This window comes from Actinomadura darangshiensis (assembly GCF_004349235.1).
Classification (GTDB): Bacteria; Actinomycetota; Actinomycetes; order Streptosporangiales; family Streptosporangiaceae; genus Spirillospora; species Spirillospora darangshiensis.
The window spans coordinates 1-55,597 of record NZ_SMKY01000003.1; the positions used below are offsets into that span (position 1 = coordinate 1).

54 protein-coding genes (1 of these 54 cut by a window edge) are annotated in these 55,597 nt (G+C 72.6%); 19 read left to right on the forward strand and 35 right to left on the reverse strand.

Annotation, left to right across the window (positions count from 1 at the left end):
• The 5 genes from E1293_RS01030 to E1293_RS01050 form a co-directional block, all read right to left on the reverse strand.
• A partial coding sequence (locus tag E1293_RS01030) for a branched-chain amino acid ABC transporter permease (RefSeq protein ID WP_132192780.1) occupies positions 1 to 1,058 on the reverse strand: 1,058 nt, incomplete at its 3' end.
• Complete coding sequence (locus E1293_RS01035) at positions 1,051 to 1,947, reverse strand: branched-chain amino acid ABC transporter permease (RefSeq protein WP_132192782.1); 897 nt, start codon at positions 1,945 to 1,947, stop codon at positions 1,051 to 1,053. The genes E1293_RS01030 and E1293_RS01035, both read right to left, overlap by 8 nt.
• Complete coding sequence (locus tag E1293_RS01040; protein ID WP_132192784.1) at positions 1,944 to 2,801, reverse strand: ABC transporter ATP-binding protein; 858 nt, start codon at positions 2,799 to 2,801, stop codon at positions 1,944 to 1,946. The genes E1293_RS01035 and E1293_RS01040 overlap by 4 nt, the downstream gene beginning before the upstream one ends.
• Complete coding sequence (locus E1293_RS01045) at positions 2,798 to 3,541, reverse strand: ABC transporter ATP-binding protein (RefSeq protein WP_132192786.1); 744 nt, start codon at positions 3,539 to 3,541, stop codon at positions 2,798 to 2,800. Before E1293_RS01045 ends, E1293_RS01040 begins: the two co-directional genes overlap by 4 nt.
• Positions 3,538 to 5,205 (reverse strand): class I adenylate-forming enzyme family protein, encoded by a 1,668-nt coding sequence (locus tag E1293_RS01050; RefSeq protein WP_341770165.1) that lies wholly within the window; start codon positions 5,203 to 5,205, stop codon positions 3,538 to 3,540. The genes E1293_RS01045 and E1293_RS01050 overlap by 4 nt, the downstream gene beginning before the upstream one ends.
• Here E1293_RS01050 and E1293_RS01055 point away from each other — a divergent pair.
• From E1293_RS01055 to E1293_RS01065, 3 genes are read left to right on the forward strand one after another with little or no spacing between them, the layout of a single operon-like run.
• Positions 5,204 to 5,605, forward strand: coding sequence for a Zn-ribbon domain-containing OB-fold protein (locus E1293_RS01055; RefSeq protein ID WP_132192790.1), 402 nt, complete (start codon positions 5,204 to 5,206; stop codon positions 5,603 to 5,605). The genes E1293_RS01050 and E1293_RS01055 overlap by 2 nt on opposite strands.
• Complete coding sequence (locus tag E1293_RS01060; protein ID WP_207938605.1) at positions 5,602 to 6,747, forward strand: thiolase family protein; 1,146 nt, start codon at positions 5,602 to 5,604, stop codon at positions 6,745 to 6,747. Before E1293_RS01055 ends, E1293_RS01060 begins: the two co-directional genes overlap by 4 nt.
• Positions 6,744 to 7,769 (forward strand): TIGR03617 family F420-dependent LLM class oxidoreductase, encoded by a 1,026-nt coding sequence (locus tag E1293_RS01065; RefSeq protein ID WP_132192792.1) that lies wholly within the window; start codon positions 6,744 to 6,746, stop codon positions 7,767 to 7,769. The genes E1293_RS01060 and E1293_RS01065 overlap by 4 nt, the downstream gene beginning before the upstream one ends.
• Here the strand turns inward: E1293_RS01065 and E1293_RS01070 are convergent.
• The 4 genes from E1293_RS01070 to E1293_RS01085 form a co-directional block, all read right to left on the reverse strand.
• Positions 7,766 to 8,383: a TetR/AcrR family transcriptional regulator gene (locus E1293_RS01070; protein ID WP_132192794.1), complete on the reverse strand. Its 618-nt coding sequence runs from the start codon at positions 8,381 to 8,383 to the stop codon at positions 7,766 to 7,768. The genes E1293_RS01065 and E1293_RS01070 overlap by 4 nt on opposite strands.
• A 56-nt stretch (positions 8,384 to 8,439) precedes the next feature.
• Positions 8,440 to 9,204: a crotonase/enoyl-CoA hydratase family protein gene (locus E1293_RS01075; protein WP_132192796.1), complete on the reverse strand. Its 765-nt coding sequence runs from the start codon at positions 9,202 to 9,204 to the stop codon at positions 8,440 to 8,442.
• Between the two features lie 10 nt (positions 9,205 to 9,214).
• Positions 9,215 to 10,003 (reverse strand): SDR family NAD(P)-dependent oxidoreductase, encoded by a 789-nt coding sequence (locus tag E1293_RS01080; RefSeq protein WP_132192798.1) that lies wholly within the window; start codon positions 10,001 to 10,003, stop codon positions 9,215 to 9,217.
• A 97-nt stretch (positions 10,004 to 10,100) separates the two neighbouring features.
• The gene (locus tag E1293_RS01085) at positions 10,101 to 10,721 is read right to left on the reverse strand and encodes a GntR family transcriptional regulator (RefSeq protein ID WP_243715945.1); all 621 of its coding nucleotides are present in this window, start codon (positions 10,719 to 10,721) and stop codon (positions 10,101 to 10,103) included.
• Positions 10,722 to 10,802: 81 nt separating this feature from the next.
• On the opposite strand from E1293_RS01085, the gene E1293_RS01090 reads away from it, so the two are divergent.
• Entirely contained in the window at positions 10,803 to 11,561 is a 759-nt protein-coding gene (locus E1293_RS01090; protein WP_132192800.1) for an NAD(P)-dependent oxidoreductase, read from the forward strand.
• An 18-nt stretch (positions 11,562 to 11,579) separates the two neighbouring features.
• Here E1293_RS01090 and E1293_RS01095 read toward each other — a convergent pair whose 3' ends face one another.
• The 6 genes from E1293_RS01095 to E1293_RS01120 all read right to left on the reverse strand — a co-directional run bounded on the left by E1293_RS01095 (position 11,580) and on the right by E1293_RS01120 (position 17,433).
• Positions 11,580 to 12,524, reverse strand: a complete 945-nt coding sequence (locus E1293_RS01095) for a catechol 2,3-dioxygenase (RefSeq protein WP_132192802.1) — start codon at positions 12,522 to 12,524, stop codon at positions 11,580 to 11,582.
• On the reverse strand, positions 12,521 to 13,564 hold the full coding sequence (locus tag E1293_RS01100; RefSeq protein WP_207938606.1) for a 4-oxalomesaconate tautomerase: 1,044 nt from the start codon (positions 13,562 to 13,564) through the stop codon (positions 12,521 to 12,523). Before E1293_RS01100 ends, E1293_RS01095 begins: the two co-directional genes overlap by 4 nt.
• Positions 13,561 to 14,250: a 4-carboxy-4-hydroxy-2-oxoadipate aldolase/oxaloacetate decarboxylase gene (locus E1293_RS01105; protein ID WP_132192806.1), complete on the reverse strand. Its 690-nt coding sequence runs from the start codon at positions 14,248 to 14,250 to the stop codon at positions 13,561 to 13,563. Before E1293_RS01105 ends, E1293_RS01100 begins: the two co-directional genes overlap by 4 nt.
• Entirely contained in the window at positions 14,247 to 14,987 is a 741-nt protein-coding gene (locus tag E1293_RS01110) for a PIG-L deacetylase family protein (RefSeq protein ID WP_132192808.1), read from the reverse strand. Before E1293_RS01110 ends, E1293_RS01105 begins: the two co-directional genes overlap by 4 nt.
• 50 nt (positions 14,988 to 15,037) lie before the next feature.
• A complete protein-coding gene (locus E1293_RS01115) occupies positions 15,038 to 16,114 on the reverse strand; it encodes an FUSC family protein (RefSeq protein WP_165978033.1) in 1,077 nt (358 codons plus the stop codon).
• Positions 16,115 to 16,224: 110 nt separating this feature from the next.
• On the reverse strand, positions 16,225 to 17,433 hold the full coding sequence (locus E1293_RS01120) for a YncE family protein (RefSeq protein ID WP_132192812.1): 1,209 nt from the start codon (positions 17,431 to 17,433) through the stop codon (positions 16,225 to 16,227).
• Positions 17,434 to 17,581: 148 nt separating this feature from the next.
• Between E1293_RS01120 and E1293_RS01125 the strand changes: the two genes are divergently transcribed.
• The gene (locus E1293_RS01125; protein WP_243715946.1) at positions 17,582 to 18,244 is read left to right on the forward strand and encodes a TetR/AcrR family transcriptional regulator; all 663 of its coding nucleotides are present in this window, start codon (positions 17,582 to 17,584) and stop codon (positions 18,242 to 18,244) included.
• Positions 18,245 to 18,256: 12 nt separating this feature from the next.
• On the opposite strand, the gene E1293_RS01130 is transcribed toward E1293_RS01125, so the two are convergent.
• From E1293_RS01130 to E1293_RS01150, 5 genes are all read right to left on the reverse strand, one after another.
• Positions 18,257 to 19,063 carry a VOC family protein gene (locus tag E1293_RS01130; protein ID WP_132192816.1) on the reverse strand — a complete coding sequence of 269 codons (807 nt, stop codon included), beginning with the start codon at positions 19,061 to 19,063 and terminating at the stop codon, positions 18,257 to 18,259.
• 94 nt (positions 19,064 to 19,157) lie between these two features.
• Positions 19,158 to 19,715 carry a hypothetical protein gene (locus tag E1293_RS01135; RefSeq protein ID WP_132192818.1) on the reverse strand — a complete coding sequence of 186 codons (558 nt, stop codon included), beginning with the start codon at positions 19,713 to 19,715 and terminating at the stop codon, positions 19,158 to 19,160.
• 25 nt (positions 19,716 to 19,740) lie between these two features.
• Complete coding sequence (locus E1293_RS01140) at positions 19,741 to 20,979, reverse strand: alpha/beta hydrolase (protein ID WP_165978034.1); 1,239 nt, start codon at positions 20,977 to 20,979, stop codon at positions 19,741 to 19,743.
• 143 nt (positions 20,980 to 21,122) lie between these two features.
• A complete protein-coding gene (locus tag E1293_RS01145) occupies positions 21,123 to 22,670 on the reverse strand; it encodes an FAD-binding oxidoreductase (RefSeq protein ID WP_243715947.1) in 1,548 nt (515 codons plus the stop codon).
• A 136-nt stretch (positions 22,671 to 22,806) separates the two neighbouring features.
• Positions 22,807 to 23,757 carry a helix-turn-helix transcriptional regulator gene (locus tag E1293_RS01150; protein ID WP_132192822.1) on the reverse strand — a complete coding sequence of 317 codons (951 nt, stop codon included), beginning with the start codon at positions 23,755 to 23,757 and terminating at the stop codon, positions 22,807 to 22,809.
• A 129-nt stretch (positions 23,758 to 23,886) separates the two neighbouring features.
• On the opposite strand from E1293_RS01150, the gene E1293_RS01155 reads away from it, so the two are divergent.
• On the forward strand, positions 23,887 to 26,178 hold the full coding sequence (locus E1293_RS01155) for a PA domain-containing protein (RefSeq protein WP_132192824.1): 2,292 nt from the start codon (positions 23,887 to 23,889) through the stop codon (positions 26,176 to 26,178).
• Positions 26,179 to 26,268: 90 nt separating this feature from the next.
• On the opposite strand, the gene E1293_RS01160 is transcribed toward E1293_RS01155, so the two are convergent.
• From E1293_RS01160 to E1293_RS01180, 4 genes are all read right to left on the reverse strand, one after another.
• Positions 26,269 to 26,751 carry a hypothetical protein gene (locus E1293_RS01160; protein ID WP_132192826.1) on the reverse strand — a complete coding sequence of 161 codons (483 nt, stop codon included), beginning with the start codon at positions 26,749 to 26,751 and terminating at the stop codon, positions 26,269 to 26,271.
• Positions 26,752 to 27,050: 299 nt separating this feature from the next.
• On the reverse strand, positions 27,051 to 28,700 hold the full coding sequence (locus E1293_RS48445; protein ID WP_207938607.1) for a serine/threonine-protein kinase: 1,650 nt from the start codon (positions 28,698 to 28,700) through the stop codon (positions 27,051 to 27,053).
• 97 nt (positions 28,701 to 28,797) lie between these two features.
• On the reverse strand, positions 28,798 to 29,766 hold the full coding sequence (locus E1293_RS01175; protein WP_132192828.1) for a TIGR03557 family F420-dependent LLM class oxidoreductase: 969 nt from the start codon (positions 29,764 to 29,766) through the stop codon (positions 28,798 to 28,800).
• Between the two features lies 1 nt (position 29,767).
• A complete protein-coding gene (locus E1293_RS01180; RefSeq protein WP_132192830.1) occupies positions 29,768 to 30,304 on the reverse strand; it encodes a ferritin-like domain-containing protein in 537 nt (178 codons plus the stop codon).
• A gap of 219 nt (positions 30,305 to 30,523) precedes the next feature.
• Between E1293_RS01180 and E1293_RS01185 the strand changes: the two genes are divergently transcribed.
• The 4 genes from E1293_RS01185 (at position 30,524) to E1293_RS01200 (ending at position 33,693) form a co-directional block, all read left to right on the forward strand.
• A complete protein-coding gene (locus E1293_RS01185; protein WP_132192832.1) occupies positions 30,524 to 30,814 on the forward strand; it encodes a hypothetical protein in 291 nt (96 codons plus the stop codon).
• A 99-nt stretch (positions 30,815 to 30,913) separates the two neighbouring features.
• Positions 30,914 to 31,153, forward strand: coding sequence for a hypothetical protein (locus tag E1293_RS01190; RefSeq protein WP_132192834.1), 240 nt, complete (start codon positions 30,914 to 30,916; stop codon positions 31,151 to 31,153).
• Positions 31,150 to 32,499, forward strand: a complete 1,350-nt coding sequence (locus E1293_RS01195; protein ID WP_243715948.1) for a zinc metalloprotease — start codon at positions 31,150 to 31,152, stop codon at positions 32,497 to 32,499. Before E1293_RS01190 ends, E1293_RS01195 begins: the two co-directional genes overlap by 4 nt.
• Positions 32,500 to 32,739: 240 nt before the next feature.
• Positions 32,740 to 33,693, forward strand: coding sequence for an alpha/beta hydrolase (locus E1293_RS01200; RefSeq protein WP_132192836.1), 954 nt, complete (start codon positions 32,740 to 32,742; stop codon positions 33,691 to 33,693).
• A 6-nt stretch (positions 33,694 to 33,699) separates the two neighbouring features.
• Here E1293_RS01200 and E1293_RS01205 read toward each other — a convergent pair whose 3' ends face one another.
• The 3 genes from E1293_RS01205 to E1293_RS01215 form a co-directional block, all read right to left on the reverse strand.
• Positions 33,700 to 34,878, reverse strand: a complete 1,179-nt coding sequence (locus tag E1293_RS01205) for a PP2C family protein-serine/threonine phosphatase (protein WP_243715949.1) — start codon at positions 34,876 to 34,878, stop codon at positions 33,700 to 33,702.
• A gap of 73 nt (positions 34,879 to 34,951) precedes the next feature.
• Positions 34,952 to 35,440 carry an MSMEG_6728 family protein gene (locus E1293_RS01210; RefSeq protein ID WP_132192840.1) on the reverse strand — a complete coding sequence of 163 codons (489 nt, stop codon included), beginning with the start codon at positions 35,438 to 35,440 and terminating at the stop codon, positions 34,952 to 34,954.
• 71 nt (positions 35,441 to 35,511) lie between these two features.
• Complete coding sequence (locus E1293_RS01215; RefSeq protein WP_165978035.1) at positions 35,512 to 37,335, reverse strand: protein kinase domain-containing protein; 1,824 nt, start codon at positions 37,333 to 37,335, stop codon at positions 35,512 to 35,514.
• Between the two features lie 295 nt (positions 37,336 to 37,630).
• On the opposite strand from E1293_RS01215, the gene E1293_RS01220 reads away from it, so the two are divergent.
• Genes E1293_RS01220 through E1293_RS01230 form a run of 3 tightly spaced genes read left to right on the forward strand, consistent with a single transcriptional unit; the run spans position 37,631 to position 41,141 of the window.
• Positions 37,631 to 38,494, forward strand: coding sequence for a HalD/BesD family halogenase (locus tag E1293_RS01220; RefSeq protein ID WP_132192844.1), 864 nt, complete (start codon positions 37,631 to 37,633; stop codon positions 38,492 to 38,494).
• Between the two features lie 8 nt (positions 38,495 to 38,502).
• A complete protein-coding gene (locus tag E1293_RS01225; RefSeq protein WP_132192846.1) occupies positions 38,503 to 39,312 on the forward strand; it encodes a class I SAM-dependent methyltransferase in 810 nt (269 codons plus the stop codon).
• A 35-nt stretch (positions 39,313 to 39,347) separates the two neighbouring features.
• Positions 39,348 to 41,141, forward strand: coding sequence for a choline/carnitine O-acyltransferase (locus E1293_RS01230; RefSeq protein ID WP_132192848.1), 1,794 nt, complete (start codon positions 39,348 to 39,350; stop codon positions 41,139 to 41,141).
• 16 nt (positions 41,142 to 41,157) lie between these two features.
• Here E1293_RS01230 and E1293_RS01235 read toward each other — a convergent pair whose 3' ends face one another.
• The 5 genes from E1293_RS01235 to E1293_RS01255 form a co-directional block, all read right to left on the reverse strand.
• Positions 41,158 to 41,733 (reverse strand): antibiotic biosynthesis monooxygenase, encoded by a 576-nt coding sequence (locus tag E1293_RS01235; protein ID WP_132192850.1) that lies wholly within the window; start codon positions 41,731 to 41,733, stop codon positions 41,158 to 41,160.
• Between the two features lie 47 nt (positions 41,734 to 41,780).
• The gene (locus tag E1293_RS01240; protein ID WP_132192852.1) at positions 41,781 to 42,956 is read right to left on the reverse strand and encodes an ABC transporter permease; all 1,176 of its coding nucleotides are present in this window, start codon (positions 42,954 to 42,956) and stop codon (positions 41,781 to 41,783) included.
• A 71-nt stretch (positions 42,957 to 43,027) separates the two neighbouring features.
• A complete protein-coding gene (locus E1293_RS01245; protein ID WP_132192854.1) occupies positions 43,028 to 43,753 on the reverse strand; it encodes an ABC transporter ATP-binding protein in 726 nt (241 codons plus the stop codon).
• Positions 43,750 to 44,874: a peptidoglycan-binding protein gene (locus E1293_RS01250; RefSeq protein WP_132192856.1), complete on the reverse strand. Its 1,125-nt coding sequence runs from the start codon at positions 44,872 to 44,874 to the stop codon at positions 43,750 to 43,752. Before E1293_RS01250 ends, E1293_RS01245 begins: the two co-directional genes overlap by 4 nt.
• Positions 44,874 to 45,386 (reverse strand): hypothetical protein, encoded by a 513-nt coding sequence (locus E1293_RS01255; protein ID WP_132192858.1) that lies wholly within the window; start codon positions 45,384 to 45,386, stop codon positions 44,874 to 44,876. The genes E1293_RS01250 and E1293_RS01255 overlap by 1 nt, the downstream gene beginning before the upstream one ends.
• Before the next feature lie 144 nt (positions 45,387 to 45,530).
• Between E1293_RS01255 and E1293_RS01260 the strand changes: the two genes are divergently transcribed.
• Together E1293_RS01260 and E1293_RS01265 are read left to right on the forward strand one after the other, a co-directional pair.
• On the forward strand, positions 45,531 to 46,187 hold the full coding sequence (locus E1293_RS01260) for a response regulator transcription factor (RefSeq protein WP_132192860.1): 657 nt from the start codon (positions 45,531 to 45,533) through the stop codon (positions 46,185 to 46,187).
• A complete protein-coding gene (locus E1293_RS01265) occupies positions 46,184 to 47,455 on the forward strand; it encodes a sensor histidine kinase (RefSeq protein ID WP_132192862.1) in 1,272 nt (423 codons plus the stop codon). The genes E1293_RS01260 and E1293_RS01265 overlap by 4 nt, the downstream gene beginning before the upstream one ends.
• Here E1293_RS01265 and E1293_RS01270 read toward each other — a convergent pair.
• Positions 47,356 to 48,609: an FAD-binding protein gene (locus E1293_RS01270; RefSeq protein WP_243715950.1), complete on the reverse strand. Its 1,254-nt coding sequence runs from the start codon at positions 48,607 to 48,609 to the stop codon at positions 47,356 to 47,358. The two genes, E1293_RS01265 and E1293_RS01270, sit on opposite strands and share 100 nt — an antisense overlap.
• Positions 48,610 to 48,724: 115 nt before the next feature.
• Between E1293_RS01270 and E1293_RS01275 the strand changes: the two genes are divergently transcribed.
• Together E1293_RS01275 and E1293_RS01280 are read left to right on the forward strand one after the other, a co-directional pair.
• Complete coding sequence (locus E1293_RS01275; RefSeq protein WP_132192866.1) at positions 48,725 to 51,499, forward strand: tetratricopeptide repeat protein; 2,775 nt, start codon at positions 48,725 to 48,727, stop codon at positions 51,497 to 51,499.
• A 335-nt stretch (positions 51,500 to 51,834) separates the two neighbouring features.
• Entirely contained in the window at positions 51,835 to 52,611 is a 777-nt protein-coding gene (locus E1293_RS01280) for a phosphotransferase (RefSeq protein WP_132192868.1), read from the forward strand.
• Here the strand turns inward: E1293_RS01280 and E1293_RS47230 are convergent.
• Positions 52,582 to 53,331, reverse strand: coding sequence for a hypothetical protein (locus E1293_RS47230; RefSeq protein WP_165978037.1), 750 nt, complete (start codon positions 53,329 to 53,331; stop codon positions 52,582 to 52,584). The genes E1293_RS01280 and E1293_RS47230 overlap by 30 nt on opposite strands.
• Before the next feature lie 229 nt (positions 53,332 to 53,560).
• On the opposite strand from E1293_RS47230, the gene E1293_RS01290 reads away from it, so the two are divergent.
• On the forward strand, positions 53,561 to 54,133 hold the full coding sequence (locus E1293_RS01290; protein WP_132192870.1) for a papain-like cysteine protease family protein: 573 nt from the start codon (positions 53,561 to 53,563) through the stop codon (positions 54,131 to 54,133).
• A 1-nt stretch (position 54,134) separates the two neighbouring features.
• Entirely contained in the window at positions 54,135 to 54,929 is a 795-nt protein-coding gene (locus E1293_RS01295; RefSeq protein ID WP_132192872.1) for a hypothetical protein, read from the forward strand.
• On the opposite strand, the gene E1293_RS01300 is transcribed toward E1293_RS01295, so the two are convergent.
• Positions 54,926 to 55,597, reverse strand: partial view of a LysR family transcriptional regulator gene (locus tag E1293_RS01300; protein WP_132192874.1) — the 3' portion only. 384 nt of this gene lie beyond the right edge of the window; the window shows 672 of its 1,056 coding nt (coding positions 385-1,056); the start codon falls outside the window, past its right edge; its stop codon occupies positions 54,926 to 54,928. The two genes, E1293_RS01295 and E1293_RS01300, sit on opposite strands and share 4 nt — an antisense overlap.

Genomic DNA, 55,597 nt, shown 5'->3' on the forward strand with positions numbered 1-55,597 from the left:
GTGGGTGGACCTGGCCGGACGGCGGGAGGCGTGGGGAGCCGGTTCAGCAGGCGCCGGGCGACGGCCGCGAGACCGTCCGGCTCGAAGATCATGAGGACGATGACGAGGGCGCCGTAGAGGTAGCGGGCGAACGAGGAGGGGTCCACGCCGCCGGAGCCGGGCTCGGCGAGCAGCGGCAGCGCGTCGACGTACCGGCCGAGCAGCAGCGGCAGCCCGGTGACGAGCGCGGCGCCGACGGCCGAGCCGCCGACCGCGCCCATCCCGCCGAGGACGGCCATGGCCAGGTAGTCGATCGACATCGTGAGGCCGAACGACTCGGGGACGACCCGCCCGATGATCAGCGCGTACAGGACGCCGGCGACGCCCGCGTACACCGACGACAGCACGAACACCGAGGTCTTGGCGCGCCGGACCGCCACGCCCATGACCGCGGCGGGCACCTCCCCGTCCCGGACGGCCTGGAGGCCGCGGCCGGGGCGCCCGGCCACCACGCCGCGCGCGAACCACCAGGCGAACACCGCGAGCGCGACGCCGAGGTACCAGAGCAGCTCGTACTGGCCCAGCGGGACGTTGAACAGCACGATCCCGGAGTCGTCGCCGAAGGTGAGGCCGAACACCGACAGCGGCGGCGCGGCGCGGCCGTCGTAGCCGCCGGTGAGGGGCGTCGCGCTGAACAGGACGTGCTGCCCGATGAAGACGAGGGCCAGCGTGGCGACGCCCAGGTACAGCCCCCGCAACCGGGCCGAGATGGGGCTGAACACGAGACCGGCGAGCCCGGCCAGGGCGGGCGCCAGGACCGCGGCCAGCCAGGTCGGCAGGCCGAGGCCGATCCGGTCGTCCGTCCCGGCCAGGGCGACGTACCCGTAGGCGCCGACCGCGAGGAAGAACGCGTGCCCGAGCGACAGCTGCCCGGCGACGCCGCTGAGCAGGTTGAGGCCGATGGCTCCGATCGTCGCCGCGCAGACGAACAGGCCGGTCTGCAGGAGCGAGGTGTCGGCGTAGAACGGGACGGCCGCGACGACGCAGGCGGCCACGAGGAGCGGTGCGCGCTTAGACACGGGCGGCCGCCTTCGTCCCGAACAGCCCGGACGGCTTCACCAGCAGGACGAGCAGCATCACCACCCACGGCATGACCGACCCGAAGCCCTGCCCGAGGAAGGAGATCTGCGCCTGGTAGCCCGACGCCAGGCTCTCCGACAGTCCGATGATCACGCCGCCGACGAGGGCGCCCGTCATCGAGTCGAGGCCGCCGACGACGGCGGCGGGGAACGCCTTGAGCGCGCTCTGCCCGGTCGCGGCGTCCATCCCCGGCGAGGGCGAGGCCGTCAGGAAGACCCCGGCGACGGCGGCGAGGCCGCCGGCGATCGCCCACGCGCCGAGCGCCACCCGGTTGTGCCGGACGCCCGACAGCATGGCCGCCTCGGTGTCCTCGGCCGTGGCGCGCATCGCCAGGCCCCAGCCGGTCCGCTGGAAGGCGAGGCCGAACAGGCCGATCAGCACGATCGCGGTCACCATCGCGGCGACGCGGGTCTGCGCGACGGTGACGGGCCCGGCGCCGACGACGGCGTTGCCCCACGGGTCGCCGAGGTGCATCAGGTCGGACCCGATCCGCCGGGTGAGGTCGGTGAGCAGCAGGACGTCCAGCCCGATGGTCACGATCGCCGCGACGTCGTGGCGCGCGCCGCGCCGCCGCAGCGGGCGGATCAGCAGCCGGTCCACCAGCATCGCGAACGCCGCGGCCGCGACGACGCCCGCGCCGGCCGCGAGCCAGAACCCGGTGTGCGGGGACAGCCGGGCGATGACGTAGCCGCCGCCGAGCAGCGTCGACCCCTGCGCGAAGTTGATCACGTCGGTGCTGCGGAACACCACGACGAACCCGACGGAGATCAGCGCGTAGAGCATGCCGAGCGACACGCCGTTCACCAGCAGCTCGATCAGCTTGGTCACTTGTCCTCCTCGTGGCGGCGGGCCGTCTCGCCCGTGTCCTCGCCGCCCGTGTCCTCGCCGGCTGTGTCCTCGCCATCGGTGTCCTCGCCGAGGGCGCCGCCGAGGTAGGCGCGCAGCACCTCGGGGTGGCGGCGCACCTCCCGCGGGGTGCCGTCGGCGACGAGGCGGCCGAAGTCGAGCACGGTCACCCGGTCGGAGACGTCCATGACGAGCGCCATGTCGTGCTCGATGATCAGGACGGCGACGCCGGCCCGGTCCCGGACGCCGCGGATCACCTCGGCGGTGCGGGCGGTCTCCTCGTCGTTCATGCCGGCGACGGGCTCGTCGAGCAGGAGCACCGACGGCTCCATCGCCAGCGCCCGCGCGAGTTCGAGGCGCTTCTTGTCGCCGTAGGACAGCAGCCCGGCGGGGCGGTCGAGGAGCCGCGACAGCCCGACGAGCCCGGCGATCTCGGCGGCCCGCTCCCGGCCCTCGCGCGCCTCGCGGCGGGCGCCCGGCAGCCGCAGCCCCGCGGCGAGCACACCGGAACGGGTCAGGACGTGCCGGCCGAGCAGGATGTTCTCCAGGACGCTCTGCCGCCCCGACAGCGCGATGTTCTGGAAGGCGCGCCCGACGCCGAGCCGCGCGATCCGGTGCGGCGGCAGGCCCGTGAGCCGGTTCCCGCCGAGCGTGACGGTGCCGCGCTCGGGCGTGTAGACGCCGCAGACGACGTTGAAGCAGCTGGTCTTGCCGGCGCCGTTCGGGCCGATGACCGCGTGGACGGTGCGGGGCTCGACGCGGAACGAGACCCCGTCCAGGGCCTTGACCCCGGCGAAGCTCAGCGCCACGTCCTCGACGACGAGGGGCCCGGTCACGGCTTCACCCCCATGTACAGCTCGCGGACGCGGGCGGCGTCGATGTCCTCGCCAACCCGCCCGGACAGCGAGACCCGGCCCACGTCCAGGACGTAGGCGGTGGTGGCGAGGCTCAGCGCCATCGCGGAGTTCTGCTCGACGAGCAGAACTCCGGTGCCCTGCCGGTGGATCTCGTCGACGGCCGCGGCGATGCCGGCGATGATCCGGGGCGCCAGCCCGAGGGACGGCTCGTCCAGCAGCAGCAGGCGGGGGCGTCCCATCAGCGCCCGGCCGATCGCGAGCATCTGCTGCTCGCCGCCGGACAGCATTCCGGCGCGGGTGCCGAGCTTCGCCGTCAGCGCGGGGAAGAGCGTGAGGACGCGTTCGCGTTCCCGGGCCCGCTCGGTGCGGTTCGCCAGGACGCCGCCGCCGACCCGCAGGTTCTCCTCCACCGTGAGGCGGCCGAACACGTGCCGCCCCTCGGGCACCTGGACGATCCCGCGCCGGACGATCTCGGCCGCGTCCGTCCCGGTCACGGGCGCGCCGTCCCAGGTGACCGTGCCCTGCCGGACGGCCCCGCGGTGCAGCCGCAGCGTGCCCGAGACGGCCCGCAGCACGGTGGTCTTCCCGGCTCCGTTGTTGCCCAGCAGCGCCACGACCGACCCGGCCGGTACCCGCAGCGACACGCCCTTCAGGACGCGGCCCGCCCCGCCGTACTCGACGTGCAGGTCGTCCACGGCGAGCGCCGCCCCGCCGCTCATGACGCCCGCTCCTCGCGCAGGCGCCGCTTGAGGACCTTGCCCATCGCGTTGCGCGGAAGGCCGTCGACCAGCTCGACGGTCCGGGGCCTCTTGTAGGCGGCGATCCGCCCCTCGGTGAAGGCGACCAGGTCGGCGCCGGTCGCGGTGGCGCCGGGGGCGCGCTCGACGACGGCGTGGACGCGTTCGCCGAGGTCGGCGTCCGGGACGCCGATCACCGCGACGTCGGCGACGGCCGGGTGGGCGCGCAGCGCGTCCTCGATCTCGGCCGGGTAGATGTTCACCCCGGCGGCGATGATCATGTCGGTGCTCCGGCCGGTGACGTAGAGGTAGCCGTCCTCGTCGAGGTGGCCGAGGTCGCCGGTGCGGAAGTGGCCGCCGGCGTCCAGGACGTCCGGGCCGAGCGGGCCCTTGCCGAGGTATCCGGGGATCATGCGCGGCGTCCGGACGTGGATCTCGCCCGTCTCGCCGGCCGGCAGCACGGCCCCGTCCGCGCCGACGATCCTGACCGCGACGTGCCGGAACGGGCGGCCCGCCGCGCCCGGTTTGCGGCGGTGCTCGTCCGGCCGCATCCCGGCGATCATGCTGGCCTCGGTGCAGCCGTAGCCCTCGTAGAGCAGGCCCTCGCCGAAGTAGTCGAACACCCGCTCCTTGAGCGCGTACGGGACGGGCGCGGCGCCGACGCTGAGGCTGCGGAGGGCGGACACGTCGTACCCGGCGCGCACCTCCGCCGGCAGCGCGAAGATCCGCTGCAGCATGGTCGGGACGGCGTGCCAGTGCGTGATGCCGTGCCGCTCGATCAGCCGCAGGGTGTCCTCGGCGTCGAACCGGCGCTGCAGGACGGCGATGCCGCCGTGGCTCAGGCAGGCGTTCGCGTGGTTCGGGCCGGCCGCGTGGTGCATCGGCATGTTGAGCAGGGCGCGGCGGTCGTCGCCGTGTGAGTGGTCGTCGAACCGGGTGGCGTCGAGGTAGCAGCTCAGGATGTCGGGGTCGGCGGTCGGGGTGCGCCGGAACGCCCCCTTGGGACGTCCCGTGGTGCCGGACGTGTAGACGATGAGCTGCGCCTGGCTCGCGGCGACCCGGCGTTCCGGGTCGGCGTGCTCGCCGATCAGCGCGTCGAGCGTGAGGGCGCCGCCGCCGGAATCGACGTGCGCGACGGTCCGGGCGCCGAGGGCGGTGAGCGCGTCCTGGACGGGGCCCGGCTCGCGGACGTCCAGGAATGCCGCCCGGATTCCGCTGTCCTCGGCGATGTAGGCCAGCTCGGCGGGCGTGAGCCGCAGGTTCATCGCGACCTGGATCGCGCCGAGCTTGGCGAGGGCGGCGTTGACGACGAACCACTCGATCCGCGGCCGGAGGGCCACGCCGATCCGGGAGTCCGCGCCGAATCCGCGGGCGGCGAGGGCCGCGGCGAGGCGGTCGGCCCGGTCGTTCCAGGCCGCCCACGTCAGGCTCCGCTCGCCCTCCACGAGGGCCACGGCGTCCGGCCGGACGCGGGCGAAATGTTCGGGTCCGGCTGTCGCTTGTGCGTTCAGCTCCGCCTCCCAGGCTGGTGCGAACCGCGCTGACCTGCGCGTTCGAGGTCGAAGGCTGTGCCCTCGGTCACATTGGCGTGGACCATAACAAACTTCTTGGACATTCAGCAAGGTTTCGTCCATGCTGGGACCCATGCCAGCGACCCACCCCACAGTGATCGCCGACGCGCGTCCCTCCGGCCCGCCCGACCTGCGCGGCACGTCCTGCACCGCCTGCGGGCACCGCGCGTTCCCCGCGCAGGACCTCGGCTGCGAACGCTGCGGCGCGCACGGCGGCGCGCTCCGCCCGGCCGCCCTGTCCGGCACCGGCACCGTCGGCGCCGCCGCCACCGTCCACCGCCACGACGGCCCCGGCATCGCCGCCGGCTTCACGGCCCTCGCGGTCGTCCTGGACGACGGCCCCCTCGTCCACGCGCTCCTCGCCGCGGACGCCGGACGGCCTCGGCCGGGGACGCGCGTCGCCGCCGTCGTCGCGGCCACCGACGGCGGCGGCGGAGTCGTCGAGGTCCGGTTCGTCCCCGGAGGCGCCCGGTGAAGCTGCGCGAGATGCGTCCCGTGTACGTGGCCGGGATCGGCCTGCACCCCTACCGGCCGCTCAGCGGCGTCCCGTACGTCCGGCTCGGGATCACGGCGGTACGGGCCGCGCTCGACGACGCCGGCCTCGCGTGGCCGGACGTCCAGGGCGCCTACACGGGCGCGACCCGGCTCGGCATGGCGGTGTCGCGGCCGATGCTGCGGCACCTCGGCGCGACCGGGATCCCGATGACACAGGTGGAGAACGCGTCGGCGTCCGGATCGTCGGCGTTCCGGCTGGCGTGCATGGAGGTGGCCGCCGGCGTGTCGGACGTCGTCCTCGCCATGGGGGTCGACAAGCCGGGCCCGGTGCGGCGGGCCGAGTCGCTGACCGGGCTGCCGAGCCTGGCGGGCGACCGCATCGTCCCGTTCACCAAGTACGCGCTGCTCGCCGACGAGTACATGGCCCGGTACGGCGCCTCCCCCGCCGACGTCGCGGCGGTCGCGGTGAAGAACCATCGCAACGGCGCGCGGAACCCGTTCGCGCACCGTCGCAAGGAGCGCACTCCCGCGGAGGTGCTCGGCGACCGCCCCATCGCGGGGCATCTCACCCGGCTGCAGTGCTGCCCGGTCGGTGAGGGCGCCGCCGCGGTGATCGTGGTCTCCGGCGCGGCGGTCGCGCGGCTCGGACTCGACCCGGCCCGGTGCGTGCGCGTCACCGCGTCCGCGCAGCGGAGCGAGGAGCTGTACGGGCCGAAGAGCTTCGACGCCGAACTGACCCGCGAGACGACCGCCGCCGCGCTCGCGGACGCCGGGGTCGCGCCCGCGGACGTGGACGTCGTCGAGCTGCACGACGCGTTCTCGATCGAGGAGCTCCAGTACGTCGAGGCGATGGGCCTGTGCGGCGAGGGCGAGGCCGCCGGGCGGCTCGGGGCCGGCGAGTTCGACATCGGCGGGCGCAACGCGGTCAGCCCATCCGGCGGGCTGCTCGCGATGGGGCACCCGGTCGGCCCGACCGGCGTCGGCCAGGTCGCCGAGGTGACCCGGCAGCTGCGCGGCGAGGCCGGCGATCGGCAGCAGCCGGGCGCCCGCACCGGCATCGCCCACATGGTCGGGGTCGGCGCGGTGTGCATCGTCCACGTCCTGGAAGGGCCCGCCCGGTGAAGGTCGACGCGCGCCTTCCGCAGGGCCTCCCCCCGGCCGCCGTCGCGCGGGCCGCGCGGGACTTCGAGGACGCCGGATACGACGGGCTGTGGACGCGCGAGTCGTCCCACGACCCGTTCGTCCCGCTCGGGATCGCGGCGGAGCACACGGCGTCGCTGCGGCTCGGCACGTCCATCGCGGTGGCGTTCGCGCGCAGCCCGATGAACCTCGCCTACCTGGGCAACGACCTGGCCTTCTACAGTGGGGGCCGGTTCGCGCTCGGCCTCGGCAGCCAGGTCCGCGCGCACGTCGAGCGGCGGTACTCGATGCCGTGGAGCGCGCCCGCCCGGCGGATGGCGGAGCTGGTCTCGGCGATCCGGGAGATCTGGCGGTGCTGGGAGACCGGTGCGCGGCTGTCGTTCGAGGGGGACTTCTACCGGCACACGCTGATGACCCCGGCCTTCACCCCCGAGCCGCATCCGCACGGCCCGCCGCCGATCCTGCTGGCCGCCGTCGGCGAGCGCATGACCGAGGTCGCCGGCGAGGTGGCCGACGGGCTGCTCGTCCACGGGTTCACCACGCCCCGCTACCTGCGGGAGGTCACGCTGCCGACGCTGGAGCGCGGGCTGGCCGCCTCCGGCCGCGCCCGGACGGCGGTCGAGGTGAGCGCGCCGGTCCTGCTCGCCACCGGCGCGACCGAGGAGGCCATGGCGGAGTCGGTGCACGCCGTCCGGAAGCAGATCGCGTTCTACGGCAGCACGCCGGCGTACCGTCCCGTCCTGGAGCGGCACGGCTGGGGCGAGCTCGCCGGCGAACTGCACCGGTTGTCGCGCGCGCGTCAGTGGGACGCCATGACGGCCCTCGTGGACGACGACGTCCTCCACGCCTTCGCCGTCGTGGCCGAGCCGGAGCGGACGGCCGCGGAGGTCATGCGGCGGATGGACGGCCTGGCCGACCGGATCAGCTTCTACACCGTCGCCGACACCGACCCGGCCGTGCCGGCCCTTGCCGCCCGCGCCCTGGCGGCCGGACCCGGTCTTTAGGGGCGCAGCCCGTTCGTGACCGACGAGATGGCCGCGCGCCGGGCGCCGTCGAGGTCGAACCCCTCGGGGTCCACGAGGAACTGCAGCGTGATGCCGCGCAGGATGCCGCCGAGGTAGACCGCCGTGCCCGCGGGATCGGCGTCCTTGCGGACCGTGCCGTCCGCGATGCCGCGGACGAGCCAGTCCTCGAACTCGCCGCGCGTCTCGGCGAGCCGGGTCGCGATGGCGGCGCGGATCTCGGCGAGGTCCCCGACCGACTCCAGCGCCAGGACGAGCACGACCTTCGCCGGGACGGGATCGTCGCCGAGCCGCGACAGGTACGAGTCGAGCATCAGCACGATCGCGTCCAGGCCGGGCAGGTCCCGCTCGTTGCGGTCCTCCAGCACCTGGCTGATGTAGGAGTCGCGGATGGCCACGAGGACCGCCTCCATCAGCCCCTTCTTGGAGCCGAAGTGGTAGCCGACGAGGCCGCGGCTGACGCCGGCCTCCTCCTGGATCCGCGCGACGGTGGTGCTGCGGTAGCCCTCGTCGGCGATGATCCGCATCGTGGCCTCGACGAGGGCGCGCTTGGACGCGTCGCTGCGTTCTCCCTGTGTGAGCTGCCGGCCCGCCAAGGGTCCCCCTGCCCGATATCCCGTTGGTACCCGGTCACATTACCGACGCGGTGCGGTCATTTCCGCCAGGACGGTGCGCGGCCCTCGCCGAACGCCCGCAGCCCCTCGTCGCGGTCGGGCGACTCCAGCGCGGGCCGGGCGGCGGCCATCTGCGCGTCGAACGCCTCGTCCTCCCCGCTCCACTCGAACGCGCGCCGGACGATCTCCTTCGTCGCCCGGACGGCCAGCGGCCCGCCGAGCCGGATGCGCGCGGCCAGTTCCAGGGCGGCGTCGAGGGCCTCCCCGGGTTCGGCGAGCCGACCGACGACGCCCCAGCGTTCGAGGTCCCCGGCGCCGTAGCGGTCGCCGGTCAGCGCCATCATCATCGCCGCGTGGTAGGGCATCCGCTGCGGCAGCCGGATCAGCCCTCCGCCGACCGCGACGAGGCTGTGGCGCACCTCGGGCAGCCCGAACGACGCGTCCCGCGCCGCGACGATCAGATCGCAGCTCAGCGCCAGCTCGAACCCTCCGGCCAGCGCGTACCCCTCCACCGCCGCGATGACGGGCTTGCGCACCGACCTGCGGGTGAACGCGTTGACCTGCGCGTCCCGGCTCCGGTAGCTCGGCTCCCCGCGGCGGGCGGCCTTGAGGTCGCGTCCGGAGCAGAAGTTCCCGCCCGCTCCCGTCAGGATCGCCACGGACGCCTCGTCGTCGGCGTCGAAGCGCTCGAAGGCGTCCTGCATCGCCTCCCGCAGCTCCAGGTCGATGGCGTTGTACACGCGGGGCCGGTTCAGGGTGATGATGTCGACGGCGCCGCGCCGCTCGGTCAGTACGACACTCATGTGGGCCTCCTCAGAGCGCGAACGAGTAGCCGCCGTTGACGGGGACGGTCTGCCCGGTGATCCACGACGCCGCGCCGGAGGCCAGGAACAGCACCAGGTTCGCGGCGTCCTCGGGCTCGCCCGCGCGCCGGATGACGTACCTGCTCATGAGCTTCTTGAACCGCTCCTCGTCAGCGAACCGGTCCTGCGTGCGCGGTGTCCGGGTGGCGGCGAGCGAGACGCAGTTCGCGGTGATCCCGAACCGCCCGGTGCTCGCCGCGACCGACCGCGTGAACCCGGCCGCGCCCCCCTTGGCGGCCGAGTACGCCTCCCGGCCGGGCTCGCCGACCCGCCCGGCGTCGGAGATGACGGTGACGATCCGCCCGTAGCCGCTCTCGATCATGCCGGGCAGGACGGAGTGGACGTTGTTGAGCACCCCGAACAGGTTCGTCCCGAGGTAGCCGTGCCACTCGGCGGGCGTCTGCTCCCAGAACGGCCGCGTCATCTCCTTCGTCGGCTGCGGGCCCGCGTTCCCGGCGTTGTTGACCAGGATCTCGACCGGCCCCAGCTCGCGGGCCGCCTTCGCGACCGCCGCCCGCACCGCGTCCAGGTCGCCGACGTCGCCGGCCGCGGGCATCGCCTTGACGCCGAGTCCGCGCACCTCCTCCGCCACCGCCTCGGCGCGCTCCGCCCGGAAGTCGTTGACGACGACCGCGCCGGCCCCGTGCTCGGCGAAGTGCAGCGCGACCCGGCGTCCGACGCCCTGCCCGGCCCCGGTGACCAGCGCCGTCCGTCCCTTGAGATCGAGGATGTCCGCCATCGCTACCGCCCTCCGCTCGCAACTAGTTTGCTGATCGTACAGCATATTAATTGGACGGCCGACGGCGCGGGCGGGACCGCCGCCTGGGCGGGACCGGCTACGGGACCGTGTCGCGGAGTGTGTCGATGACGCTGCGGAGGTGGGCGCGCGCGGCCTCCTCGGCGGCGGCCGGGTCGTGCGCGGCGATGGCCTCGATGATGTCCAGGTGCTGCGGGAGCGAGACCTGGGGGCGGCCCGGGTGCATGGCCAGCCGGAACTGGTGCCGGACGTTCTGGGCGCGCAGCCGTTCGAGGACGCCCGACGCCGTCGTCTGCCCGCTGATCTCGCGGACCCGGGCGTGCAGCCGCTCGTTCAGCCGCGAGTAGCCCATGACGTCGCCCGACGAGACGGCGGTGCGCATGGCATCGCCGATTGCCTGGAGGTCGGCGATGCCGGACGGCCCGGCGCACTCGGCCGCCTTCGCGGCGCACAGCCCCTCGATCACCATCCGGACCTCGGAGATCTCGACGGCCTCGGCCAGCGACACGGCGCGGACCCGGGCGCCGCGGTTCTGGACGCGCTCGATGAGGCCCTCGTTGGCGAGCTCGACGAGCGCCGCGCGGACGCCGGCGCGGCTCGCGGCGAACCGCTCGGACAGGTCGGCCTCGATGAGCCGCTGGTTCGGCACGAACTCGCCGGTCAGGATCGCCTCGCGGATCCCCGCCACCACGTCGCTCACGGGCTCCCCCAGATTGTCGCCAATTTTGTCGCTGATCTAGGGTAGCCGGTGGCGGGGGGCAGTGCTCGCGGAGGAGGACGCATGGCGGTGGTCGCGGTACTGGGGCTCGGCGAGGCGGGCGGCGCGATCGCCCGCGACCTCGTCGCGGCCGGGGCGCGGGTGCGCGGGTACGACCCGGCGGTCGAGGCGTCCGGCGGGATGGTCCGGACCGGGAGCGAGGCGGAGGCGGCGACCGGCGCCGACCTGGTCCTCAGCGTCAACAGCGCGCACGACGCGGTCGCGGCGTGCAGGGCCGGGCTCGGCGGCGTCGCGCACGGCGCCGTCTGGGCGGACCTCAACACCGGGTCGCCGGGCCTGAAGCGGGAGCTGGACGCCATCGCGCGTGCGGGCGGCGTCCCCTTCGCCGACGTGGCGATCATGGCGCCGGTGCCCGGCCGCGGCCTCCGCACGCCGATGCTGGCCGCCGGCGAGGGCGCCGCCCGCGTCGCCGCGCTCCTCACCCCGCTCGGCGCCCAGGTCGAGGTGATGGACGCCGGGGCGGGCGCGGCGGCGGGCCGCAAGCTGCTCCGCAGCGTGTTCTTCAAGGGCCTCGCCGGTTCGGTCGTCGAGGCCCTGGAGGCCGCCCGCGCCGCCGGCTGCGAGGACTGGCTGCGGGAGAACATCGTCGCGGAGCTGACGGCGGCCGGCGCCCACACCGTCGACCGCCTGGTCGACGGGACCCGCAAACACGCCGTCCGCCGCGCCGCCGAAATGGACGCCGCCGCGACGATGCTGGAAGAGCTGGACGTGCCGCCCACGATGGCCGCGGCCAGCCGGGACCTCCTCCGCCGCCTCCGTTGACGGGTCACCGTTGACGGGTCAGAGGGGCGGGGTGCCGTGGGTGTGGAAGGACTCGATCGTCTTCAGGCCCCACGCCTGGCCCTTCGCGCGCTCCGCCTCCGTCCAGGTGATGGTCTTCCAGTCGGGGGCCAGGATCAGGCGGGCGCCCGGGTTGCACAGCTCGACGCGGTTGCCGCCCGGCTCGTAGACGTACAGGAAGAACGTCTGCTGGATGGCGTGCTTGTGCGGCCCGGTCTCGATGAACACGTCGTTGTCGAGGAAGATGTCGGCGGCGCGGAGGATGTCCTCGCGGGTGTCGGTGGCGAACGCGATGTGGTGCAGGCGGCCGTTGCTGCGCGTCCAGTCCCGCGTGTAGACGAGGTCGTAGGACTTGTTGGTGAAGGTCATCCAGCGTCCGCCGATGGTGCCGTCGTCCAGCCGGATCTGCTCGGTGGGGTGCCCGCCGAGGACGTCCCGCAGGAAGTCGGTGCTCGGCTCGACCTCGGCGGCCAGGAAGTTGACGTGGTCGAGGCGGCGGACGCAGACGCCGAGCGCCGGGTACGCCTGCGCCTGGTTCTTCAAGGACGGCGCCAGCTCCGGCGGCGCCTCGAACCACTCCGACTCCCAGTAGATCTCCAGCTCGTGGCCGTCCGGGTCGCGGAACACGTAGGCCTGGCCGATGCCCGGGTCGCCGTCCCGCCAGCCGACGCCGAGCCCGGCCGCCTCGATCGCCGCGACGCGCCGGTCGAGCGCCTCCCGCGACGAGGCGCGCAGCCCGGTGCGGCGGATGCCGGACGTGCTGTGCGCGGTGAGCTTGAGCGTGTGGTGCTCGTAGTCGTCCCAGGTCCGCAGGTACACCGAGTCGCCCTCGGTGCCGACCTCGGTGAGGCCCATGACGCGGGTGAAGAACCACAGGCTCTTCTCCGGTTCGGGCGTCAGCAGTTCGACATGGCCCACGTGCGCGATCTCGTGCTTGATGGTCAAAGGGAACTCCGGGGGAAGACTGTGCCGTCGAAGAGCTTGCGCGCCGTCCGGACGATGCCCGCCCGGCGGACGGTGGTGCCGTCGAGTTCGACCGCGACGTCGAGGCGTCCGGTGGGGTGCTCGATGCTGAGCGGCGAGCCGGGCGGCGGGAGGTCGGCGAGGTCGTGGCCCACGGCGCCGTCGATGAGCACCGCGGTGGCGACGGTGACGGCGCCGAGCACGCCGATGGACGCGTGCATGCGCAGCGGGATGAAGGTGCGGGTGCAGACCAGCCCGCCGTCGCGGGGCGGCGCGACGAGCGTGGTCTTGGGGACCGAGGAGGCCGAGACGTCACCGAGGCCCATCAGCACGCCGGCCTGGAGGCGCAGCGACTGGATCCGGTCCCGCAACCGCGACAGGTCGGTCTCGTAGCCGGTGACGCCGAAGGACGCGGCGGCGGCGACCACGACCGGCATCCCGTTGTCGACGCAGGTGACGTCGATGCCGTCGATCACGTCGCGGGGACGGCCGGTGGGGAGCAGCGCCCCGCAGGACGATCCTTCCGTCCCCGCGAAGTCCAGGTCGATCCGCGCGGCGGTGCCGGGCACGCCCGAGATCGCGGTGCCGCCGTCGTAGTCGACGATGCCGCCGGGGGTCGGGAACACCGCGGTGGCGATGCTCCCGGAGTTGAGCATCCGGATGCGGACGGCCGTCTCGTCCGGCTCCGCCTCGACCAGGCCGCGCTCGACCGCGAACGGGCCGACACCGGCGAGCAGGTTGCCGCAGTTCTGCCGGTCGGAGACGGTCGCCTCCTCGACGCCGAGCTGCAGGAACAGGTAGTCGACGTCGGCGTCCGCCCCGGCGGCCGGGGACACGACCGCGACCTTGCTGGTCAGCGGGTTCGCGCCGCCGATCCCGTCGATCTGCCGGGCGTCCGGGGTGCCCATGACGCGCAGCAGCAGGCCGTCGCGCGCGGCCGGATCGGCGGGCAGGTCGCCGGCCAGGAAGTAGGCGCCCTTGGACGTGCCGCCCCGCATCAGCATGCAGCGCACACCGTTCACGAGGCGCCGTACTCGACGTACTCGATGCCCATCCCGGGCAGCCGGTCGCGCAGCCCGTACCGGTCGAGGCCCAGTTCGCCCTTCTGGAACGCCGCCCGCGTGGCGGCCTCCTTCTCCTCGCGCGCCCGCGCGGCGGTCACCGCGTCCGCGACCGACTCGCGCGGGATGCACATCACCCCGTCGTCGTCGGCGAGGACGGCGTCGCCCGGGCGGATCGGCTGCCCGCCGATCGTCACCGGGACGTTCACCGCGCCCGGTGTCGCCTTCACCGTGCCCTGCGCGCTGACGGCCGCCGACCACACCGGGAAGCCCATCGCGTGCAGGTCGGCGACGTCCCGCACCCCGGCGTCGATGACGAGCCCGCGCACGCCCCGGTACTGGAGCGCGGTCGCGAACAGCTCGCCGAACATCCCGTCGGTGGACGGCGACGTGGTCGCCACCACCAGCACGTCGCCGGGGCGGCACTGCTCGACCGCGACATGGATCATCAGGTTGTCGCCCGGCCACGACAGCACGGTCACCGCGGTGCCGGCGATCCGCGACCCGAGGTGCACGGGGCGGATGGACGGCCCGAGGTACCCGGTGCGCCCGGTCGCCTCGTGGACGGTCGCGACCCCGTGCTTCGCCAGCTCGTCCACCGCCGCGGCCTCGGCGCGGGGCGGGTTCGTGACGACGACCGTCCTCATGCCAGCTCCCCCGTCGTCTGCGGGTACAGCCGGACGTACGCCTCCGCCCGCGTGTCGTGCGGCAGCCCCAGGTTCGGGCCCGCGTTCCGTTTCAGCTGGACGCCCCGCCGCTTGGCGAGGTCGGTGTAGTAGTCCCACATGTGCGCCTGCGCGGGCAGGCATTCCATCGCCTTGCGCTTGCGGTCGAACACGGACGTGATGTCCAGCAGGACGTCCGGTTTGAACTCGCACTGCTCAGGCTGGTGCGGCTCGAAGAAGAACACCGGGGGCGCGCCGAGCGGCTCGCCGGGCGCCTCGTATCCGATCGCCTGCGCGAGCACCCGCGCCTGCAGCGCCATCCGCGCCGCCGCCGGATGGTCGCCGTTGTACGGGTCGGCGAGGGTGTGCGTCAGGACGACGGCCGGCTCGAACTCCCGGTACACCCGGACGAGCCGGTCCACCAGCTCGGGCGTCTCGCGCAGCGGGTAGTCCCCGGCGTCCATGAACTCGATCTCGGCGCCGAGCTCCGCCGCCGCGGCCTCCGCCTCGTCCCGCCGCAGCTCCTTGATCTCCTCCAGGCCCTTGCCGTCCCGCCAGGCGCGGGCGGACTCGCCGCGCTCGCCGTAGCTCAGGCACACGACCTTCGCGCGGTCGCCGCGCGAGGCCGCCAGGGCGATGGCCCCGGCGGCGCGCCACACGAAGTCGCCGGCGTGGGCGCTGACGACGAGGAGGGGGCTGGGCGAGGGAGATGTACTCATGGCCCATACCCTCAGGCTTGTAACCCAAATTGTCAACAATCCTGCGAACATTAAGGGCCGGGGGTGCGGATGCCGTCGAGCAGCAGCCGGCTGAGCCGCAGCATCTCCTTCTCCGGGTCCCACAGGCCGGGGGCGTCCGTGCGGGAGCCGAGGTGCGGCTCCTCCAGCTCGCGCTGGATCCGCTCGGCCTCCGCGAGCGCCTCGCCGTCCGGCGTCTCCGGGAGCCGCCGGACGAGGCCGGCGAGCGCGCGGAGCAGCGCCGCGTACGCGTGCCGGAACTCAAGGGCCGGGCTCAGCTCCTCCTCGGCGTCCGCCGTCTGCCGCAGCGTCGCGGCGATCGACCGGATGTAGGCCGTGGCGTGGTCGAGCGTGTTCATCTCCCGCCGCGCCGGCCACTGGCCCGGCCCGTCCCGTGCCAGCGGGCGGTAGCCCCACAGCTTCGCGCGCGGGTTGGCGCGCATGCTCGCCTCGCCCTGCTCCAGCGAGTACCGCGCCTGGTCCTGGACGACGGCCAGCCGCGACTCGTGCTCCTCCAAGCGCGCGTCCCACTCGCCGGGCTCGATGATGTGCTCGGCGAGCGTCCCGAGCGCGTCCTCGACGGCCCTCTGCATCTCCCGGACGGCGTACTCGCCGCGCCGCAGGTACAGCGGCGGGAACACCGCCGCGTTCACGGCGAGCCCGACGACCAGCCCGACGGTGACGTCCGCGAGGCGCGGCAGCGTGTAATCGACGACCTGGTGCCCGCCGACCAGCAGCGCGAACAGCGCCGTGAACGCGACCTGGGACGCCTGCTCGCCGAGCCGCCGCCATCCCGAGGCCAGCATCGCCAGGACGACGACTACGGCGATGCCCAGGGCGTTCGGGCCGATCAGCAGCCCGACCGGGATCGCGAGCCCGGCGCCGATGACGAACCCGGCCGCGTACGCCAGGCTCTCCCGCAGCGACCGGACGACCGTCGGATACACCCCGAGCAGCGCGGCCAGCGGCGCGAAGTACGGCTGCGCGTGGCCGACCCCGTACTTGGCGATCAGCCAGGCCACGACCGCCGCGAGGACGGCCTTCACCGTCAGCTTGGCCCGCTGCTCCCAGTACCGGCGCCCGGCAAAGGGCCTCAGATGGGTTCGCAATCCTCCGGTCCGCACCGGGTCACGGTTCCCTCTCCCCGCGCTCCGAATCGCGGGAGCCACCGCACGGCCCGACGGGGGATGAACGCGCCGCGCGGTGGCCGGTCCCGGGATCAGCCCCCGGCCGGGTCCAGAGCGGAGACGGCCGCGGGGGCGAGCTGGGCGGCGCGCTCCCGCTGTGGGAAGCGGCCGACGTCGATGCGGGCGACCTCCCTGGCCGTCCGGTAGTCGATGACGGAGACCTGGTCGTCCTCGGCGAGGGACACGAAGCAGTCGTGGCCGTTGGGGCTGGTCTGCGTCCAGTACGGCAGGGCGTCGGCGGCGTAGTGGACGGTCCCGTCCGTGGTCAGTCCGGGGCGGGACACGATGGAGACGTAGTCGTCGATCGTCCCCGCCATGCACAGCTTGGTCTCCCCCGCGTCCATGGCCATGCCGTGGTGCGCGGAGTTCTGCGGGTAGTCGTCGGGCTTCATCGCGGCGGCCTTGTCGCTGAACGGCATCTGCACCGTCCGGGTGATCCGGCCGGCCGCCAGGTCGTACTCGACGAACCCGTTGAGGTAGGACAGCTGCGCGTACATCGTCCGGTTGTCGCGGGTGAAGACCGCCGGGCGGATGCCGTAGTCGAAGGTGTAGGTGCGCAGCGGCTTGTACGTGGCCGCGTCCACCGCCGTGACGGCCTTCGACCCCTTGAGCCCGTTGAGGAGCTTCGGCAGCGAGGTGATGCCGATGCTGGAGTTGTAGAGGATCCGCCCGTCCGGCGAGTAGTCGTTCGCGTGCGGGTAGGTGCCGGTGGCGAAGCTCGTCTTCAGCGTGCCGGTGGCGGTGTCGATGACCTCGGCCTTGCTCGCCGTGGTGGCGGAGACGATGAAGCGCGTCCCGTCCGGGGACAGCGCGGCATGGTCGGCCTTGAAGCCCTCGGTCTTGTGCCGCCACAGCATCCGCTTCGTGGCGATGTCGAACGCGGCGGCGTCCGAGAGCACGCCCCGGGAGACGTAGACCGTGGTGCCGTCCGGGGAGACGGCCATGTCGTCGACGAGCTTGCGGTAGCCCTGCGCCGCGTTGACGGCCTCGTAGCCGATGCGCTCGACGGGCGTCATCGCGTCCAGGCGCTCCTGGAGGTCGGGGACGACGTCGATGGAGCCGAGGTTGGCGTAGGTGGCGGTGTCGATGAAGCTGACGGTGCCGCCCTGCCCGTTGCCGACGGCCATGACGTCCCTGAGCGGCGCGGCCGCCCGCGCCGGAAGGGCGCCGGTGACCGCGGTCGCCGCCAGGGCGGCGCAGCCGAGCAGTGCGGTGCGTCTGCGGAGACTTCGGGAAGGCATCTCGTCCTCCTGCGGGGGTGGTCTCCGGTTGGAAAACGGCCGTGTTCGAACCTTGGTTACTGGACAGTAAGGCAGGGTGATGTGCGACACAAGACCCATTTGCGGGAAAATGCGCTCCGGGTGTGCGGCGGCGACGGGAGGCAGCGACGTGGCGGGCAGGCGCGCGACACCGACCGGCAGGTACGGCGGCCGGTCGGCGGCCGAGCGGCGCGCCGAGCGCCGCCGCCGGTTCCTGGACGCCGGGCTGGAGATGTTCGGCCGCGGCCCCGGCTACCGCGGCACCACCGTCGCGGCGCTCAGCGAGGCGGCCGGGCTGTCCACCCGCCAGTTCTACGAGGAGTTCAGGACCCTGGAGGACCTCCTCGCCGAGCTGCACCTGGAGGTCAACGACGCCGCCGAGCGCGAGGTCGTCGCCGCGCTCGCGTCCGTCGAGGGCCTCGGCCTGGCCGAGCGCACGGCCCGCCTCTTCCGCGTCTACGCCGCCGGCATCACCGCCGACCGGGCCCGCATCCGGATCGCGTTCGTCGAGATCATCGGGGTCAGCCCGCGGATGGACCGGCAGCGCCTCACCCGCCGCGCCCGCTGGGTCGAGTTCATCTGCGCCGAGGCGGCGGCCGCCGCCGCCCGGGGCGAGATCGCCGACCGCGACTACCGGATCGCCGCCGCCGCGTTCATCGGCAGCATCAACGGCCTCCTGCACGACTGGAGCGCCGGCTGGGTCGACGCCGGGATCGACGAGGTCATCGACGAGCTGGTCCTCATGCTCCTCGGCCGGCTGCACGCACCCGACCGCGGCATCCCCCTCCCCTGAGGCCGGCCCCGGTCACGGGCGGGAGCGAACGGCCGCCCGGTCGTCGACCGCCGGGGTGAGGACGGCGAGCCGGGCACCGGCCGGATCGGTGAGGACGCTGAGGCGGCCGGGCTTGATGTCGGTCGGCGGGACGTGGACGACCGCCCCCAGCTCGGCGGCCCGCGCGGCGGTGGCGTCGCAGTCGAGCACCCAGAAGTAGGGGATCCAGTGCGGCGGGAAGCCGACCGGCCACCAGCTCTCCAGCGGGAGCATCCCCGCCACGGACCAGTCGCCGATCTTCCAGTTGGTGTAGGCGGGCTCGTAGTAGGAGCGGTCCACGGACCGCCAGCCGAACACCGCGTTGTAGAAACGGCGGGCGCCGTCGATGTCGTGGGTGGCGAGCTCCACCCAGCACATGGCGGACGGCTCGTCGACGACCTCCGCGCCCGGGAAGTCGTACGGCTCCCAGAGGGCGAAGTCGGCGCCCTCCGGGTCGCCGCAGAGCGCCATCCGCCCGAGGTTGTTGACGTCGGTGGGCTCCAGCAGCTCCCGCCCGCCCATGGCGCGCACGGTGTCCAGCGTCGCCGGGATGTCGTCGCTCCGGAAGTAGCAGGTCCAGGACGGCTTGGCCGAGTCGTCCACGAGCGGCTGCATGCCGGCGACCGCCGGGCCCTCGACGCCGCCGAGGGTGAAGACGTGGTAGTCGCCGAAGACGTTCTCCATCGTGTAGACGTACCAGCCGAAGAGCTCGCAGTAGAACGCGTTGGACGCCGCCACGTCCGGGCTGGACAGTTCGGCCCAGGAGGGGAAGCCGGGGGCGTGTGCGGTCACCTCGGGCATCACCGGCCTCTCGAAGCTCGCATACCCCCACGCTAGGGACGCGCACGCAATATCCGGTCGGGGAAAACCCCAAGATCGCCCAAACGTTCGGCGCTCAGACGCTCACCACGGCCTGGAGCAGGCCCCAGACGAAGTGGGCGACGTAGGCGGTGCCGTCCGGGCCGTCCAGGGTCGCGTGCCAGCGGCCCGGCACCTCGCCGTCCTGGTGCGCCACCGCGCCGAACCGGGCGTCGACGTCCCCGGCGACGCAGGACCACGGGACGAGGTCGTCGACGGTCTCCAGCCGCGGCACGGGGACGCCGTCGTCCCGGACGAGCCACTCGTGCATCACCGAGCCGTCCGGGCCCATCATGATCTCGAAGCGCAGGCCGGGCCACAGCGGCAGTGGCGGCCACCACGCGACCGCGCAGGTGACATCGCCGATCGGCCGGTCCGCTCCGCCCGCGGGCGGGCCGAGGACGGCCTCGTAGCGGCGGCGCCCGCGCAGGAACGTCCGGGACCGCAGGATGCGCTGCCAGCGGGCGTTGACGGCGCGCATCTCCGTCCGGTCGGCGCCGAGGGCGCGCATCGCGTCCTCGACGAGGCCCGGCTGGTAGTCGGCCATCCGGCGGAGCAGCACCAGCTGGAACTCCCGCCGCGCGAATCCGTTCATCGCCCGGCCACGCTACCCGCCCCGGTCAGGACTTGCGGGCGCCGATGGCCTTGGCGATGGCGGGCCAGCTGCGGGCCAGCTCCCGGTTCCAGTAGCTCCAGTTGTGCATGCCCGGCCCGTACATGTTGGCGGTGATCGGGACGCCCGCCCGCTTCGCGGCGGCGACGAAGTTCGTGTTCATCACGCCGGCGAGCTGCTCGCCGATCCGGCCCGCGTGGTGCGGCGGGGTCTTCGGGTCGTCGTAGGGGCCCGGCTGGCCGTTGCCGCACGACACGTAGACGCCGATGCCCTTCAGCTTGGCGACGTTCACGGTCGCGTCGTGCGCCGCCCAGTTGCCGCGCGCCGTGATCGGGTCGCCCCAGATGGCGGTGCCGGCCCCGCGGTTCATCGACGTCAGGATGACCGGCATGCCGGGAGCGGTGATGTTGAGGGGGCCGCTGTAGGACGCGGCGTACTTGAACAGGCCGCGGTGCCGCTCGGCGTAGGTGATGGCGCCCTGCCCGCCGGACGACAGGCCGATCGCGGCCCGCGTCGACCCGGCGTGGAAGTTGCGCTCCATCAGCGGGATGACCTCGCGGATGTGGAACGTCTCCCACTCAGGGATGCCGCCCTTGCCGCCGTTGTACCAGTTGGAGTACGAGCCGTTGAAGCCGCCGTCGGGCATCACGACCATCGCGTTGTACGGGCCGATGACCTTCGCCATGGTGGACTTCTTCGACCAGGACGTCCAGTAGTCGTTGCCGCCGTGGTAGGCGTACACGACCGGCCACGTCTTGGTGGACTTGGCCTTCCAGCCCTTCGGCACCATCACCCGGGTCTTCACCGACTGGCCCAGCGCGGGCGAGGCGATGGTGACGTCGAACATGATCGAGTTGGCCTTCTCGATCTTGGTGATGGCGGCGCCGTCGGGGGCCTTGGCGTACTTGCTCGACACCGACGGGATCTTCGGCTTCTTGCCGTGGCTGGCCGCGTCGCCGTCCGGACCGTCCGCGCTCGGCGAGCGGTCGCCGGTCTTGAACGGGTTGCTGTTCAGCGGGACGCTGGGCAGCTTCGGCGACTTCTTGGGGGACGCGGACGTGCTGGGCGCCGACGGCTGCGTCGCGGGGTCGAACGACGGGATCGGGTTCGAGTTGCCGGACGCCTCCGACCTGCCCTTGGGCACGCCCACACCGGCCTGCGCGAGGCCGACCATGACGGCGGGCAGCAGGACGGCCGCCGCCGCGGTGCCCGCGATGGCGATCTTCCGGTCGGTACGCTTCTTCATGGACTCCCCAGCCATCCGGGTCGCCCCGGCCCGACGCTCCGCTCGCCCGACGAAACTACTGTCCCGGACGTCACAGCCGCAAGTATTGGCAACGAATGCAATAAAGGTGAGATCGTTCGTGACGCAGCGCTACCGGACCCGCACTAAACCGCTCTCCCCGGACGGACGGACTGGGCGTGCCGGAACACCTCGCACGGATCCCAGAATCGTTTGACCTCCTGGAGTTTCCGGTAGGCGTCCTTGTAGTAGAGGGTCTCCCATGACTGGCCCGACTCATTCCAGCGCCCGTCGTTCAGGTCGGTGTCGGGATAGCCGATGTAGCAGCCGTCCGTGACCTCGCCGTCCGCGACGGGCACGCCCCCGGTCGCGGCGAACGTCGCCTTGTAGATGTCGCGGATCCAGGCGATGTGACCGTCCTGGCAGGCGTCGTATTCCGGCCAGTACACCTGGTACTGCACTTTCAGAATGGAATCGCGCTGCCGCACCGCGGTCTCACGAAGCGGGCTGTTCACTGCGCCGCCGTAGGAGTCGACCTGAATGAGCGCCTGCCTGTTCACGTAGCCGGTGTACCGCTCATTGCCGAGATAGGCCCACATGGCGCTGATCTGCCGGCCGGTGAACGGTTTCCGCAGGTAGGCCGACTTGTACTTTCCGCAGCGGTTCCCGCCGCCGGAGTTCAGCACTCGCGTGGCGGTCAGCCATGGCATCACCCGCGGAATGCCCGGCCGCATGAAATGCCCGCCCGGCACCGACCGCGTCTTGGTCGCCGCCGGGCCGATCCGCCCGTCGACCGCCGCGACGAAGCCGGCCATCGCCGCCGCCCCGTCCGGGTCGTCCGCGTCCACTTGCGCCAGCAGCCCGATCTGGCCGTTGCTCACATGGTGGAGCTTGAGCATCGCGAACAGCTTGCCCGCCGCCGTGGACGGATTCTGATGGTCGCGGAAGTACTCGCCGAACGCCGTCACCAGCGCGGCGAACTCGTCCTTCGTGAAGTCCTTCCAGTCCCATGCGAGCGCCGTCAGCAGCACCTGTCCCGGCGGGTGCGGAAGCCCGCGGAACCAGAACCGGGTGACGACACCGAAGTTCCCTCCCCCGCCCCCGGTGTGCGCCCACAGCAACTCGCGGAGCCGCTGATCCTTGTCATCGCGTCTGGCGACGACGAGCTTCACGTTCTTGTTTTCGTCGACCACCGCGACCTCCACTGCGTAGAGGTAGTCGACGGTGAGCCCGTGCTGCCGCGACAGCATCCCGAACCCGCCCGCCGGAATATGGCCGCCGAGCCCCACCGAGAAGCACGAGCCGCCCGGCAGAACCTTGCCGCTGACCGGATAGAGCCGGCCGTAGACGTGCCAGACCGTCGCCCCGGCCTCCACGCAGTACGCCCGCATGCCGCCGTCGTACGACACCCCGCACATCGGGCTGACGTCGAGGATCACCCGCACGTCGCCGCCGCACACGAAGTCCTCGTAGCAGTGCCCGCCGGACCGCGCGGTGATCCGCGTCCGCCCCGGATCCACCGGCGCCTCGTTCACCGCCTCTTCGAGCGCCGCCCGCGCCTCCTCGGGCGTCCGCACCATCCGCACGTACTCCGGCTCGCCGACCCACCGCTGGTTGAACCCGCGCCTGAGCGCCGCATACCGCCCGTCTCCGACCCGGACGACCGCACCGGACCCTGCCAAGACCTCGCCCACCAACGCCTCCGCACCTCGGGAACGCCATCCGGGTCCCTTCCCGACCCACGCGCGAAGTAGTCGATCGATTACAGAGAGTGGAGCCTCTCGGCAGATGCCGAAACTCTGGCGTACTCGGCGTCTGATGGCGGCGGGGTCAGGGGTGGGGGTGGTGGGTGTAGAGGGCGCCGGCCTGGAAGCGGGTGCGGGCGCCCAGGCGGTCGCAGAGGTCGCGGACGCGGCGTTGGACGGTGCGGGTGCTGATGGAGAGGCGGCGGGCGATGGCGTCGTCGGTGAGGCCCGCGGCGAGGAGGGTGAGGACGGCGTCGTCGGCGGCGGACTCGGGGGCGTCCTCGCCGGGGAGCGGGAGGCCGGCGCGCCAGAGGGCCTCGAAGAGGGAGACGAGGGCGTCCAGCAGGGCCGAGGGATGGACGACGAGGGAGCTGTCGACCGAACTGGCGTGCTCGGAGGTCAGCGGGAGCATCGCGGTGCGGCCGTCGGCGATCGCGAGCTTGATGGGGACGGCACCGAGGCGGGCCTCCTCGCCGGACGCGACGGCGCGGCGGATGCGGTCGAGGGCGTTGGGCGCGTCGAGCGCCTCGGGGCCGTAGATGCCGCGGACGCGGGTGCCGCGGCGCATCGTGCGGTCCTGCTCGTCGCTGGAGAGCGCGGTGTCGGTGGCGAACGGCGGCTGGACCAGCACCAGGAGCTCCTCTTCGGCGCCCCGCATGAGCTGCAGGTAGCGGCGGGCCACGGCCGCCCGTCCGCTGACGACCTCGACGAGCTCCTCCGGGTGCGGGGCGGCCTCGGCCAGGAGCGGGCCGATCGCGGCGCGGCTGCGGGCGATCTCCTCCTGGCGGCTCGCGACGAGCGCCTCCACGGCGGCGTGCGGCGGGGTGGCGAGGAGGCGCAGCGGCCGGCCGGCGAGGCGCGTCACGAGCCCGAGTTCCTCCAGGCGCGGCAGGAGGCGGCGCAGGGCGGCGGCCGAGGTGCCGAGGCGCGCCGCGAGGGCGGCGAGGGTGGACGGGCCCTCGCGCAGCAGGGCGCGGTACGCCGTCTCCTCGGCGGCGGTCACCCCGAGTCCCTCCAGGAGCGGCGAATCGGACACGTCCTAAAGGTAGACGTTCCGGGTCCGTTTGGCGGGTTCCCGCCATGGCGGAAGGCGCCACCCCCGGCCCTGGATCGCCGGTGATCACCGAGCCCACAATCAAGATCCACTTCATGGGGAGGGATGGCCATGTGGCTGAAGACCGCGGCGGCCCTGGGGGCCGGCGTCCTGGGGCTCGGCGTCCTCGGGCCGGCGGCGCCCGCGGCGGCGGGCACCGGGCCGGCGCCCGCACTGCGAGCGCCGGCCGGAGCGTACGACGTCGCACTGCCCACCGGGGACACGGTGCACGTCGCGGACGGCGCCACGACGGTGACGCCCGGACCGGGGCGCGACCCGGCGTTCTCGATCAGGCACGGCGGCGGTGATCTGTACGTCGTCCCGGACGACCGGCTCACCGATGACCCCGAGCGCTACAACGTGACGGCGCTGCACGAACACCGGCGTCCGGCCGCGCCGGAGCCGAGGGCCTCCGGTGAGTTCGTCACCGTCCATGTGAAGGGCATCGCGCGGGACGGGCGGCCGGGTCTCGGCACGGCCGGCTTCCTGAACGTCGAGGACGCGTCGCTGGGCAATGCCCACCGCCCCCTGCCCGGGAAACCGGGCGGCCCGTGCAGCGATGCCCGCTGGGAGGACTCCGGCTGCGTCCGGCTGCGGCCCGGCACGTACTCCGTGCTCGGCTTGATCAAGACGCTGCCCTCGTGGGCGTCCAGCACCGGTTCGGAGAAGCCGCTCGACTTCAGCCTCGTGGGCTACCCCGAGATCAAGATCACCGGGGACACCGAGATCGTCCTGGACGCGCGCAAGGCGAAGGAGGTCACGGTCCGGACGCCCGAGCACGCCACCAAGCCCGACCTGGGTGCGATCAGCCATCTGATGTGGACCCGCGGCACCGCGAGCGGCCAGTCCGTGAACGAGGGCGTCTACATGAACGACGGGGCGACGCTGGAGGAGCGGGTGTTCCTGCAGCCGACCGAGAGGGTCCGCTCAGGCACGTTCGAGGCGTACACGCGCTGGCGGCTGGAGGCGCCCGCCATCACGATGCGGGCACGAGGGCTTTCGCTGCATCCCATGTACTACCCCGCGAGCTACTTCAGCGATACCTCCGACCAGTTCCCCCGCCTCGACGGCAGAACCCGCATGCGGGTCGCGGACGGGGACCGGCCCGGCGCCGGACTCCGCGGCCGTCTCGCGGTCATCCGGCGTAAGGACGGCGTGTCCGTCGCCGAGCAGTCCAACCGGGCCGCGGACGCGGGTGCCCGCATGGTCGCCATCTACAACGACAAGCCGGGTGTGAACGACGATCCGGGCGGCTATGGAACGCAGCTGAAGGTTCCGACGGTGCGCCTGTCCCATGAAGAAGGACAGGCTCTTCTGCGAAGGCACAACACGACCGTGACGGCGGCGGGCGTCGTGGACAGCCCCTACCAGTACGACCTGGTGTTCCCGGAGACGGGACGGGTGTCGGAGAACCTGAACTATGTGGCGCGTACCCGGGACCTGGCGCGGCTCGACAACGCGTACCACGGCACCGGTTCCATGACCACGGCGCGCTACAGCAGGCGTCCCTGGGAGGAATTCTCGATCGCGTACGCCCATCCGTTCATCGGCGCCCCCAGAACGCGTGTCGAGTACGTCTCGGCCGACCCGAAGACGACATGGTCGGCCATGGCCGCCACGCCGGAGCAGCCCTACAACCACGCGTTCCCTGTCCCGAAGACGCCTCACCTCACGATGGGCAGCGGAGAGGCGACCGCGTACAGGCCGGGCTACAGGGGCACGCAAACCTGGTTCCGGGCCCCGCTCGCCGGGGGCGTCAACCCGCAAGCGCCGATCGCGCGCACCGGTGACGGGATCCGCTTCAACCTCGGGGTGGTGGACGCGGCGAACAACTTCGCCGGGCCTTCCTCCAGTTCGTTCCCGGACGGCTTCGTCACCGATTTCCGCGTCTACCGGGACGAGCAACTGGTCGCCCAGACGTCCGCCCGCGCGAACGGGGTACTGACGACGACGCCGGAGGACGCCGCCTACCGGGTCGAGTACGACTTCGCGAACACCGCCCCTTGGGCACGGCTGTCCACACGCACGAACACGTCGTGGACGTTCCGTTCGGCGCACACCGGCGACACCACCGTCCTCCCGGTGTTGCAGGTCGGCTATGACACCGACCTCGATCTGCGGAACCGGACGCGGTCGAAGCGTCTGAAGCTGGAGGTCCGCCGCCAGGACGGCTCGTCCGTGCCGCTGAAGAGCCTGACGCTGCAGACCTCGTTCGACGACGGGACGACCTGGCGGGACGTCCCGCTGAGGAAGGGCACCGCCCGCCTCCACGGAAAGGGGACCGTGTCCCTCCGGGTCACCGCCGAGGACAGGGCGGGCAACGCGGTCGTCCAAGAGGTCGTCCGCGCCTACGAGCTGCGCTGAGGAACCGCAGGGCCGTGACCCCGGCGAGGAGCCGGGGTCACGGCATGGGAACCGGCCCGGCTGACGTCGGGCCGGGCCGGTCCCCAGGGGTCACGCCGCGGCGAAGTCGTAGGTCGCGGTGAGGGTGGCGGACGACGGGCAGAGGACGCCGCTGGTCTTGTTGACGGTCTGCTCGGTGAACGTGGCGGTGATCGGCAGGTCGGTGCCGGTGTAGGCGCCGGTGATGGAGCCGCCGAACGTGCAGCCGATGGCGCTCATCGAGAAGCCGCTGAGGGTGGCGACGCCGCCGGCCAGGCTGCCGCTCCACGGCAGGTTCTCCGGGGTGACGTCCACACCGCAGCCGCTGACGGAGGCGGAGGTGACCGAGAGGGTGCCGTCCTCGGCGATCGTGCCGGACAGCGTCGAACCGGTGCAGGTGGCGGGGATTCCCGCGTCGATCGTCATGGTCCCGTTGAGGGTGGCGGTGAAGTCTCCGGCCGTCCAGGCCATGGCGGGAGTGGCGGTCACGGCGAACGTGAGGGCCGTGGCGGCGAAGGCCGAGGCGATCGCGGCCGTCTTCGTGGTGCGGGACAAGGGAGTCCTCATTTCGAGCTGTGGGCGTCGCGCCTGCACCCGAAGGAATGGGGTGGGAGCCCGGCCGGCGATGCGGGCACCGCAGATCCGGGATGGGGAGCCAGCGGCCGCCCGTCTGCTTCGACATGTCGCGACCACTGAGTAGAACGCGTTCTACTCAGAAGATAAACAATGGCCTCTGGATGGTCAACACTTGGATCGAAACCGTGCATACCCGGCATTGATGCACGGCCATAAAGCCTCTTCAGATGCGTCCATATGTGATGCAGCGTGTTCTAGTTTCCCGCATCCCGTAAGGGTCAGCAGACCTTGAAGGAGCGGGACACCTCCTGGTGCGTGGGGCTGATCAGCACCATCCGGTAGGTGTGGGTGCCCGGGTCCTCCTGCTCGCCCCCGCCGCTGGCGAACGACGGGTCGGCCGTCCAGGAGATGGGGTGGCCGTCGCCGAGCCGGCCGTCGAAATAGATGCTGAACTTGATCGGCGTCGGGTTCACGCTGCCGGTGATCCGGTACTTGACGTCGACATAGCCGTCGGCCGGCTCGCAGGCCGCGCCCGAGCCGACCCTGAAGTAGTCGATGCGGGCGGTCGGGCCGCCACCGCCGCCGGAGCCGCCGCCCCCGCCGGAGCCGCCACCGGTACCGCCGCCTCCTGCGCTGCCGCCGCCGGACGTGCCGCCGCCCGAGCCGGGCCTACCGGAACCGGACGTGCCGCCCTTCTTGCCGGAGCCGGGCTTCGTCGCGGTGGCCGAGGGGGACGGCTTGCCCGAGGCGCCGCCCTTCACCCCCGAGCCCGGGACGTCGCCGCCCGGAGCCGTCCGCCCCTGCGGGTTGGCTCCGGTGTATCCCACCGGGTCGCCCCCGCCGGCGGCGTTGGAGTCGTCCGGCCAGAAGGCCCAGATGCCGGCGCCCGCGAGGAGGGCGATCACCACCGCGGCCGCCCCCGCTCCCAGCAGCACCAGGGGTGGCCGGGCCGAACCCTGCTTCTTCTGCTTCCGGTCGTGCACCGTCCGGGGCGCGGCGGGCATCGGCGGGACGGTGGGCGGCGCCTGCGGGGACGCCACCGGCCGGGCCGGCGTCGGCGCGGGCGCGGGACGCGGCGGATCCACCACCGTCCGCTCGACCGGCGCCCCGCCGCCCGGATTCGTCGCCTGGGCCTGGGCGCCCAGCAGGCGCAGCAGGACGGCCTGCATCGCGGGGCGCTCTGCCGGGTCCTTGGCCAGGCACGCGGCCACCGTGCCGCGCAGCGGCTCCGGCATGTCGCCGAGGTCCGGCTCGCCCTGCAGGACCCGGTGCATGATCGCCGGGAAGGTGTCCGCGCCGAACGGCGGCCTGCCGGTGGCGGCGAACGCGATGACCGAGGCCCACGCGAACACGTCCGCGGGCGGGCCGGCCGCGTCCCCGGCGAACTGCTCCGGCGCCATGTAGGCGGGCGTCCCGATGATGCTGCTGGTCATGGTGAGCGGCGACTCGACGTTCCGGGCGACGCCGAAGTCGATGACGCGCGGGCCGTCCGGGCCGAGCAGTACGTTGGACGGCTTGAAGTCGCGGTGCACGACGCCGGCCTCGTGGATCGCGGCGAGCGCGGTCGCGGTGGCCACGGCGAGGCGCCGGAGCGCGGCGCCGTCGCGCGGCCCGGCCTGCTGGAGCGACGGGCCCTCGACGTACTCGGTGACGATGTAGGGCCGCCGGTCGTCCAGCGACGCGTCGAGGACCTGGGCGATGCAGAACGGGTCGACGCGCCGGGCGGCGGCGATCTCCTTGCCGAACCGCTCCCGGACGCGCGTGTCGGCGGCCAGTTCCGCGCGCAGCACCTTGACCGCGACGGGCACCCCGTCGGCGCCGTGCCCCAGGTAGACGACGCCTTGGCCGCCCATGCCCAGCCGTCCGGACAACCGGTAGGGGCCGACGTCGGTCGGATCGTCGGGGTCCAGGGGCTCGGTTGCGGGCATCGCGCGGGACTCCTGGGAGGCGGGAGGCAGGGATGAAACGCAACCTTATTGGATAAAAGACCCCGCGCCCCAGGAATCGGATCATGGACCGCGGGTGTCAGCCGAAGCGCTCCCGGAGCGCCGGGAGCAGGTCGGACTCCGCCCACGTGCGGAAGTCCTTCTGGTGGTCCGGGCCGGACTGGCAGAAGGAGATGTGGGTGAACCCCGCGTCGGCCCACTGCCGCACCGCCTGGACGTAGTCGTCCACGTCGTTGCCGCACGGGACGGACTCGGCGACGTCCTCCGGGCGGACGGTCTTCGCCGCGGCCTCGAAGTTCACCGGGCCCGGCAGCTCGGCCATCACCTTCCACGCCGGGGCGGAGAACTTCCAGGTGCGGTGCGCGCGCTCCTTGCACTCGTCGTAGTCGTCGCCGTAGGCGACCGGGATCTGCCCGTAGACGGGCTTGCCGGCGCCGCCGCCGTCCTGGAAGACGCGCACGGTGTCCGCGACGGGCTGGTCGGAGATCAGCAGGTCGGCGTGTTCGGCGGCGAGCCGTCCGGCACGCGGGCCGTAGGCGGCCATGCCGATCCGCACCGGCCGGTCGGGCAGGTCGTACAGCTTCGCCGAGTCGACGGTGTAGTGCCGGCCCCGGTAGTTCACGTAGTCGCCGGAGAACAGCGCCCGGATGATCTCGACGGCCTCGGCGAACATCTCGTGCCGGACGTCCACCGACGGCCAGCCGCGCCCGACGACGTGCTCGTTGAGGTTCTCGCCCGCGCCGAGGCCGAGCGTGAACCGGCCGTCCGACAGCACCCCCATCGTGGCGGCCTTCTGCGCCACCACCGCCGGGTGGTAGCGCATGATCGGGCAGGTCACGAACGTCATCAGCGGGATGCGGTGGGTGGCCTGCGCGAGCGCGCCGAGCACCGACCAGGCGTAGGCCGCGTGGCCCTGGCTCTCCAGCCACGGGAGGTAGTGGTCGGAGATGGCCGAGTAGCCGAAGCCCGCCTCCTCCGCCTCGACGAGGTCGGCGACGAGCTGCTTCGGCGGCGTCTGCTCGCAGAGCAGCGTGTATCCGAATTCCATGTCAGTTCCCCAGCAGGTCCATGAGGTCGTCGGCGTGCTCCTCCTCCTCGGCGAGGATCTCCTCCATGATGCGGCGCGTGGTGACGTCGCCGGCGCCGAGCCACCGGATGATCTCCTGGTAGGACTCGATGACGATCCGCTCCGCGACGAGGTTCTCCTGGAGCATGCCCTTGAGGTCGTTGTCGTCGAACGTCTCGTAGGTGGTGTGGGCGCGTTCGGCGATCGTCCGCGGGTCGAAGTCGGGGTCGCCGCCGAGCTGGCTGATGCGCTCCGCGGCGCGCATCGCGTGGGCGCGCTCCTCGTCCGCGTGCTCGCTGAACTCCGCGGCGACCTGCGCCCGGTCGATCCCGCTCGCGCTGATCGCGTGCCGCGCGTAGCGCATCCAGCAGACGATCTCGGTGGCGACGACGTCGTTGAGGACCCCGACGACCTCCTCGGGGCTCCTGCCGTAGCCCTCGGTCACGGGGCCGTCCGCCATCTTGCGCCGGGCCCGTTCCCGTATCGCCGCCACGTCGATGCTGAAGCTGTAGTCGGCCATGCTCTCCTCCTGATCAGCGCGGACGTAGCGGTCCTACCCAGCAGGGGCCGCCCATGCGTTCCGGGGCGCCCGAGGAGAACGCGCTGATCAACGCTTACTTGGCCACGGTCGGTGACACGTGCTATACGTAGAGCTACCTCGTTCCGATCCTGGGGCGAGGCCAGGGACATCCGGTATCCACCTTGAGATCCGGGCGTGACAAGGAAGAAAAGGAACCACATGAAGTCCTTCAGCTACACCGAGCTGGACAAGCTGGCCGGCGAGGTTCTGCCGGAGCGCGCCGTGCTGTCCACCCTTCTCGTCGGTGGCGGCAGCGACAACGACAACGAGAACCTCAACTTCAACCACGGTGGTGGCGGCCACGACGGCGGCACCACCGCGGTCGTCCCGAACTGCCAGAGCAACATCAACCACTCGCAGGGCGGCCTCATCGGCGCGCTGGGCCTCAGCTCCGAGAACCCCAACTCGTCGTTCACCTGCGCCAGCAGCTCGGTGGTCTCGGGTCACTGATCCAACAGAGCATGACCGCGGGCTCGCGCCCGCATGGGAAGGGCTGGCGTTCTCCTGCCAGCCCTTCCCCCTCTTCCCGGACGACGCGAAAGCGAACAGATGACCCAGAAGAATCCGCACGCGCTCACGTACGCGGAACTGGACCGGCTGTCGGGCGAGGTGCTGCCCGGACGGCTGCTGCTGTCGGCCGCAGGCCACGGTTCGGACACCGACGTGGTGTACGCGTGCCAGTACGACCACGACGCGGGCACGACCGGCCTACTCGGCACCGGCCTGCTGGCCGAGCCCGAGCGCACCTCGATGGTGTGCATCCCCGTCGTGGTCCACCACGACGCATGAGCACCCCCGCGGACCAGGCCATGGACGGGACCGGCGTCCCGGCGGCCCTCGCCCTCCCCGCGCTCGCCGACGGCACCGAGCTGGTCGGCGAGTTCAAGAACTCCGGCTACCGCGAGCCGCCCCAGCTCGTCTGCCTGCCGAACCGGCAGCTCGTCCGGCTACCGCCGCTGCTGTTCCTCGTCGCCAAGGCGCTGCACGACCACCGCGACCTCGCCGGGTCGCGGGACGTGCCGGCGGCGCTCGGGACGGTGGCCGAGTCGGTCAGCGCGGAGGCCGGCGCCCGGCTGACCGCCGAGCAGCTGGTCTACCTCGTCGACCGCAAGCTCGCCCCGCTCGGCGTCACCACCTACAGCGACGGCACGCCCCCGCCCGTGGTCAAGGCCGACCCGTTCCTCGGGCTGAAGTTCAAGCTCGCGGTGTTCCCCGAAACGGTCACCTGGTTCCTCGCCGGCCTGTTCAGCTGGCTGTTCCGGCCGGTCCTCGTCGTGGTCGGGGTCGCCGCGGTCATCGCGAGCGAGGCCTGGCTGCTGACCACCCGGTCGATGGCCGACGCGCTCCAGCACACCCTCCTCGTCCCGGTCAGCATCCTGATGATCATGGGGCTGGGGGTCCTGTCGTGCGCCTTCCACGAGATGGGCCACGCCGCCGCCTGCCGCTACGGCGGCGTCCGCCCCGGCGTCATGGGCTGCGGCATCTACCTCGTCTGGCCCGCGTTCTACACCGACATCACCGAGTCGTACCGGCTCGGCCGCGCCGGCCGGCTCCGCGCCGACCTCGCGGGCGTCTACTTCAACGGGATCTTCGTCGTCGGGCTGACGCTGCTGTACCTGTGGACGGGGTTCGAGCCGCTGCTCGTGGCCGTCCTGTACGTCAACCTCGAAATGTTCCAGCAGCTGCTGCCCACGCTGCGGTTCGACGGCTACTACATCATGTCCGACCTGATCGGCATCCCCGACCTGTTCAAGTACATCGGGCCGATCCTGCGCCGGGCGCTGCTGCGCCGGTCCGCCGACGAGCGGCTCCGCGACCTCAAGCGCTGGCCGCAGATCCTCGTCACGCTGTGGGTCCTGACCGTGATCCCGGTGCTGCTGTTCCAGCTCGGCCTCATCATCACGCAGATCCCCGCCCTGGCCGCGAAGGACTGGTGGATGATACGCCGGCTCGCCGACGCCGCCTCCAACGGCGCCGGGGCGCTGGACCTGATCACCTCGGGGCTGCAGATCGTCCTGCTCGTCCTGCCGCTGGCCGGTGTCGCGCTGTTCCTCTTCGGGATCCTGCGGCGGCTGGTGCGGCGGGCCGTCCGGTACGTGAACGCCCCCCTCCAGGAGGCCGCGCCGGACGCGTGACCGACCCGCTCCGCGGACGCGCCGGGTGCCCTCGACGGGCACCCGGCGCGTCCCGCTTTTCCGGAAATGCATTTTATATGCTTTTCCGTTGACGCTTCAAAGAATGGCGTCACGGGAACCTACTCCGAGTAAGGAGAGAAGAGCCGTACCACGGCGCTCTCCCTTTTCGAAGGCCGGTCCACCCATGGCCGGTGTTTCCGGAAGGCTCCCCCGTTGCTCCGCCGCATCATCCCCGCCGCAATGCCGGCGGCCTTCGCACTGCTCCTCCCCCTCGCTCTCGCGGACCGCTCCGCCGCGACCGCCGCGACCGCCGCGACCCGCGCCGAGGTCGTCGCCGAGGCGGCCGTTGCGCCCCGCACCGTGGACCTCACCATCGCCTCACCCGCCATGGACGACCGCCAGAAAGTGCGGCTCCTCCTCCCCCGCGGCTGGTCGAAGGACTCGCACCGAACCTGGCCCACGCTGTGGCTGCTGCACGGCGGCGTCGACGACTACACCGCCTGGACGCGCGGCACCGACGTCGCCGAACTCACCGCGGACACCGGCGTCATCGTCGTCATGCCGAACGGCGGCCGCTGCGGCAATTACTCCGACTGGTGGAACTACGGCGACGGCGGCTCGCCGCGCTGGGAGACGTTCCATATGACCGAACTCCGGCGCATTCTCGAAAGCGACTACCACGCCGGGACGCGGCGGGTGGTCGCCGGCAATTCCATGGGCGGTCTCGGCGCGATGCTCTATGCGGCCCGTTTCCCCGGCATGTTCAAGGCCGCCGCGTCCTTCAGCGGATACGTCGCCACCCTGCACGGGCACGAGCCGGGCGACAGCTCGACCGGCTGGGGGCCGTCGTTCTCCTGCCCGGGCACCGACTGGCGGCGGGTGTGGGGTGACCCCGACGACCAGGCCGCGATCTGGCACGCGCACAACCCGGCCGACCTCGCCGGGCGGCTGGCCGGCGTCCGGCTGTGGGTGGCGAGCGGCAACGGCAAGCCCGGCTCCCTCGGCGGGATGCCGTTCACCGACCCGGTGGAGGCCGCGGCGAACGAGAACGCGCACGCCTTCGCGGACCGGCTGTACGCCGCCGGCGTCCCGGTGACCACCCGCTTCTTCGACGGGCAGCACGACTGGCCGTACTGGCAGCGCGACCTGCACCAGGCCTACCCGATGCTGATGGACGCCCTCGGCGCCGGCTGACCGGGCTCAGGTCCGCCGGAGGGGCGCCGTGGCGTCCACCGCACCGGACGGCCCGTGCCATTCGAGGACGAGGACGGTCGCGTCGTCGTCCAGGCGCCCCTCGTGGTGCTCCAGGATGCTGTGGACGAGGCGCCGCAGCGTCTCCGGGACCGGCAGCGCGGCGGCGTTGTGGCGGACGATGAAGTCGATGAACCGGACGAGGCCGAACTCCTCCTTGCCGGGGTCGCGGGCCTCCACGATGCCGTCGGTGTAGAGCAGGACGCGGTCGCCCGGTTCGAGCTGCTCCTGGCACAGCGTGCCGGGAACGCCGAGGTCGGTGCCGAGCGGATGGCCGGGTGTGCAGTCCATCGTGGTCACCCACCGGCCTTGCCGGATGACGATGGGCGCGGGATGCCCGTGCAGCACCCACGACAGGACGCCCGTCCGCAGGTTCAGCTCCGCCAGCGCGGCGGTGACGAACCGGCCGGACGAGTCCTGCTCCAGCAGCACTTCTTCGATGGCCCGCCCCACGTCCTGGAGGGCCGTGCCCTGCAGCCGGCCGTTGCGGGCGGCCGCGACCGCCAGGTTGGACGTCAGCCCGGACGCGGTGTCGTGGCCCATGGCGTCGAACACGCTGAAGTGGACGATGTCGCCCGCCAGGGCGTAGTCGAAGGTGTCGCCGCCCAGCCGGTACGCCGGTTCGAGCGCGGCGCCGATCACCACCTGGTCGTTGGCGAACGTCATCGGCGGCATCAGCCGCCACTGCATCTCCGCCGACACCGTCATGTCCCGGGTCCGCACCAGCCGGGAGTAGGAGTCGCTGAGCGGCCCCTTGCTGACGATCATCAGCGCGACCAGCCCGGCCAGGTACTCGGCGTCGCTCTGCGCACCCGCGTCGTCCTGGCGGAGGGTCACCCTCAGCACCCCGATCCGCTCGGCCCCGTCGAGGATCGGCAGCCAGCGCTGGAAGGTCCCGTCGTCGAACACCTGGCCGTTCACCGGCTCCACGATCTGGAACGCCCGGCCCGCCACGGTGCTCTCGATCCTGAGGTCGGCGGTCTCGGCGCCGGGTTCGCGTCCCGCGTCGTCGCCCTTGCCCGTCAGCAGCCGCAGCACCTGCTGCTGGAGGTCCGCGACGTAGATGAGGACGTCGTGGAGGCCCGCGTCCGCGGCGTGCTTGGCCACCGCGTCCGGCAGCTGCTCCATGGACATCCGACGGCTGGCCGCCACAAGCTCCCGCAACATCGGCCCCGCGACCTCCCTCCTGACCCCCGGGGCCCTACCCTTTCGGCCGTCCCTCATGTGGCATGCGGTCCGAGGCGGGCCAGACGTAGGGCAGGTCATCCGGCACATCCGGGAACACGGGGCGGTAGAAACCGGGGTCTTTCCGGACGAGCGCCGACCGGTGGCTGAGGTGGAACGCCGGGTCGCCGAGCCAGGGCGGCAGCGCCCCCGCCGCGGCGAGCCGTTCCTGCCCGCGCGGGCGGTGCACGCCCTTCGTCTCGGCGAGCTCGGCCGCCAGGGTGCCGGCGCAGGTGTCGCCATGGCCGAGACCGGACCAGCGGTCGCAGATCTCCAGCCCGTACCGGACGAGCGCCTCCTCGTACCCCGTCCACATGAGCGCCGCCGGATGGCGCCGCCAGCCGTATCCCGGCACGGTGAGGGCCCGCAGGACCTGGATCGCCTCGACGCGCTGCTTGCCGAGCCGCCGCCGGTCCAGGACGCGGGCCGTGGCCGCGAAGTCCGCGTACGGCAGAAAGGTCTGCACGACCGCCCCCTGTTCCCGCTGGTCCCGCGGTTACCTACCCCAGGGCCGGCGGAGATGTGCCGGGGGCCGGGTCAGGTCCGCTTCGGGGACGGGCCGCTGGGCAGCAGCTTGGCGATCTCCGGCTTCAGCAGCGGGCGGATGCTCGCGTAGGGCGCGCCGAAGTTGACGTTGCCGCAGCCGTCGCTGCCGCCGGCGAGGTAGGCCAGCCGGAACTCGGTGGGGGTGAAGAACGCGCTCAGGAACGGCGGGTCTTCGTCCTGGCCCGCGGCGTCCGTCTGCTTGCGGGGGGAGAAGTCGGACGGCTCGAACCCGTCCCTGCCGCGGTTGCAGTCCTCCCACCAGTGCTCCCGCCAGGGTTCGCGCTGCCCGACCAGCGACCGCAGCCGGCGGATCCCAGCGGCGGTGAGCGTCTGCGGCAGGAAGACGTCGGCGGCGGTGAGCCGCTTGCCGGTGCGCAGGTCGACGGTGACGGTCTCGCCGCCGGGCGACCCGTCGGCCTGCTGGCAGTTGTCGGTGATCTGGAAGTAGCGGACCGACACGAGCCGGGGGCCGCGGATCCCGAGCGTCGTCTCCGTGCCGATCTTCACCGGCTTGCCCTTGCAGCCGTAGTTGAGCGCGGTCGCCCGCGACATCGCGATCAGGCGGTCCAGGGGGCCGCGCAGCTCCTTGTTGATCCGGTTCTGCAGGGCGGCGTCCTTCAGCCCGCTGACCTTCGGGTACTGCGCGTTCTGGACGATGATCTCGGGGTTGGCGAGGGTCTGGTTGTCGGCGACCAGGGTCACGGCCGCCACGGGGTCCGCCGCCGGCGGCGGTTCCTTGTGGTCCTGCACCGCGTAGACGGCGCCGCCCGCCGTGGCGGCGACCACGGCGGCGCCCGCGGCGGCCATCGTGCCCTTGCCGGCCGCGGTGGCGAGGAAGCCCTTGCTCACGGCGGTACCGGCGGTGCCGGCGCTCGTCCCGGCACTGCCGGAGCCGGCCGCGCTCGCCGCGCCCGCGGTGGTCGCGCCGGCCGTGGCGGACGCCCCCGGCGCGGCGGCGAGCGCGGCGAGCGGGAACAGCGCGGCCAGCGCGACCGCGGCGGCGGCCAGCGCGCGGACGCCGCGCTGCTCCCAGTCGCTCCCGTACGCGGCGGTGGCGGTGGATTCGAGCCAGGTCACGAACGCCGCCGCGCCCGGCGGCCGCTCCCCCGGCTCCTTCGCCATCCCGTGCAGGACGAGCTGCCGCAGCGGCTCGGGCACGTCCTGCACGTCGACCTGCTCGGTCAGGTGCTTGTTCATCAGCGCGACCTGCTCGGACGCGGTGAACGGCCGCCGTCCGGTGACGCACTCCAGGAAGACGCAGGTCGCGGCGTACACGTCGGTGGCGGGGGTGGAGGGGTCGCCGCGCCACTGCTCCGGCGCCATGTACACGGGCGTCCCCGCGCGCGAGCCGTCGCCGGAGAGGACGGCGACGCCGAAGTCGACGAGCTTGCTGAGCCCGTCGGACCGCACCACGACGTTCGCCGGCTTGTAGTCGCGGTGGACGACGCCGACGGCGTGCGCGGCCGCGAGGCCGAGCAGCGAGCCCTTGAGGACGAGCAGCGCCGCCTCCGGGGCCAGCGCCCCGTGCTCGCTCAGCACCTCCTTGAGCGACACGCCGTCGACAGCCTCCATCACGATCGCGGCGCCCTGCTCGCTCTCCACGAACCGGAAGAGGCGCGCGACGTACGGGCTGGTCAGCCTGCCGAGCATCTGCGCCTCGGCGCGCAGGCCGGCGATCGCGCCGGTGTCGGCCGCGGCCAGATACTTGATCGCGACCGGGGTCGCGGAGTCGGCGTGCCGGGCCAGGACGACCCGTCCCTGCGCGCCGCGCCCGAGCTCGCGCTCCTCGGTGAATCCTGTGAGCCGCCAGTCCATCCCGCGCTCCCGCCTCTGCTCGATCTGCCGTGATGAGTGACGCCTCCGCGTACCCAAAGGTTCGCGGAAAGTGCGGCCGATCGCCATGCCGGCGCGGCGCGGCGGGCCCCGGCGGGCGGACGGTGAGATGGGACACACCGCCGCCGCCGGGCCCGCGAGCCCGGGAACGTTCGAAGGCACAGGTCACGGGCCGGGCTTATCGTTTTCTGACAAACGGCGCAGAAAAGCGCAGCCATGAATTCGCGGAAGGAATGTGCTAAAACCCGTCAGGGGTTCGCGACGCGAAAGGATCTTCATGGGTGCCGCGGAGGCTCTCGGACAGGTGATCGACACGGAGCGCTATCCGCTGGCCGCGGCGGGCGGCGCCGGGTGGGACGCCGTCGTTTCCCGCACCCGCGCGGAACTGGCGAAAACGGGGTGCTGCGTGCTGCCCGACTTCATTCGCCCCGCATTGCAGGACGCGCTCCGCGCGGAATGCGCGGCGATCGCACCGCGCGCCCATTACGACGTCGAAACGGTGAACGCCTACAACATCGACGTCGGCACCCCATTGCCGGACGGCCATCCGGGGCGCATCACCGTCCGGCGGGGCAACGCGTTCGTCGCCCGCGACCGCATCCCCGCGGACTCCATCGTCCACCGGCTCTATTCGAGCGGGCTCTTCCAGCGGTTCGTGGCGGACTGCTTCGGGCTCCCGCGGGTGCACGAGCTGGCCGACCCGCTGTCGGGGCTGTGCCTCAACGTCGTCAACCCGGGGATGGAGCATCCCTGGCATTTCGACACCAACGAGTTCACCGTCAGCCTGCTGACGCAGGAGCCGACGGGCGGCGGCGGCTTCGAGTACTGCCCGGGCATCAGGTCGGCGGGGGCGGAGAACTTCGCCGACGTCCGCCGGGTGCTGACCGGGCGCGGCGGCGACCTCGTCCGCCGGCTCGCGCTGCGCCCCGGCGACCTGCAGCTGTTCAAGGGACGGTACTCGCTGCACCGGGTCGCCGCGGTGCGCGGGGACACGGCGCGGCACACGGCGATCCTCGCCTACAGCGAGCGCCCGGGGGTCGTCGGCAGCGTCGCGCGCACGAGGCAGCTCTTCGGCCGCGTCCTGCCCGAGCACCTCGCGGCGGCGGGCGGCGCCGTCCGGGTCGACCGGCTGCTGGACTAGGAGGCCCCGTGCGCACGGACACGACAGGGAAGATCTCGCTCGACCACATCTACACCCGGCCCGACCCCCGCGCCTACTTCGGCACCCTGCGCGACCTCGACTACCACATCCCGGAACTGGCCAAACCGCACTTCCTGCGGCTCATCGCCGAATACCGGGAGGCGCACCGGGCGCCGGACGTGGCCGTTCTGGACATCGGCTGCTCCTACGGCATCAATGCGGCCCTGCTGAAATACGGGGTCACCATGGACGAGCTGTACGATCGCTACGGCGGTCCGGATGCCGACGGGCACACGCGCGACACGCTGCTGGCCCGAGACCGGGAGTTGGTCCGTTCCCGTGAACCCGCGAACCGCACGCGTTTCCTTGGCCTGGACGCCTCGGCGAACGCCCTTTCCTACGCGCTCGAAGCCGGTTTCCTCGACGGCGCCGTCCACGCCGATCTGGAGAACCGGGATCCGACCGCCCAACAGCGCGCGCAACTCGCCGGAACCGACCTCGTCATCTCGACGGGCTGTCTCGGGTACGTCACCGAGCGCACCATTTCCCGAGTCCTCGGCGCGCACGGCGAACGGCGGCCGTGGATGGCGCATTTCGTCCTGCGCATGTTCCCGTTCGACCCCATCGCCGACACGCTCGCCGCCGCCGGGTACGAGACCGTCCGCCGCGGCGGCCCCGTCCGGCAGCGCCGGTTCGCGACCCCGGAAGAGCAGGCGCTCGTCCTGGACCGGCTCTCCGGCGTGGGCGTCGACCCGGCCGGTCTGGAGACCGGCGGCTGGTTCTACGCGCAGCTCTACATCTCCAAGCCCCGCGGCTGACACCCCGAGCGGCCGACACCGAACACGAGGAACGAATGAACGACAGTGCTGACCTCTCCGCTCGCACCTTCGGGAACGAGGAGCGCCTGCCGCGGGTGCCGCTGCCCACCCTGGACGCGACCTGCGAGCGGTTCATGGAGTGGTGCGGGCCGCTGCTGTCCGATGGCGAGCGGGCCCGGACGGAGTCGGCGCTGGCCGGGTTCCTGCGTCCGGACGGGCCGGGCCGCAAGCTGCACGCCGCGCTCGAACGCTACGACGCGAGCGAGGGCGTGCACAGCTGGCTGGACACGTTCTGGCCGTACCGCTACCTCGGCCGCCGCGACCGGATCGCACTGAACGCGAACTTCTTCTTCCTGTTCAAGGACTCGCAGGAGGGGCAGATCGAGCGCGCGGCCGGGCTCATCGCCGGGGCGCTGGACTACAAGCTGCGGCTGGACCGGGAGGAGATCCCGCCGGTCGTCCAGCGCGGCCGGCCGCTGTCGATGGTGCAGAACCGGTTCCTGTTCTCCGCCACGCGGATCCCCGGCGCGGAGCAGGACACGGTCCGCGCCCCCTACACCGACGAGCGGCCGGGCCCGTCGGACGCCCGCCACATCGTGGTGTTCTTCCGCGGCAACATGATCCGGATGGACGTGCTCGGCCCGGCCGGCCGGCCGCACTCGCTGGCGGAACTGGCGGCGGGCCTCGGCACGATCATGAAGGCGGAGGCGGCGGCGGAGCCGTCCGCCGGGCACCTCACCACCAAGGCCCGCGCCGAGTGGGCGGCGAGCCGCGAGGCGCTGCTCGCCCTCGGCAACGGCAAGGCGCTCGACGAGATCGAGACGGCGCTGTTCTGCGTGTGCCTGGAGGACTTCGCTCCCAAGAACACCCTCGACGCCTGCGACCACCTGCTCCACGGCGACAGCGGCAACCGCTGGTTCGACAAGGCCGTGTCCTTCATCGTGTTCGGCGACGGGACGGCCGGCATCAACGTGGAGCACTGCGGCCTGGACGGCACCACCATCCTGAGCTTCACCGACGCCCTGCTCGGCGCGCCGCCCGAGAAGCTGTCGCAGCGGTCGGGCGCCAAGTCGCAGGGCCTCCCGGTCGTCGAGGCGATCGAGTTCACCCTGGACGACGCGGCGCGCCGCGACATCGAGGAGGCGGCGGCCTCCTTCGCCGCCTACGGGGCCGCGACCGCCACGGCCACCGTGTCGTTCGGCGGCTTCGGCACCGACCACATCAAACGGCTGAAGATGTCGCCGGACGCGTTCGTCCAGATGGCCTACCAGCTCGCCCACAAGCGCGCGAAGGGCCATGTCGGCGCCACCTACGAGTCGATCGCGACCCGCCAGTACCGGCACGGGCGCACCGAGGCGATGCGGGTCGTCACTCCCGAGGTGGTGCGCTTCGCCGAGGTCATGGACGATCCCACGGCCGGGACCGTGCTCCGCCGGGACGCCTTCCGCGCCGCCGCCGACGCCCACGTCCGCCGCGCCAAGGAGTGCCAGGCAGGGCAGGCGCCCGAGCAGCACCTCTGGGAGCTGCAGCTGATCCAGCGGCGGCGCGGCGAGGAGCTGGGCGTCACCGAGCCGCTGCCGCTGTTCGAGACGCCGGGCTGGCTCACCATGCGGGACGACTATCTGAGCACCAGCTCGGCGCCGTCGGTCAACATCCAGTACTTCGGCTTCGGCTCGACGAGCGAGCAGTGCATCGGCATCGCCTACGTCCTGCTGCCGGACCGCCTCAACGTGTACCTGAGCACCCCGCGGCCGGTCGCGGACGCGATGCTGGGGTTCGCCGGGAAGCTCCGCGAGGCCGTCCAGGAGCTGCGGGACCTGCTGGCATGATCACCTGCCGGCGTGCTCACCGGCCGGGTCTGGCCGGCCGGTGGATCCGCCCGATCGGGTAGAGCCAGCGCCGCAGGGCGCGGCTGAGCGCGGGCATGACGAGCAGGGTGAGCAGCGGGATCACGATGACGGGGAACGTCAGCGCCCGAAGCGGCAGCGGCCACGCCTTCGTTAGCGGCGTGACGAACGCCTGCAGGAGCAGGCTGAGCGGGTACACCGCGCAGAAGGTGACCACGATCATCTTCAGGTTGGACGGCGCCGGGACCGACTCCCCGGGCAGGTTGAACCACGTCTCCAGCCCGGTTGTGTCGCGGTAGTGCTCGTCGGCGATGCCGCGGACCCGGTCGATCCACTCCGCCCGCTCGGCGGAGTGCAGCCAGCGGTCGAGCAGCTCCTGGTCGGAGAAGTTCACCACCGTGTAGTACCGGTGCCGGGACCCCTCGGCGCGCAGCCAGGTGGCGCCCCGGTGCCCGGAGTACCGGGTCGCGACCTCGTGGAGCCCCTGCGCCCACTCCTCGAAGTCGCGCTCCCGGCCGGGCTTGACGTCCCAGGTGAACACGATCGTGACGGGCTCGGTCTCCGTTTCTCCCATTCCGGAGATGTCACCCGTCCCGTCGCGTCCATGCGTGCGCGCGGCCGTCAGGTGATGGCGAGCGCCTCAGTGGGGCTGAGGCGGGACGCCCGGATCGCCGGATACAGGCCCGCGACCGCGCCGATGACCAGGGTCGCGGCGACGCCGCCCAGCACCGCCCAGGCCGGGATGACGGCCGGCCACCCCTGGTAGAGGGCGTAGATGGTGGTCACGACCGTCCCGATGAGCGCGCCCCCTATCCCGCCGAGCGCCGACAGCAGCAGCGACTCGGCGAGGAACTGCGTGCGGATCTGGCCGCGGGTCGCGCCGAGGGACCGCCGCAGCCCGATCTCCGAGCGGCGCTCCAGCACCGAGATGACCATCGTGTTGGCGACCCCGACGCCGCCGACGAGCAGCGCCACCGCGCCGAGGCCGAGCAGCAGCCCGGTGAACGCCTCGCCCGCGGCCTTCTTCGCGGCGAGGGCGTCCGAGGGGCGGGACACCTCCACCTCGTTCGGCGCCTCCGGGTTCGCGGTCGCGCCCAGCACGCCGCGGACGTCCTCGACGCTCGCGTCCGCCGACCGGGTGTAGATCGTCGTCGGATGCCCGTCGAAGCCGAGCGCGGTCCGCGCGGCGGGCCAGCCGACCAGCGCGGCGGTGTCCAGCTCGGGCGCCAGCGCCGCCGGCTCCAGGATGCCGATCACGGTGAACCGGCGGCCGCCGATGACCACCTGGACGTCCGGGGCGGCGTGCCCGATGCCGAGGCGTTCCGCGGCCGTCGCGCCGAGCACCGTCGCGGGGAAGCTCCCGGTCGCGGCGTTCAGCCACACCCCGTTGCTCAGCTCGGCCCCCGTCGCGGCGCGCAGGTCGGTGCGGGCGGCGTAGGTCGCGATCCCGTTCGTCTCCGTCTCGGGGATCTTGCCGGTGCGGTAGACCTTCGCGTCGCCCAGCAGCCCGATGGACGACACCTCCCGTACCGGCGCGATCCGCGCCACCATGGCCTCCGACTCCAGCGGCAGCTGCGCCTCCTCCCCGGTCAGCGTGCTGCCGGGCGAGACCGTCAGCAGGTTGGTGCCGAGCGCGGCGAGGGCCCGGTCCAGGTCGGCGCGCGACGACGACGACACCCCGACGACGGCGACCATCGCGGCGATCCCGATCGCGATGCCGAGCGCGGACAGGAACGCCCGCATCGGACGCGTCCGCAGCCCGACCGCGCCGACCTTGACGACGTCGGCCGGCCACATCCGGGCCGGTCTCAGGTGGGGGGACGACCCCCCGCTCCCCCCGGAACCGCGCGGACGCAGCGTACCGGCCGTCATCGCGCCGCCCCCGTGACGCGCGAGCCGTCCGGCGCGGAACCGTCCACCACCGTGTCGTCCACCACCGTGTCGTCCACGACGAGTCCGTCGCGCATCCGCACGTGCCGCGGCAGCCCCGCCGCGATCTCCCGGTCGTGCGTGATGATCACGACCGTGGTGCCCGCGGCGTGCAGCTCGCGGAGCAGCGCCATCACGCCCTCCCCGGACGCCGAGTCGAGCGCGCCGGTCGGCTCGTCGGCGAGCAGCAGCGCGGGCTCCCCGGCGACCGCCCGCGCGATCGCGACCCGCTGCCGCTCGCCGCCGGACAGCTCGTGCGGCTCGTGGTCCAGCCGGTGGCCGAGCCCGACCCGATCCAGCGCCGCCACCGCCCGCCGGCGCCGGGCCGCCGGACGCAGCCCGGAGTACAGCAGGCCGTCCGCGACGTTGTCGACGGCCCTGGTCCCGGCCGCCAGGTGGAAGTGCTGGAACACGAACCCGATGCGGCTCGCGCGCAGCGCCGCCAGCTTGCTGTCCGGCAGCCGCCCGACGTCGTGCCCGTCGATGTGGATGTCGCCCGAGGTGGGGCGGTCCAGCGTGCCGAGCATGTTCAGCATGGTCGTCTTCCCCGAGCCGGACGGCCCGACGATCGCGACCAGCTCGCCCGCGCCGATGCGCAGCGACACCCCGGCGAGCGCGTGCACGCCCCCGGTGTAGGACTTCGTCACGTCCCGCAGCGTGATCATTTCGGTACCCCCACGACCGTGCCCTGGGTGATCCCCGAGCCGGTGATCTCGACCTTCCCGTCCGCGAACAGGCCCGTCTTCACCGGGACGAACCCGGACGTCGCGCCCTTGACGACCTCGACGCCGAAGCCGCCCTCGCTCAGCGCCACCAGCGCGGTGACCGGGACGGTCAGCACGTCCTTGTGCTCCCCGGCCGTGAACGTGACGTCCACCGAGGCGAGCGCGTAGCCGGCGGCGGCCTTCTTCGCCTTCGCGGCGTCGAGCCAGATGGTGACCTCGACCTTCGTCGTCGGGTCCTGGCCCTGCTCCGCCGGCTCGATCACCGTCGTGACCTCGTCGATCTCGGCGGTGACGGTCGTGTTCTCCGGCAGCGCCACCTCGACGCGGGCGCCCTTCTTCGCCAGCCGCTGGTCGGCGGTGTCCAGCTCGACGGTGACGGCCTTGCCGGTGCCCGTGTAGGCGAGGATCTTCTTGCCCGGCGCGGCCGGTTCGCCGGGGTTGGCCGCGATGCTCTCGACCCGGACGGGGCCGTCCGCGAACGCGACCCGCCCGACGTCCACGACGCCGGTCTCCGCGACGCCGATGTCGTCCTGCCATTCCTGGACGGCCGCCGCGGTGTCGGACGTGTACTCGTCGTCCACCGTGAAGCCGTCGTAGCCGAGCGCGGCGAGGTTCTTCTCGAACCGCTCCACGTCAGAGCCCTCGGTGCCGGTCCGCAGCGGCCGGTAGGACGGCTTGGACCCGTACATCAGCACGACGGGGTCGCCGTCCACCTCGTACAGCGCGTGGCCGCGGGTGATCTCGTCGCCGCTCTCCGGAAGCCGGGTGATCGTGCCCTTGGCCTGGCTCGTCGCGGTCAGCGTCGGGCCGTAGCCGAGCTGCCCGTCCTCGGTCTGGCTGTCGGCCAGCGTCTGCTTCGCCACCTTGGTGGTGCTGGGCGGCAGGCCCGTCCCCCGGCCGCCGCCCGAGTCGCCGCCGCCGCCGAACGCCGCCACGGTCGCGACGCCGCCGGCGGCGACCACGGCGGCGACGGCCAGGGCGATCACCAGGCGCGGCCGGCGGCGGCGCGGCCGGGGCCGCTCCTCCTGCTCCGGCACGCGCTCCGCCGTGGTCTCGCCCATCACTTCCTGCCGCCCTGCAGAACCTTCTGGCACGCCTGCTGCGCCGTCTCCAGGTCCGGGTCGTCGCCGACGGTGTTCTTGTCGATCCGGATGCCGGGCTGGTTCGGGTCCGGGTCCGGGAACTTCTCCACGCCGTTCTTGCGCATGCACGCGGCGAACTCGCGGGCCCGCTCCTGCTGCTTCGGGTCGGGCGCGCCGGTGCGGTTGGCCTGCGGGCTGTACTGCCGGCACGCCTCCATGGCCTTGTCGATGACGGCCTTGTTGCCCTTGGCCTTGATCTGGACGCCCTTGCCGGGCTGCGGGTCGTCCATGTCGACGCCGTGCTCGCGCATGCACTGGGCGAACTTGACGCCCATCTCCTCCTTGCCGAGCTTCTCGCCGCCCTGCTGCGCGCCGGCCGTCTTCCCGCCGCCCGCCGAGGCCACGCCCGGTCCGCCGTCGTCGTCGGACCCGCATCCGCTCAGCGCCAGCACCAGCGCGATCGGCAGCGCGGCCAGTATCCGGAGTCGCATGTGTCGTCCCCTCATGTCGGCGGCCGGAGCGGTTCCGGCCGACGAGGAGGGATGCAACCCGGCCGGACGTTTCCCTTCTGTTTCCCCCTCCCGGAAGCCGATCACTAACGGAAACGAAACACGGCGTCGGGCACCATCACCGGCATGAGAGTGCTGGTGGTGGAGGACGAGCGGCTGCTCGCGGGCGCGATCGCCGAATGGCTGAGGGACGACGCGCACGCCGTCGACCTCGCCCACGACGGAGCGGCGGCCCTGGAACGGGTCACCGTCAACGACTACGACGTGGTCGTCCTGGACCGCGACCTGCCGCTCGTCCACGGCGACGACGTGTGCCGGGAGATCGTCCGGGAAGGCGTCGCGGCCCGGGTCCTGATGCTCACCGCCGCCGCCGAGATCACCGACCGCGTCGACGGCCTCGGGCTCGGCGCCGACGACTACCTGACCAAGCCGTTCGCGTTCCCCGAGCTGGCCGCGCGGGTGCACGCGCTCGGCCGCCGGTGCCGTCCCGCCGCGCCGCCGGCCCTGCACCGCGCCGGCATCACGCTGGACCCGGCGCGCCGCGAGGTGTTCCGGGACGGGCGCTACGTCCCCCTCGCCCGCAAGGAGTTCGCCGTCCTCAGCGAGCTGCTCCGCGCCGACGGCGCCGTGGTGTCCGCCGAGCAGCTCCTGGAGAAGGCGTGGGACGAGCACGCCGACCCGTTCACCGGGGCCGTCCGCCTCACCGTCCTGAAGCTGCGCCGCAAGCTCGCCGACCCGCCCGTCGTCGAGACCGTCAAGGGAGCGGGGTACCGGATCCCATGAGGCTGTCGCTCCGCGCCCGGCTCACCCTTACCTACGGCGGCCTGTTCCTGGTCGCCGGGGTGGTCCTCCTCGGCGCCACCTACGCCCTGTTCAACCAGCAGCTCTCCCGGACCGGCACCACCAAGGTGCTCGCGACCCGGCTGAACCCGGGGCCCCCGGGCGCCGCCGCCGAGAGGCCGGTGCCGGACGACCGGCTGGTCTCGGACGCCGAGCGCTGGATGCGCAAGCAGCGCGACGAGCTGCACGACGCCGCCGTCACCTCGCTCGTCACCCAGGGCTCCATCGCGCTCCTCGTCGTCGGCGGCGCCGCGGCGGGCTTCGGCTGGCTCATCGCGGGCCGGGTCCTCGCCCCGCTGCACCGCGTCACCGAGACCGCCAGCCGCATCGCCGGCTCCCCCGCCGCCGACCGCGGCCTGCACGAGCGGATCGCCCTGCGGGGCCCGCACGACGAGGTCAAGGAGCTCGCCGACACCTTCGACTCGATGGTCGAGCGCCTCGACCGCTCCTTCGACGGCCAGCGGCGCTTCGTCGCCAACGCCTCCCACGAGCTGCGCACCCCGCTCACCCTGGGCCGCGCGCTGGTCGAGGTCGCGATGCACCGCGCCTCGGCGTCGCCGGACGTCCGGCAGCTCGGCGAGACCCTCCTGCAGATCAACCTGCGCCACGAGCGCCTCATCACCGGCCTGCTCCTGCTGGCCCGCTCGGAGAACGAGATCACCGTCCGGGCCCCGGTGGACCTGGCGGACGTGGTCGGGCACGTCGCGTCCCAGACCGCCCCGGAGGCCGAGGAGGCCGGTATCACCGTCGAGGCCGACACCGCCGAGGCCATGACGACGGGCGACGCCCTCCTCCTCGAACGCGTCGTGCAGAACCTCCTGGAGAACGGCCTGCGCCACAACACCGAGTCCGGCTGGGTCAGGCTGTCCTGCCGCACGGAGAACGGCGAGGCCGTCCTGGAGGTCGCGAATTCGGGCCCGGCCGTCCCGCCTTACGAGATCCCGGCGCTCTTCGAGCCGTTCCGGCGCATGGACAACGACCGCGTGGTGACCGCCAAGGGAGCCGGCCTGGGCCTCTCGATCGTCCAGTCGATCGTCAGGGCCCACAACGGCACGGTGACCGCCACCCCCCGCAAGCAGGGCGGCCTCCACATAACCGTCGCCCTCCCGGCTCAGCCCGAGGGGAACAGCGTTTCTACGAACGCATTGCGGAACTTCCCGTCGGGATCGAACTCGCTCGCCACCCGAGCGAAATCCTCCGCCCGCTCGTAACCGGCGATGACGTCCCCCGCGGACATCGTCGCGACCTTGCCCCAATGCGGCCGGGCACCCAGCGGCACAAGCCTCTCCTCAAGCTCGGCGACCACCGGAAGGACCGCGCCAGGATCGTTGTGCCACGTGAAGTGCAACGTCACCGTGTCGCGCCCATAGGCGGGGCTCAGCCACAGGTCGTCCCCGCGCACGGTCCGGACCTCGGAGACGTGCAGGACCGGGGCGACCTTGCCGGCCACGCCGCGAACCTCCTCGAAGGCCCGCCCCACCGCCTCGCGAGGCAGGAACCACTCGGACTGGAGCTCCTGCCCGGCACTGGGCGTCGACTCCGGCCGGAAATGCGGAAGCCGCTCATGCCACGGCCCGGCAACCCCCATTTGCAAAGTGCACGAGGCCGGATCCATGCCGGGCACGGGATGGACGGCCTCGGCCGCCCCCAGCCCGCCGCTCCACCCCGGCGCCGGCCATCCGGTGCGGCACTTGAGCCAGACAGCGGCCTCACCGCTCCGCCAGTCGGTGAACGCACTGACGCTGTAGGCGGCCCCGAAGATCTCGTCGAACCGCCCCGCCACCTCGTCGAGCGGCACCCCGACCCGAACCCGCTGCGCCACCTCGAACGCCGGCTCGACCGCCAGCGTCACCCGGGTGACGACCCCGAGCGCCCCCAGCGCGACGACGACGCCAGGGAACACCTCGCGCCGGTCCCCGCCGGAGTGGAGGTGGCGGAGCGTGCCGTCCGGTGCCACCAGTTCCAGTGCGGTGACGGCGGCGGACAGGCAGCGGAGGGTGTCGCCGGAGCCGTGGGTGGCGGTGGCGCATGAACCGGCGACCGAGATGTGCGGGAGGGACGCCATGTTCGGCAGGGCGAGACCGTTCCGGTGGAGCACGGCGGCGACGTCGGCATAGCGGAGGCCGGCGGCGACCGTCACGCTCCGCCGCGCCGGGTCGATCTCGACCACCGGCGGCAGGGCGTCGAGGCTGACGAGGTCGCCGGCCGTGTCGGCGACGAGGCTGAAGGAGTGGCCGCTCCCGAGCGCCCTGATCCGCCCGCTGCCCGCGACGATGCGCCGCAGCTCGTCCACGGACTCGGGCCGGTGCACGCGAGCGGCGCCGTAGGTGACGTTCCCGGCCCAGTTGGTGCGTCGCTGATCCACAACCGCACCGTATCTGCCGGGAACCAAAGGCGCCGCTTGTGTATTGATCCATACTTTTCCGGACAAGTCAGGCGTTACCGTTGCCTCAGGTCCGTCTATCCGCGGAGGGCCGGGCATGACGACCTATCTCAGCGGGGCGAGCATCGGGGGCGACTCCGTCTCCGGCGACAAGATCGTTCACCTGACCGCGGCGCCGCAGGAGCCCGACGCGCCGCCCCGCCAGCTCCCCCCTGACGTTCCCGGGTTCACCGGACGCCGGACCGTGCTGGCGCGGCTCGGTTCCCTGGTGGAGGCCGGCGGCCCGGCCCCGGTGATCATCGCGCTCACCGGCATGCCCGGCATCGGCAAGACCGCGCTCGCGGTGCACTGGGCGCACCTGATGTCGGAGCGGTTCCCCGACGGGCAGCTCTTCCTCGACCTGCGCGGTTACTCCAAGCGGGGCGCGCTCTCCTCCCGGGAGGCGCTCGGCCAGGCCCTGCGGACCCTGCGCGTCCCGTCCGACCGGCTGCCGGTCGACGAGGACGAGCTCGCGGCGCTCTACCGGTCGCGGCTCGCCAACAAGCGCATGCTGATCGTCCTGGACGACGCCGAGGACCCGCGGCAGGTCTACCCCCTGCTCCCCGGCACCTCCTCGTGCGTCGTCATCGTGACCGCCCGCCTGAAGCTCACGGCCTTGGTGGCGCGTTACGGCGCCCGCGCAATGGCACTCGACCTGCTGTCCGAGGCGGAGGCGCTCGACCTGGTCGGCGAGGTCGCCGGACGCGAGCGGACGCAGCAGGAGCCGGCCGCCACGGCGGCGCTCGTCCAGATGTGCGCCCGGCTTCCGCTGGCACTGCGGGTGGCCGCCGCGAACATCGCCACGCGGCCGCAGCAGTCGGTGGCCGACACCGTGCACGCCCTCGCCGAGGGCGACCGGCTGTCGAAGCTCGCCATCGGCGAGGACCCGGGCGAAGCCGTCGGCGCGACCTTCGACCTGTCCTACCGGGGCCTCGCCCAGGAGACGCGGCGCGCGTTCCGGCTCCTCGGGCTCGTCGAAGGACCGCACGTCGCCCCGGAGGCGGTCGGCGCGCTGCTCGGGGCGACGCCGGAGGCGGCACGGCGCCTCCTCTACCGGCTGGAGACGGCCGGCCTCGTCCAGGCCATCGGGGGCGGGCGCTACCACCTGCACGAACTCCTGCGCGAGTACGCGCAGGGGCGCTCCCTCGCGGAGGACTCCCCCGTCGTCCAGACCGCGGCCATCCAGCGGCTCGCGACGTGGTACCTCGCCACCGCCCAGCAGGCGGGACGGTTCCTCGACCGGTACCGGCGGACGATCCGCCAAGAGCTGACGGCGCCGCCCGTGAACCCGGACCCGGCCGAGCGGGCCGGCCACCTCGGCTGGTTCGCCGCCGAGCAGCCGAACCTGACCGCACTCGTCCGCCAGGTCGCCCGGCTCGGCTGGGACCAGTTGACCTGGGAGCTCGCCGACGCCGTCTACGACTTCTTCGAACTGGGCCGGCACTGCCACGAGAACCTGGACGTGCACCGCCTGGGCCTGGAGGCGGCGCAGCGGGCCTCGAACCCGCTCGCCCGCTTCTTCATGCACCACCACATCTCGGTCAGCCATCGCGAACTCGGCCGGACGACGGAGGCGCTCTGGGAGGCCGCGGCCGCCCTCCAGCTCAGCATCCGGCTCCAGGACCGCTACGGCGAGGCGGCCGTCCTGGACAACCTGGCCCGGACGCACCTCCAGCTCAGCGACTACCGCATGGCGCTCGAACTGGGTAGGCAGGCCCTGAGCATCCGCCGCGAGATCAGCGACCGCCACGCCGAGGCCATCACCCTCGACACGCTGGCCCGCGGCTACCAGGGGCTCAGCAGGTACGACGAGGCGTACGGCCACGCCGAGGACGCGCTGAAGATCCGCAAGGAGATCGGGGACCTCAGAGGCGAGGCGGAGACGCTCGACAACCTGGCCCGCATCTACTACGGCACCGGACGGATCGGCGAGTCGCTCGCGTTCACCGAGAAGGCGTTGAAGATCCGCAAGGAGATCGGGGACCGGCACGGCCAGGGGGAGACGCTCGCGTTCCTCGCCTACCTCCACATGCGCATCGGCCGCCACGAACAGGCGTGCGACCACATCGAGCAGGCCCTCGCCATCCGGCAGGAGGTCGCCGACCCGCAGGGAGAGGGGCAGGCGCTCGTCCACCTCTCCACGATCCGGCGGCGGCTCGGCCGGTTCGAGCACGCACTGGCCACCGGCCTTGAGGCCCTCGACATCCTCCAGCAGATACGCGACCGGCACGGCGAGGCGGAGGCACTGGACAACCTGAGCCGCTGCTACCGGCGGCTGGGCATGGACGAGCAGGCGCGGGCGGACGCGAACCGTGCGCTCGCCCTCCGCCGGTCGATCGGCGACCGCCTCGGCGAGGCCAACACGCTGAACGCGCTCGGCCTCATCGAGCTGCACGCCGGACGGCTCGGGCCGGCCCGGCGGGCGGCGAAGCTCTCGCTGCGGCTCTGCAACCGGATCGACGACAAGCGGGGCCTGGCCGGCTCCCTCGACCTGCTCGCCAAGATCTACCTTGCGCTGGGGCTCTACCGGAAGGCGCTGCGCACGGCCGAACGCTCCCTCACCGTGGCCGAGGAGATCGGACAGCGCTACGGGCAGATCATCACGCTGAGCGCGATGGGCGAGATCCTCCGGCGGCTCGGCCACGCCGACGAGGCGCTGGCGCACGTCCTGGTCGCGCGGGATCTGGCGGAGCAGGCGGGCGACCGGCACGAGGAAATCAACATTCTCCGGTTGCAGGCGAAGATCCATACTGACTTGGGTCAGGCGGACGAGTCACGGGCCGTCGCGGAGAAAGCGGCGATCAAGATATTAGATCTTGGGCAACTTCCGTAGAATGTCCCTTGTGTGGGCTATTGTGCGTATTTTGGGCGACTAAATTCCCATACCGCACCTATCAACGGGACCCGTGTGGTGAAATTGGCGTCCGAGCCTACGTGAGGCACGGGTTAAATCACCGAGGACATGCCTTGCTCGCTTCAGATGACCGTTTTCTCACTTGCCGCGAGGTTCTGAGATGGCATTACGATCATCGGCGTCCGCACTTCCTGGGAGCTCCCCGCCGGAACTACAGCCTTCACTACACGTACCGGCACGACGGCCGGACGTACGTGGTCTCGAAAGTGCGCAGGGAGTCAGGGCGGGTCCCATTCGATCTGCAGTTCGCGATCATGCGCACGCTGGGCGGCGACCGTTCGGCATTCGTGGTGCACCCCCCGGTCGCGTCCCGATGGAAGGGTGGCCGCGACTGGGTGACGGGGCCGGTCAACCACTGGTTCGTCCGCGGCTACACCCGGCACGACAGGGTGCCGGACTGGCTGGCGGCCTCGCTCGTCGAGGACGCCGCACGGAAGCTCGCGCTCGTGCATCGGGCCTCGATCGCCATAGAGCCGGGTATCCTGCGCCTCCCCGGCCACGCCCTGCAGCTCTACGACTGGGCGCTGCCCGATGTTCTCGGACACATCGACCACCTGGTCACCGACATGCGGAGGCGGGAACGGGATCCCGGGCACATCAGAACGGTCTGGGCCGGACTCCACCGGCTGCGAGCCGAGCGGCCGGGACTGGCCCTCGGGCCCGAGGGGCTCACCCATCACGATCTGCGGCCGGAGAACCTCCTCGTCAGGGACGGCGAGGTCGTCGAAATCATCGACTGGGACCGGGCGCACTGGGACGTCCAGTGGTACGACGTGGCCTTGGCGGGTCTCCATCTCGCGTCCCTGCGTCCGGCGGATCCGCGCTGGGATCTGACACAGGTGTTCATCGACGCCTATGGGGCCGAGTCGGGGTTCCGCCTTTCGGTGGACGCCCTCGCATGGTTGTTCCGGTTCACGGCCATTCGCAATTTCGCCCTTACGCGCTCGCCGGGGAAATGGGCCCGGCTGCTCCATGGCGTCGGGGAGCAGTGGGGCGACGGCTCAGTGCTCGTGGATGATCTTGTTGCCTAGGACCATGTCGCCGTGCACCTCCACCTTGCCGCTGAAGACGGTGGTGCCCTCGGGGCCGTCCGGGTGGGGTGACGCGGGCGCCGGCGCGGGCGCGGGGACGGGGCTCCTCCCCGTCACGTACATCCAGGCGTCGGTGGTGGTCTCCTTGACCGTGATCGAGACGCGTTCGAAGGCGCGCGGGTCGATCGGGCCGTGCAGGTGCGCGACGAAGGCGTCGTAGACGAACGGCGAGACGATGAAGCCGAGGTCGGCGCCCGAGTCGGCGAGGGCCGCCTTGAGGACGGGGGCCTCCAGGAGGCGGGCCGTCTGGATGATCACGTGGCCGTTGAGGCCCTCGGCGTCCGGGGTGACCGGCCCGACGTGCAGGGCGACGCGGAGCTGGACGCGGACGGCCCGGCTCGCGCGGTGGTTGTGCCGGCGGAGCGCGACGGCCAGGTGCCCGGCGAGCGGGTCGACCAGGGTCGCGGTCGGGACGGCCGGCGAGACGATGACGAGGGCGCCGTCGCCGCGGTCCTCGCGGTAGGTGGCGGAGGGCGGGACGCCCGACGCCTCCAGCGCGGCCAGCAGGACGGCATAGGTCACTTCGCGGACGACCCGGCGGTCGTCGTCGTCGCGGGACGGGTCGCCGAACCCGGCGACGTCGCAGAACAGGACGGAGCAGTTCAGCCCCGTCCAGGTCGCCGGGGTGCCGGCGGGCGCGCGGTCCAGCGGTGCCTCCACGCTTCGAGTGAACCCCCGGGACCGCCCGCTGTCCATGCCATGGGTCACAGAACATTCCGGAGTGTTATGACCTGGTGGCATTACCCGGATTAGCCCAGTGGTGGGACTTTTATCGCATTCCCTCGCCTCTCGCGCGGGGTCCCCGCCCGGCAACTCCCCCGGCCCCGGAGGGGACTCGCTCCTCCCGCGCGGAGACGCCACGGTGCGGGCCGGGAGAAACGGCGGAAGCATGAGAACGCGTACCCGACCCGCCCGGGGACGCCGGCGGCTCGCGGCCGGTGCCGCGGGGGTGGCCGCGGCCACCCTCGCGGCGTCCACCGCGGTCGCCTCGGCGCAAGAGCTGCCGATCACGCAGCAGGTGCAGCAGCAGAACCAGTGGTGCTGGGTCGCCAGCGGGCTGACGATCGCCAAGTTCTTCGGCAAGGGGAACGTCAGCCAGAACGACTTCTGCAACCTCGGACGCGGCTATCCGCAGGGCAGCCAGTGCCCGAACCAGGCCGGCTACCTGGAGTACGACCAGCGCGCCTACCAGGCGCTCGGCCTCTCCCCCGGCCAGGTCAGCGGCCCGCTGTCCTACAGCGGCGTCACGGCCGAGATCGACGGGCAGCGGCCCATCCTCACCGGCATCTACTGGACGGCCGGCGGCGGCCACGCCCAGGTCATCTACGGCTACTCCGGCCAGACGATCTCCTACGGCGACCCGTGGCCGTCCAGCCCGCGGTACGGGGAGATGTCCTACAGCGGCTACGTCAGCAACGGCCAGTTCCAGTGGGGCCAGGCCCTGTCCAGGATCGGAGGCTGACATGCGGTTCACAGCGAAGGTCGCGGCCGGAGCCGCGATCGGCGGGACGGTCCTGATGGGCGGTACCGCGGCGATGGCGTCCGGTCCGTCCTCCGACGAGGCCGCGGCCGCGAAGGCCGCCGCGGCGCCGGCGGCGCAGCAGAAGCTCGGGCGGTTCTTCGTCCATCTGGACCAGCACAACCGCGGTCAGCTGACGAACCAGGGCGTGTCCAAGGCGGCGGCGCAGGCCAAGGCGCCGAAGCTCCAGGGGCACGTCCAGCGCGTCTACTCGCTGAACCCCGCGTTCGTGAAGGGCGGTCAGGACGCGCCCGTCGCGACGTTCGCGTACATGGCGGTCGGCGCCACGTCGGCGAGCGGGCAGCGGGCGACGATGTGGCTGACCGGGTCCGGTGCGAGCTGGACGGTCATGAACATCATCTCCGGGACGGCCGAGGCGGTGTACCCGGCGAAGGCGCAGGGCGGCACGGTGTTCACCGAGCCGCAGATCCACGCGTGGTACCGGCTGAAGGACGGCCGGGTCACCGCGCTCAACGACACCGCCGCGTCGTCGGTCGGCAAGTCCGGCGTCACGGTGGCGGCGTACCGGAGGCTGGTGCACACCCGGTACGCCGACAAACTCCCGGGCACCGCTTACCAGCGGTCCGGGAAGCTCGGCGGCTACTCGCCCGCGACCGGCGTCAGCGATCCGGCGCCGGACAGGGGCCCGGCGCCCGCTCTGCTGGCGCTCGGGGCGGGCGGCGCGGTGACCGCCGCAGGCGTCGTCCTCGTACGGCGCCGCCGCCAGGGCAGCTACTAGCCGCCCTTCCGCGGGTCCCGGGGACCGCCCCCCTCGCCGGGACCCGCACCGGCGTCCGTCCCCGCCCCCGCTCCCGAAAGGGCGGGGACGGGCAGCGCCGGGTGCGCCTCGGGATGCTCGTCCCACCAGGTGCCGTACTCGCGCTGGGCCCGGACGAGGTCCAGGTAGACGTCGTTGAAGACGCCGCGCAGCCGCCCGGCCGCCTGCTCGGCCTCGGGCCGCCACATCAGGACGACGCGCTGGCCGAGCGGGTCGCCGGTGATGCGGCGGAACGCGACCCCGTCGCGGGGGCTCGCGGTCGGCTGGTAGATGCCGATGGCGCCTCCCGACCGGATGAACGACGCCGAGATCTGCCAGTCGGTCGCCCAGTACCGCACCCGCGGCCGGAACCCGGCGCCCGCGCAGACGCCGCGGAAGTAGGCGGGCCAGGGTCCGTCGTCGAGCGGGTCGTCAATCCAGTCCTGGTCGGCGAGGTCGTCAAGGTCTACTGTGGCGCCGGCGGCGAGGGGGCTGGACGACGACATCCCGACGAGCTGCGGCTCGCACTCCACGAGGACGAGCCGTTCGAGGCCGTCGCGCGGCCGCGGGACGCGGTCGACCGGCTCCTGGAACAGCCCGATGTCGAGGGTGCCGGAGGCGAGCAGCGCGGGGATGCGCCCGCCGCCGGG

Bases quoted from the DNA above. Each gene is read 5' to 3' on its own strand.
- E1293_RS01235 (WP_132192850.1), bottom strand. From the start codon at position 41,733: ATGGGAGAAACGGAGACCGAGCCCGTCACGATCGTGTTCACCTGGGAC.
- E1293_RS01250 (WP_132192856.1), bottom strand. From the start codon at position 44,874: ATGGGCGAGACCACGGCGGAGCGCGTGCCGGAGCAGGAGGAGCGGCCC.
- E1293_RS01215 (WP_165978035.1), bottom strand. From the start codon at position 37,335: ATGGACTGGCGGCTCACAGGATTCACCGAGGAGCGCGAGCTCGGGCGC.
- E1293_RS01220 (WP_132192844.1), top strand. From the start codon at position 37,631: ATGGGTGCCGCGGAGGCTCTCGGACAGGTGATCGACACGGAGCGCTAT.
- E1293_RS01140 (WP_165978034.1), bottom strand. From the start codon at position 20,979: ATGAAGAAGCGTACCGACCGGAAGATCGCCATCGCGGGCACCGCGGCG.
- E1293_RS01185 (WP_132192832.1), top strand. From the start codon at position 30,524: ATGAAGTCCTTCAGCTACACCGAGCTGGACAAGCTGGCCGGCGAGGTT.
- E1293_RS01275 (WP_132192866.1), top strand. From the start codon at position 48,725: ATGACGACCTATCTCAGCGGGGCGAGCATCGGGGGCGACTCCGTCTCC.
- E1293_RS01255 (WP_132192858.1), bottom strand. From the start codon at position 45,386: ATGCGACTCCGGATACTGGCCGCGCTGCCGATCGCGCTGGTGCTGGCG.
- E1293_RS01240 (WP_132192852.1), bottom strand. From the start codon at position 42,956: ATGTGGCCGGCCGACGTCGTCAAGGTCGGCGCGGTCGGGCTGCGGACG.
- E1293_RS01295 (WP_132192872.1), top strand. From the start codon at position 54,135: ATGCGGTTCACAGCGAAGGTCGCGGCCGGAGCCGCGATCGGCGGGACG.
- E1293_RS01105 (WP_132192806.1), bottom strand. From the start codon at position 14,250: ATGAGGACGGTCGTCGTCACGAACCCGCCCCGCGCCGAGGCCGCGGCG.
- E1293_RS01280 (WP_132192868.1), top strand. From the start codon at position 51,835: ATGCGCACGCTGGGCGGCGACCGTTCGGCATTCGTGGTGCACCCCCCG.
- E1293_RS01120 (WP_132192812.1), bottom strand. From the start codon at position 17,433: ATGCCTTCCCGAAGTCTCCGCAGACGCACCGCACTGCTCGGCTGCGCC.
- E1293_RS01190 (WP_132192834.1), top strand. From the start codon at position 30,914: ATGACCCAGAAGAATCCGCACGCGCTCACGTACGCGGAACTGGACCGG.
- E1293_RS01080 (WP_132192798.1), bottom strand. From the start codon at position 10,003: ATGGCGGACATCCTCGATCTCAAGGGACGGACGGCGCTGGTCACCGGG.
- E1293_RS01135 (WP_132192818.1), bottom strand. From the start codon at position 19,715: ATGAACGGATTCGCGCGGCGGGAGTTCCAGCTGGTGCTGCTCCGCCGG.
- E1293_RS01155 (WP_132192824.1), top strand. From the start codon at position 23,887: ATGTGGCTGAAGACCGCGGCGGCCCTGGGGGCCGGCGTCCTGGGGCTC.
- E1293_RS01055 (WP_132192790.1), top strand. From the start codon at position 5,204: ATGCCAGCGACCCACCCCACAGTGATCGCCGACGCGCGTCCCTCCGGC.
- E1293_RS01205 (WP_243715949.1), bottom strand. From the start codon at position 34,878: ATGGAGCAGCTGCCGGACGCGGTGGCCAAGCACGCCGCGGACGCGGGC.
- E1293_RS01230 (WP_132192848.1), top strand. From the start codon at position 39,348: ATGAACGACAGTGCTGACCTCTCCGCTCGCACCTTCGGGAACGAGGAG.
- E1293_RS01200 (WP_132192836.1), top strand. From the start codon at position 32,740: ATGCCGGCGGCCTTCGCACTGCTCCTCCCCCTCGCTCTCGCGGACCGC.
- E1293_RS01090 (WP_132192800.1), top strand. From the start codon at position 10,803: ATGGCGGTGGTCGCGGTACTGGGGCTCGGCGAGGCGGGCGGCGCGATC.
- E1293_RS01045 (WP_132192786.1), bottom strand. From the start codon at position 3,541: ATGAGCGGCGGGGCGGCGCTCGCCGTGGACGACCTGCACGTCGAGTAC.
- E1293_RS01175 (WP_132192828.1), bottom strand. From the start codon at position 29,766: ATGGAATTCGGATACACGCTGCTCTGCGAGCAGACGCCGCCGAAGCAG.
- E1293_RS01265 (WP_132192862.1), top strand. From the start codon at position 46,184: ATGAGGCTGTCGCTCCGCGCCCGGCTCACCCTTACCTACGGCGGCCTG.
- E1293_RS01180 (WP_132192830.1), bottom strand. From the start codon at position 30,304: ATGGCCGACTACAGCTTCAGCATCGACGTGGCGGCGATACGGGAACGG.
- E1293_RS48445 (WP_207938607.1), bottom strand. From the start codon at position 28,700: ATGCCCGCAACCGAGCCCCTGGACCCCGACGATCCGACCGACGTCGGC.
- E1293_RS01130 (WP_132192816.1), bottom strand. From the start codon at position 19,063: ATGCCCGAGGTGACCGCACACGCCCCCGGCTTCCCCTCCTGGGCCGAA.
- E1293_RS01290 (WP_132192870.1), top strand. From the start codon at position 53,561: ATGAGAACGCGTACCCGACCCGCCCGGGGACGCCGGCGGCTCGCGGCC.
- E1293_RS01245 (WP_132192854.1), bottom strand. From the start codon at position 43,753: ATGATCACGCTGCGGGACGTGACGAAGTCCTACACCGGGGGCGTGCAC.
- E1293_RS01260 (WP_132192860.1), top strand. From the start codon at position 45,531: ATGAGAGTGCTGGTGGTGGAGGACGAGCGGCTGCTCGCGGGCGCGATC.
- E1293_RS01195 (WP_243715948.1), top strand. From the start codon at position 31,150: ATGAGCACCCCCGCGGACCAGGCCATGGACGGGACCGGCGTCCCGGCG.
- E1293_RS01050 (WP_341770165.1), bottom strand. From the start codon at position 5,205: ATGGGTCCCAGCATGGACGAAACCTTGCTGAATGTCCAAGAAGTTTGT.
- E1293_RS01110 (WP_132192808.1), bottom strand. From the start codon at position 14,987: ATGAGTACATCTCCCTCGCCCAGCCCCCTCCTCGTCGTCAGCGCCCAC.
- E1293_RS01075 (WP_132192796.1), bottom strand. From the start codon at position 9,204: ATGAGTGTCGTACTGACCGAGCGGCGCGGCGCCGTCGACATCATCACC.